The organism is Bacillus sp. FSL L8-0358 (assembly GCF_038593095.1).
In the GTDB taxonomy this organism is placed as follows: Bacteria; Bacillota; Bacilli; order Bacillales; family Bacillaceae; genus Bacillus; species Bacillus subtilis.
Map to the genome: position 1 here is coordinate 3505467 of NZ_CP151962.1, position 57671 is coordinate 3563137.

Genomic DNA, 57671 nt, shown 5'->3' on the forward strand with positions numbered 1-57671 from the left:
TTCCTTTCTTATGAATCCAGTTTCCATTTGGCGTCAGCCACTTGTAAAGCGTTAATTTGATGTTGCTGCCGTCCCCCATTGGCACAGCCTGTTGAACCGTTCCCTTTCCAAAAGACGTATCGCCTACAACATCATAATGGCCAGCTTCCTTTAATGCGCCGGCAAGAATTTCTGATGCAGAGGCACTTCCTTTATCCGTAATCACATTGACAGGGTACGCTTTTTTATGGGTCAATGTTGAAAAATAACGTTTTTTATCTCCATTGCGTTCAGCAATCTGAATATACGGCTGGTCCTTTGTAACGAAATGCTTAAGAATTTCTTCCACACTTTGAAGATATCCGCCCGGATTGCCGCGTACATCAATGACAAGTCCTTCTATTTCTTTTTTCTCAAGCTCCCTTAGCGCTTTTGCAAAATCCTCTGCGGTGTGCTCAGAAAAAGTAGAGATGGCAATATATCCGACAGAATGCCCCTGTACTTTTTTCTCTGATGCAAAAACCGTTTCGAGCGGAATCTCAGCTCTCTTGATCCGGAATGACAGCTGCTTCTTCGTTCCAGGCCGCTGAATCTTCATTGAAACGCTGGACCCTTTTTTTCCTCTTATTTTTAACACAGCGTGGTTTAAATCCTTGCCTGCCATCGATTCTCCATTGATGCTGATAATTTCATCATTAGGCTTCAACCCGGCTTTTTCCGCTGGCGATTTCTTGAATGGGGAAACAATAATAATTTTGCCGTCTTCCATGCCAACCTCAGCCCCGATGCCTTCAAATGAGGAATCAAGAGAATCAGAAAATTGCTTAGCTGTCTGCTTGTCCATGTAAACAGAATAAGGATCATTTAGCGTAGACAGCATTCCCTGGATGGCTCCCTCGAGCAGCTTTTCTCTATCTACTTTTTCTACGTACTCATTCGAAATTAACTCATACGCTTTTTCGATTTTGTCCATAGCTTTATCCCGTTCAGAGTCAGCTTGGGCCGTCGCGGGAACTGCTGCAGTCTGGGGCTTATCCATCTCAAGCAGGTTGATTCCCGCATATACACCGGCGCCTCCGAACAGCATGCTCCCTGCTGCTATCACAGCCATTATTTTTTGATTCATCCTTTACTCCTCCTGTATGCCAGACTGTCTTTACCAAAACCTAGAGATAGTATATGTAAAGGATGGAGATTTCATGTAATCATAGAAGAAAAAGAAGGCAAATGAAAAGCCGTCCCGAAAGCGGAACGGCTTTTTCACTTTATACTCGCAGAAACTTGCGGATGGAAGTCAGACTTCCCCATACTCCAATTACTGCGCCGATTGCAATCAGCACTAGCGAAACTTGGAATACAAATGGATTATAAGGAAGAAGAGAGACAAATGATCCTTGAACCTTTGGAACGACCCATCCGATGACGTACTGGTAAGTGCTCAGCACCAGTGCAATCGGAATCACAGAACCGAAAACGCCTAGCAGCAATCCTTCAAGGAAAAACGGCCAGCGGATAAACCAGTTTGTCGCGCCGACAAGCTTCATGATTTCAATTTCTTTTCTTCTTGCGAAAATTGTAATTTTAATGGTGTTGGAAATTAAGAACATCGCCGTAAATACCAGGCCGATAATTAACGCGATTCCAATGTTGCGGGAAACGCCGACCACTTTAAACAAACGACTGACCTCTTCTTTTCCATAAGTGACTTTATAAACATGATCCATTTTTTCGATCTTTTTCGCCACGTTCGGCGTATCATGCGGATCTGTCGTTTTGACGACAAACGCATCATTAAGCGGGTTTTCCTGATCCTTCATTGTCAGGGATTTTCCGCTGTCACCAAAACTGTCAACCAGCTGGTCAAGCTCTTTTTCTTTAGATGAAAAAGTGACACTCTGAATACCCTTCAGTTCCTTAATATCGTTCTGAAGCTTGTCCTGTGCCTTCTGATCTGCAGTCAGATCAATCAACACTTTGATTTCGACTTGCTTTTCTGCATTCGTGGCCATGTTATTCAAATTCAGCATAATCACTAAAAACACGCCGACTAAAATCAGCGTAACGGTTACAGCACTAATGGACGCAAATGTCATCCATGTGTTTCTACCGAGAGATTTAAAACTCTCACGCAAGTGGCGCCCGAGAATTTTAATCATATGAACCATACTCCCCTCTTGACTCATCACGCACAATGATACCATCTTCGATTGCAATGACACGTTTCTTCATGGTGTTTACGATTTCTTTATTATGTGTCGCCATCACGACTGTTGTCCCGCGGTTGTTAATTTCCTCCAGCGTCTTCATGACTTCCCAGGACGTATCCGGATCAAGGTTTCCTGTCGGTTCATCAGCAATGACAACATCAGGGTTGTTCACAATTGATCTGGCAATAGATACACGCTGCTGCTCCCCGCCTGAAAGCTGGTCAGGAAATTGTCGCGCTTTATGCTTCAGCTGCACGAGATCAAGCACTTCAAGCACCCGTTTCTTAATGACAGACGGCTGTTCTCCAATCACTTCAAGGGCAAATGCCACATTTTCAAAAACAGTAAGTTTCGGAAGAAGCTTGAAATCCTGAAAGACAACGCCTATTTTGCGGCGCACGAAAGGAATCTCTTTTTCTTTAATTGTCGCGAGATCTTTATGATTGATTAAAATTTGTCCTTTTGTCGGTTTTTCTTCTCTGTAAATCATTTTAATAAAAGTAGATTTACCCGCTCCGCTCGGACCAACAACATACACAAACTCGCCGGGATGGATGGTAACAGAAATCCCATTGAGCGCTTTTACGCCGTTCGGATAGGCTTTATATACTTCCTTCATCTCTATCATGAAATCACCTAATCTTTTATATCATTTTATCTATCACACGGTCATACTCTTCGAATGCATTCGACAATTTATGACCCATTCATTTGTAAAAAGATGAAAAATCTGAAAGTTCCCTTTTTCAATACACTTCATTATACGTCAAATTTAGACATAATACTATTACAGTTTCTTTTCATTCATATTGTCAAAGCATAAAAACATCCTTGCCGGCACTCAGCAAGGATGTTTTTATCTTACTTTTTTTCTGACAGCCATTTGGCAATAACAGCGGCTTCGTTATCATCTACAAGCCCCTTTGGCATATTGCCGCGGCCGTTTTTAATAATGCCTTCAATTTTGTGTTCATCGTATTTGCCTCCGACCTCTTGGAGATTAGGCCCTGACACACCTTCTAAATCCTTGCCGTGGCAGCCTACGCAGCTTTGCTGATATAATTCTTCTCCTTCAGATGCAGTGGCTTCCGTCTTGCTGCCGGTGTCTGTCTTCTCTTCTTTTGCATCGTTTGATCCGCAGGCAGCCAACAGAACAGAAAGCGCAAATCCAAGCATTAGTATCGATAACTTTGATTTCATGTTGAGAAGCACAACTCCTTTACGATCTCTTCCATATTATAACCTCGTTTAAGCGCGTTTGAAACCCTCGCCCAGCACCTCGCTCGCGTCTGCTACAATCACAAAAGCTGACTCATCAATCTGTTTGACGATTTGTTTCAATTTGGTGAATTCAGTTTGCCCAACCACGCACATTAAAATCGGACGGTCATCGTCAGTATATCCGCCGACTGCAGAAATTTTTGTCACGCCTCTGTCAATCTTCTGTAAGACAGCCTCCTTGACAGCCTGCTCCTGCTTTGTAATGATGAGTGCCATTTTTGAGCGATTAAAGCCGACTTGCACAACATCAATGGTTTTGCTGGACACATAGACGCCAAGCATGGCATATAAGCCTTGCTCAATATTAAATACGATCATAGCCGTAACAACAATCATTCCGTCAATGATGGCGAGGCACTTCCCCAATGACAGACCGGAGTACTTATGAATGATCTGTGCAGCCAAGGCTGTACCTCCCGTCGAACCTTTCCCTAAGTACACAATACCAATTCCGATACCTATCCCGACACCGCCAAAAATCGCCGCCAAGAGTTCATGATGAGTGGCGGGCTGAATATCCCTTGTCAAAAACACTACTAGCGGCAAAAACACAGAACCTGCAAGTGTCTTTAGTCCAAATTTCCCGCCGAGCAAAATGACGCCAGCAATAAATAAAGGGATATTAATAATCCACTGTACATACGCTGCTTCAAAACCATATGATTGTAAAATCGTACTGATCCCGCTGACACCGCCGGCGGCAATCTTGTTCGGAAGCAAAAATACATTAAAGGACACGGCCGTAATCGCTGCTCCTAACAATATGTATACATAATCCCGCAAAATCCACAATGTTTTATTCCGTACGTCCATCATATATCCTCCGTTTCTTCCAATGCTCTCCGATAGCATTTTAATCCTTCCCTGATTAGATGTAAATAACACCCAAATACAGTGGTAATATGCTAAAGCAGCAGTGAAATCAAGGATATAAGGAATAAAAAAACACACCCGTATGCATCAGGTGTGTTTTTCAGCTTATGAAAGCTTAGAACGGAGGTAGGCATCAATGAACGTATCAATGTCACCATCCATTACAGCTTGAACGTTCCCCATTTCTGTATTAGTCCGATGGTCTTTTACCATGGAATACGGATGGAATACATAAGAACGGATTTGGCTGCCCCAGCCGATTTCTTTTTGTTCACCGCGAATTTCATCCAGCTCTGCCTGCTGCTCTTCAATTCTGCGCTGATACAGCTTGGCCTTCAGCATTTTCATGGCTCTTTCACGGTTTTTAATTTGTGAGCGCTCCGTTTGGCATGTCACAACTACGTTCGTCGGCAAGTGAGTAATCCGAACGGCTGAATCCGTCGTATTGACGTGCTGTCCGCCCGCGCCGCTTGCACGGTACGTGTCAACTTTAATATCCTCCGTACGAATATCAATATCAATTTCATCGTTAAATTCAGGCATGACTTCACATGAAACGAAAGATGTGTGGCGGCGGCCTGATGAATCAAATGGTGAGATCCGCACAAGACGATGGACACCTTTTTCTGCTTTGAGATACCCGTAAGCGTTGTGTCCTTTGATGAGCAATGTCACTGACTTGATTCCAGCCTCGTCACCTGGAAGGTAATCGAGTGTTTCTACTTTAAAGCCGCGGCGCTCTCCCCATCTTGTATACATTCTAAGAAGCATAGAGCCCCAGTCCTGTGACTCTGTACCGCCAGCACCAGGGTGCAGTTCTAAAATCGCGTTATTTTTATCATACGGCTCGCTGAGAAGAAGCTGAAGCTCAAACTCATTGAACTCTTTTGTTAATGATTTTAGTTCTTTTTCAAGCTCAAGCTGGAGATCAGTGTCCGGCTCTTCTTTCAAAAGATCATGAGTCATTTGTAATTCTTCGTGAGATTCATTCAATTTTTTATACGAATTGACATAATCCTTTAAACCGTTTGCTTCATTTATAACCGTTTGAGCTTTTTGCTGATCATTCCAGAATTCCGGATCAGCCATTTGTTCATCTAGCTCAGCAATGCGAGCCTCCTTTGATTCGAGGTCAAAGAGACCCCCTAAAGTCCGCTAAACGAGAAGCCATATTTTCGAGCTCTGCTCTGATTTCTGATAATTCCATTTCATTCACCTCATTAAAAGATCCGCAGGCGCCTGCAGGCGCCGCGGTCAGTAAACTTGCCGGAGCGAACTATTCAGTACGGCCGCAGCAATTTTTATATTTTTTCCCGCTTCCGCAGTGGCATGGGGCATTTCGGCCGATATCAACCACTTTGCGAACCGGTGCTTTCTTTGCTTTTTTGTTATCGTCGCCTTCTTGCGGCTGATGAGCTGTTGTTTGGCCTTGTACAACCTCTTCACGCTCCAGATTGTTTTCAATCTCAGCTTTCATCACAAATTTTGCGACCTCGTCCTCTATTGATTCAATCATATGCTCAAACATCGCAAAACCTTCCATTTGATACTCACGAAGCGGGTTCGTCTGCGCGTAAGCACGAAGGTGAATCCCTTGGCGGAGCTGATCCATCGCATCAATATGATCCATCCATTTAGAATCAACGGCACGAAGAACGATAACTTTTTCGAATTCGCGCATTTGCTCTTTGCCGAATTGCTCTTCCTTCTCATTATATTTTGTGATGATACGATCCATAATGAGCTCAAGCATTTCATCCGGTTCTTTACCGAAGATATCGCTCTTCTCAAGCGCACCTTCATCAAGATAAGTTGTGTTGATAAGATCAACGAGACCGTCAAGCTTCCACTCCTCAGGAAGCTCTTCTCTTGGCGTATAGGCTGCAATTGCGCGTTCGAGAGAAGACTTGATCATATTTTCAACGATTTCACGCAGGTTTTCAGAGTCAATGACTTCAAAGCGCTGCTTATAAATGACCTCACGCTGCTGGCGGAGAACATCATCATATTGCAGAAGCTGTTTACGCGAATCGAAGTTATTGCCTTCGACGCGTTTTTGAGACGATTCAACCGCGCGAGATACCATTTTGCTTTGGATTGGAGTAGAGTCGTCCATGCCGAAGCGGTCGAGCATCGCCATTGTCCGCTCAGCTCCGAATCTGCGCATCAATTCATCTTCCATAGAAAGATAAAATTGAGTGATCCCCGGGTCTCCCTGACGTCCGGAACGACCTCGAAGCTGATTGTCAATCCGGCGTGATTCATGTCGTTCTGTTCCGACAACAGCGAGTCCGCCAAGCTCTTTTACACCTTCGCCAAGCTTAATGTCCGTTCCGCGCCCCGCCATGTTAGTCGCAATCGTCACTGCGCCTTTTTGGCCGGCCTCTTCAATGATCTGCGCTTCACGTTCATGGTTTTTGGCATTTAACACTTGATGCGGAATTCCTTTGTTTTTAAGCAGCTTAGAAATCAATTCAGATGTTTCAACGGCAACCGTACCGACTAGAACAGGCTGTCCCGTCATGTAACGCTGTGCGACATCCTCCGCAACTGCCTTAAACTTTCCTTCCATCGTGCGGTAAATTAAATCCGGGCGGTCATCACGGACAACTGGCCTGTTGGTAGGGATCATGACAACCTGCATGTTGTAGATGTTGCGGAATTCTTCTTCCTCTGTCTTAGCCGTACCCGTCATACCGGCAAGTTTTTCGTACATCCGGAAGTAGTTTTGGAACGTAATCGTCGCCAAGGTCATGCTTTCGTTTTGAATCTCAAGCCCTTCCTTCGCTTCAATCGCCTGGTGAAGCCCCTCACTGTAGCGGCGGCCTTTCATCAGACGTCCCGTGAAGGAATCAACAATAACAACCTGTCCGTCTTCCACTACATAGTCAACGTCCTTTTGCATCGCAACGTGAGCTTTTAAGGCCTGGTTGATATGGTGGTTGAGCGCGACATGCTTCACATCAAAGAGGTTATCGATGCCGAACGCTTTTTCCGCCTTCGTCATTCCTTCTTCAGTAAGCTGTACAGCTTTTGTTTTGATATCGTACGTGTAATCCTTCTCCGCTTTTAACGTACGGACAAAAGCATTTGCCTGTACGTACAGCTTAGTGGATTTTGCAGCTTGTCCAGAAATGATAAGCGGTGTTCTCGCTTCATCAATTAAAATAGAGTCAACTTCATCAATTACCGCAAAATGAAGCGGGCGCTGAACCATCTGCTCTTTATATAGAACCATATTGTCACGCAAATAGTCGAAGCCAAGCTCATTGTTTGTAGAGTAAGTAATGTCAGCGGCATAAGCTTCCCGTTTTTCGTCTTTTGACATTGAGTTTAAATTCAAACCGACAGTCAGACCGAGAAACTCGAAAATTTTCCCCATTTGCTCAGCGTCACGGCTTGCCAAGTATTCGTTGACAGTCACGACGTGTACGCCTTTACCTGTTAACGCATTTAAATAAACAGGCAGGGTAGACGTTAATGTTTTCCCTTCCCCTGTTTTCATTTCCGCTATATTTCCGTCATGAAGCGCCACGCCCCCCATGAGCTGGACTTTAAACGGAAACATGCCTGTTACGCGGCGTGAAGCTTCTCGAACAACAGCGAAAGCTTCAACAAGAAGATCATCCGTTGTCGCCCCTTTTTCAAGACGCTCTTTAAATTCAATTGTTTTATGTTTCAACGCGTCGTCAGAGAGATTTTCATAGTCTCCGCGAATCGCATCAATATCGTTAGCAATTTTTTCGTATCTATTCAGCGTACGTTTTGTTGGATCAAACATTTTATTTAAAATTCCAAGCATTTATAACGCTCCTCTATCTTCACATGCCTATTTTAGAGGCATGTATAAATAATTTACTAGTCCATGTATACCTCTCATTATCATATCATACCTTTTGTTATTTCCAAAGAATTTGCAAATAAGAAAAACAAAAACCTTCCGCGGACATCACGGAAGGCTTCTCTTCATTATTCAGTCGGTTCAATTAAGCCATATTTCCCGTCATTTCTGCGGTACACGACATTTGTAAGGTTTGTTTCCGCATTTGTGAAAACAAAGAAATTATGGCCGAGCATATTCATTTGCAGGATCGCTTCTTCACTATCCATCGGCTTTAAATTAAAGCGTTTCTGACGGACAATGTCCAAGCTCTCCTCCTCTTCTATGTCATCCTGAACCGCAATATCTGTATCAGAGCCAAGACCGTTTGCCAATAAATATTTTGGAGAGCCCTGCTCACGGAATTTACGGTTTACTTTCGTTTTATGCTTACGGATTTGACGTTCCAGTTTGTTTGTTGCGAGATCAATTGCGTTGTACATATCCTCGTTATGCACCTCGGACCGAAGCGCCAGATCTGTCATCGGAATCGTAACCTCAACCTTAGACTCCTTGTCATTGTAAAACTTCAAGTTGACGTTCACATCAGCATCCACGCTATGGTCAAAATAGCGCTCAAGCTTGCCGATCTTCCTCTCGACATGATCCTTTAACGCGGGTGTCACTTCAATATTTTCTCCTCTGATGTTATAGTTCATCAAAGAACGCCTCCCTTTTATTAAGGATATGTATCTATTTCTCTTTTACCCTTTACAATTCCTGCTGAAACATAAATCTTTTGTGAAAATTCAGTGAACTTTGTCGAATTTTGTTTGTATTTGCTCTGTTATTGGCGGTTCGGAGGTATATGTATATGCTGATTGAACGAAACAAATACCTCACACACGCCTAATTGATTAAAAAGGGTTCCATACATTGATGAATAGACAGCATCCATTTTCTATAATGAATCAGAAAATGTCCCTTTAAATACTCACTGAACTCATGAGAGGGAAAAGAGAAAGAGACCAATTGATCAAACTCCGCAAAAATTTGGTCAAATGCTTTCACACAAATTTCAGCACACCGTGAATCCATAATGAAGAGAAGTGTTGAATGTGTTGAATCCAAATAAAAAAAGGCTTGGATCAGATCTTGGTAGATCCGATCCCCTTCTGTTTTTGATAAATTCTCTTCAGCCTCTATCAAATAACACAACCCTTCTTCAATGGTAAAAAGAAGATGATAATAAGCTGATAAAAGCGTATAATCTTCAATGCTCTTCAAGGCACTCACCTATTTACGCTTGTCATAATATGTGCCGTCAATCGTAATGTTGTTATAAGGATTTAAATACGTGGTATGCATCACACGTTTTCTTTTCATCTGCTGAAGTTCTGCTGCGATTGACTGCTTCAGTCGTTCCATTTCCTTCACAATAAGCTGATCCCATGTCAGCACTAGCTTCATCTGCTTTCGCTCTTCTTCTGAAAGCGGCAGAGATATCTCCTGAATCAGTTCAGACCGTTTAGCCACAAAGTCTTCAATTTGTTTTAAAAGCTCATCGCTTTCCGGCGTATTTTGTATGTGTGACAGCATACTCTTCGTCTCAGTGTATAGTTGATCTATGTTATTCATGCGATCCCGCCTGATCCGTGCCGGTCCTTCCGTTCACTTTGAATGGCTTGTTTCCAAGCATCGCGAAAATCTGTTACATAGCCTTCAACCTCAGCCAGCATACTCGTATCATTTTTGATATTTGCCTGTACCAATCTTCGATACATATAATCGTACATCGCACCCATGGAAGCGGAAAGCTCTATGTTACGGTTAAGTGTAAAATTTAATTCCTGAATAATATTTTGCGCTTTAATCAGATTCTCATTTTTACGTTCCATATCATCATTCTCAATGGCCTGAGAGGCAAGTCTTATAAATTTTAAACAGCCATTATACAGCATAAGCGTCAGCTCCCCGGGTGTAGCCGTATTCACTGAATTTTGCTGATAGGCTGTATATGGATTTTGGATCGCCATGTGTCATCCTCCAAATTACATTTATTGTACAAGAAGCTGTGATAAATAGGACGCTTGTTCGTTCATTTTTTGAATCGCAGAATCCATTGCACTGAATTTTGAATAATAGCGGTTTTCTATTGTGGTCAACCGGTCCTGCATTTTGGTAATATTAGTGCTGATCGTGTTTAAATTTTTACCGATTGAATAATCATTGGTTCCCATTGTCGAGTTGCCGGCTTTTGCTTCAATGCTCTTCACCGTACTTTTCAGGGTGTCACCGATGCGTTTCATAATCCCTTTATCACTATAGGCGCTGCTGTTCGTTCCGCTTGTAAATAAAGCGGCGACACTTTGCGGATCTTCTTGTATCTTAGCTTTCAGTTTGTCTTCATTAATCTCTAGATGTCCTCGCATTTGGTAAGCACCTGACGTTGTGATGCCAAATTCAGTTAATTGATAGGTTTTTCCATCCGCATTAACTTGAGAATAAAAATCAGTCCGCATTTGGTTCGTACCAGTGCTGATACTAGTATCATTTTTCAGCAAACCGCTTTTTGCCTTTTCCTCCCAGAGTTCTACCTCTTTATCGGTCATTGCTTCTTTTTGTTCACTCGTCAGCGGCGCATAGTCTCGGTATTTTTCTTCTTTCAGCTTTCCATTCAGGCTGTCAACCAGTTCATTGTATTTATCTACAAACTCTTTGATTTGGTTATAAATCCCGTCAACATCAGTAGATACAGATGTGGTAACAGGGCCTGTTGCTGCAGTTGTATTTTTAATTGTGTAGGTAACACCATTAACTGTAAAGTTGTTTGTCAGCTTCTCCATTTCAAAGCCGTTAATTGTGACTTTGGCATTTGTGCCTTCTTTGTAAGCAGTGAGCTTATTATCAGCATCCAAAGAAAAACCAAGCTGACCGGACATAAAGTCAGCTGTAGCAGAGTCTGCTGCCTGTATACTGCCTCCTGCACCTGTTGCTTTAGAAGAAAACGCAATTGTTTCTACGTACTCTGTACCATTCCAAATTTTATCTTTAAAAGCTGATACTCCTAGATCTGAGCTGTTAAGTTTAGAAATCACATTATCAATCGTATCGGCGCTCGTCACACTAATGTTCACTGTTTTTGCCGTTGTTTCGCCAGGCGCAACAACGTTAAATGCCAAATTGTAATCGCCTTGAGTGTATCCCGTATAATTGTTTGCCTTATACGTTGCTGCGGTTGCCAAGCTCGCCACTTCAACAGTAGAAGAAGAGTTTGCTGCACTTGCAGTTCCTGTAGCAGTTAAAACAGATTCGTTTGAACTTGTTACAGTTTTACTCTGAAACGTACTCGGATATGTCAGCTTATTATTAGACATATAATCTTGTAATTCTTTTATTTTTGAGTTTACTTCACGATAGCTGTCACGCTGCCATTCAAGAGTCTGCTTTTTTTGTGTCAGCTTATCAAGCGGCGCTCTTTCTGTCTGCATCAGCTTTGATACAATATCATCTATATCCATTCCTGACGCCAGACCTGTTATTCTTGTGACCATCTCAAACCACTCCTATTCTACTTTTTTTCATCTACAAATAACCCAAGAAATTCAGTCATAGCCGCATAAAAATCAAGCCACCGTTTTGGTGGAATTTCGCGGATCACTTCATTTGTAGAGTCCTCTATTACCTTTACATAGTATTCATTTAACTTGTCATGAAGCTCGAACTTCAGATGAACTTGCGAAGGTTCCAACAGCTTGTTCATTTCCCCCACCATTTCAGCAAGATTGGTATATGAAACTTGATGAACAGGAACCTCGTTATCATTATCTTTCTGATTATGTATTTGAGTATCATAACGATCCCAAACAGGTTGTAACGTAGTGAGCCTTTCAATGTTCAATTGATCATCCCCTATGCCCCAATCTATCGTTTATATCGACTAAATGGAGATAAGATTACACATATTTTTGGAAAAAAATCTTCTGTTTTAGATTTCTTGTTTGGAAATACATTTATAAAAAGTTAGTGGAGAATCCGGTTATTATATCATGAGTTAGTGACAGGATGAGGAATGATTCGGAGATAGAGATAGAAATATAAATTAAAAGACCCTGGCAACGCCAAGGTCTTTTTTAAAATTAACGTAACAATTGAAGTACGTTTTGCGGCTGTTGGTTTGCTTGAGCAAGCATCGCTTGAGAAGCCTGAGAAAGAATGTTGTTCTTTGTGAACTCGCTCATTTCTTTCGCCATGTCAACGTCACGGATACGAGACTCAGCAGCAGTTAAGTTTTCAGAAGAAGCACTAAGGTTGTTAATAGTGTGCTCTAGGCGGTTTTGTACCGCACCAAGTTTTGAACGTTGGCTTGAAACACTTGTAATTGCAGTATCGATTTTAGCGATCTCAGTGTCAAAACTAAAAGTAGCTGATGACACATCAATACCTTTTACTCCTAAAGTTGTCGCATCCATGTTGCCAATTGTAACATTAATATTTTGGGTAGCATTTGCACCGATTTGGAATGTAAAACCTGCTGTTACACTACCGTCTAGAAGTTTTTTTCCGTTAAATTCAGTACGTTGAGAAATACCATCGATCTCTTCAGTTAAAGCATCCATTTCATCTTTAATTGCAGTTAAATCTTCAGGTTGCTGTGTGCCAGTGTTACCAGCTTGAACAGTAAGTTCACGCATACGTTGAAGAATCGCATGAGTTTCAGTCAATGCACCCTCAGCTGTTTGGATAAGAGAGATTCCGTCTTGAGAGTTTTTAGAAGCCATATCAAGACCTCTGATTTGTCCTCTCATTTTTTCAGAGATCGCTAGACCCGCTGCGTCATCTCCCGCACGGTTGATACGTAGACCTGAAGAAAGTTTCTCCATGTTCTTTTGCGCTGCACCATTGTTTGAAGACAAACGGTTCAGTGTGTTAAGTGCTGCGATATTGTGGTTAATTCTCATTGTTTTGTTCCTCCCTGAATATGTTGTTTAGGCACGTCCTTGTGCCTTATTTTTGTAACTGGCGGAGTCATTTGCGCCTCCTTCCGGCTACATCATTAATATCGGATTGTCTCTGATTTTGTTAATACAAAAATAAAAAAATCCTCACTTTTTTTGTGAGGATAATGCGGAGATCACATCGCTGGATAACGCTGCTGCACGGTTATTTTCTTCCTGAATGGTCAAGTAAATTTCTTTCCTGTGAATATCAATATGCTTTGGGGCGTCAATTCCAAGCTTCACTTGATCCCCCTCAACCGCAATCACTTTTACTTCAATATCAGCACCTATTTGAATCGCTTCGTTTATTTTCCGCGATAAAACTAGCATGATTCTCCTCCAATCGGATGCTTTGTCGTATATGAGGAGTCGTGTAAAACGACTTGCTTAGCCATCATGTTCTTGCGATTCACAATAATGGGAGCCAATAAATTCGCAGTAGACTTTTCAAATGGCTCTGCCATAGTCAATATCGTCATGACTTCTACGTCTTGAATATTATCGATATCCAAAAGTTCAGCAGTTGATTCATCAAGGTCAAATTCATAATTCTTAAAAAAGATAAACGGACTTACGACGATGAATGCAAGATTTTCTGAAGTGACGGACTGCAGTGCCACGAATGGAGAGTCTTCTGAAAGCGGAAGTATGACAAATTGTTTTTCTTCTAAAAAGCCTGGAATCCCGCTTTCAAAAAGAATGATTTGCTCTTCTTTTATGTTCATTTGGCCATGGTACTTCGTATGAATGATCATTGTTCACGATCCTTTTCTTTTTACTTTTCGGGTGATTCTTTCGGGTATTCTACATCTATATTTAAATCAGGGTATTGGAGCATGTCAACCTTAACATTTCCTGGCGTATATTCAACAATTGGCTTATGCGGCTCAGCCTGAATAACAGGCTTTCGCGGCGTAATCTGAACATCAAGCTGTGACGGAGTATATTGTATTTTCACCCTAGATAGAGAAGGAGCATAATTTTCGCCTAATTGAATTTGGTGCATTTCAGAGTTCCTCCTTGCTTGTGAAGCGATTGGGTTCCCCTTATTTTCAATCCTCATAAGCTCGTCGCCTTCTTCTGCAGTGCGTGCTATTCCCTCCATTACATCCTCATGCCCTTGTTGGGCGGCTTCTTCAATTCTCTTGAAAACATGCTTTCTGTCTAGTTCTTCCCATGCTTGTGTCTGGTCAATCGTGAGTTTTCCAGGTGTCACCGATATTTCCATTTCCGCACTCGGCTGTTCGATCTCTAGATCAGCTTGAGGCTGCTCCATTTTTAAGCTGGCAGGCGTCGTTGTTAAACCAATTTTTCCTTGAACACTATGCATAATCAATCTGGGAATCTGCATCACTCTACCTCCTGAACTATAAAAAAAGCGAACTCCTAAGAGCCGCTTACTTTAAAAAGTCAATCAATGTAGGCTGAACAATTTGCGCATTAACAGCCAGAGTAGCCCTGTGAACGCTTTGCTGCGCAATAAATTCAGTTATTACTTCTTCCAGTTCTACATCTTCATTATCTGATAACACTTTTGTAGCTGTTTCTTCTTGAGCTGACAGTCTTGTATTAACCAGTTCAAGACGATTATATCTCGCTCCAAGATCAGATCGTTCAGCACTCATGCCGTCAGAAAAATGATCAATACCATCTAAAACATTGTCCATGCCATCTAGCGAACCAGAATTTAGTGCTTTCTCAAAAGAATCAAGCATTTCAAATACATTTTGCCCGCTTTCAGAAGTGCCTCCAAAAGCTGACTTTGGATCTGAATTCACTTTCAATGACATATTATTTGATATATTGACTACGACATCAGCTGTATCAGAAATTGTATAAGTTCCGTCTCCGTTATCTGTAACCGGAGGCTTATCTGAATTTGTGCCATTAAAGATATATCTGCCGTTCACTTGTGTATTCGCAATATTTAAAAGCTGTTCCTTTAACTGCTTTACCTCTACGCCAATCGCTTGCCGCTCCGACTCGCCGTTTGTATCATTTTGAGCTTCAACCGCTAATTCTCTGACCTTTGACAAGATGTCAATTCCTTCTGTAATGTTTGTTTCTGTGTTTTCGAGCCAGGTAAAGGCTTGAGAAGCATTGCTTTTGTACTGCTGCACTTGAGACAGTTGCGTATTATACTTTAAGCTTTTCATTGCTACTACAGGATCGTCGGAAGCTTTTGAGATTTTTTTCCCTGAAGAAATCTGCGACTGGAGTTTATCCAGCTTCGTGTAGCTCGAACCGATATATCTCAGTGAGTTTTGCTGTATCATGCCTTGTGTTACTCTCATGTGACTCTACCTACCTTCCTCCAACACCCATGCCGTTGATCACTTTATCAAGTAATTCGTCTTGTAAAGTCACCATTCTTGCAGCTGCATTGTATGCGTGTTGGAATTGAATCATATTCGTCATTTCTTCGTCTAAAGAAACTGCGCTCATTTGCTGACGGTTTATGTCAGCATCATTTAGCTGTGTTTCTGTATTAGACGCCAGTCGATTAGCCTCTTGAGCTTCGATCCCTAACTCGCCAATCAGACCCGCATAATAATCTAAAACACTAGTTTCTTTACCGTTAATGGTTATTTTACCGGTTAAAACATTTGCTAATTTTGTAGCATTTGCGTTATCGTTGGCTGCACCAGTCAGTGAGAAAGCAATGTTTGCGCCTTTTGAATCTATTATGCTGTCAGCCACTTTGATCTTGCCCGCCGCGCCCTTGGCAGGTTCAGTTTCACCGCCAGTAAAATCAAAAAAGTCTCCGCCTTGTTCACCGCTCTTGGTCACACCATTTCTGTGCACTTCATTGAAAGCTTTCGCGAATTCAAGCGCCATATTGTCAAGATCAGAAAGCATTTCCGGGTATACGCCCTTTTCTTGGCCATCTGCTGTTATATACCCGTAAGACTCTATAAATCCTAAAAGGGATCCCTTGCTGCTGAAGGACTCCGCCTGCACAGCTGTATCTCCGATTGAAATACTTGATACTAACCCAGTTTCATTATCATAGTTGGCTGCAAGTTCTGAAACCTCGTAATTTTTACCGTCCAAAACAGTTCCTAGCGACTGTTTATTCTTATCAAGGATTTCAATTGATACAGTTCCTTCAGCAGATGCAAGTGCATTCCCGCCTGATTTGTTGTAGCTGACTTTGATATCAACCATTGAGGATAATTTATCGATCAGCAAATCTCGCTGGTCATATAAACCATTCGGAAGAAGCCCGACCGGCTCTACTTGTGCAATTTGCTTATTTAAACTGTTTAATTGAGAAAGCAGAGAATTGACATCCAACACAGTTGTATTTAGCTCTGCTTTTAAATTCGATTGGACATTTGTAAGTGATTCAGAAATATAATTAAACGTTTCAGCTACAGCTTGTCCTTTTCGAGCAACAACAGAACGTGCACTTTCTTCATTTGTATTATTCGATAATTCCTGCAGAGAATTCCAAAACGAATTGAGCACACTGTTCAAGCCGCTGTCATCCGCTTCATTTAAAACGCCTTCCATTTGGGACAGAGCTTTGGCCTTCGTGTCATAGTATCCGGCACTGTTGTTTTGAAGACGGTATTGGTAGTCAAGAAAGATATCTCTTATTCTCTCAACTGATTTTCCTTGAACGCCCGTACCCATTTGTCCCGCTGTTTTTTCTGCGTTTTTAGATACAGCAGGGAAATAGTCAGTTGCCTCCAATGAGACCCGCTGTCTTGTATAACCATCAGTATTGGCATTTGCCACGTTATTTGCAGTAGTGCTTAACGCTGCCTGCTGAGCGCTTAACGCCCGCCTTGCAGTTTCAAGCCCCATAAAGGTAGATGTCATTTTCTGAATTCCTTTCTGCTAAGCTTTTGAATCAAACAGTTTCATTTGGCTGCTTTTCGGCAGCTCAGCTTTAATTGATTTGCTGTAATTGAAGTTATTTTCCTTAGGAACCAGCATATCGTACGAAATAGAGATGAATTGCAGCGCGTCTCTTGTCAGCTGCCTATTCATCTCATTTACTTTTTTCAGACGTCCGAGAACTTGAGAAAGAGATTCGTATAGTTGTTCCAGCTCTTCCTTTTCACTGCCTGAGGTTTTGGCGATACATGCGGAAATAGTATTATTTTCGCTATATCCGAGAAAGGCCGAAGTTGTTTTGATCCGGTCATCTTCTGTCTGCGTGATCGCTTGAATATATTTTTGCTCTTTTGTCAAAATGTTAGAAAGCTCTTTTGTTTTGCCGGCTTTGAGCGCTTCCGTCTTTTCTTCAGACAGCGTGAGCAGGTGCTCATGCAGAACGCAAAGTCGCTTCAATTGTTCAATAATTGCCTTCGCTGACATGGGCTTTCTCCTTTTTTATTGCTTTTTATAAAAATTAATCATATTTTTCGCGATATGATTTGCGTCTACTTTGTATGACCCGTTTTCAATTTGCGCTTTAAGCTGCGCAATTTTTTCCTGTCGTGAACCAGCGACTGCGTCGGATGCATGTTGCATTTCTTTAGCCTGTGATGAAATTTCAATTTTATCTTGAGGCTGTGCAGCAGTTTTTTGCACCGCTTGCTTATCATAATTTTTTTGATATGGATTAACGGATTGTGTTCCAAATTGATTGATTTTCATAGGATTCCTCTCGCTTTCCGTTGCAGTCTTTAAACAATCTTAACCCTTTTATCGACTGCGTTTTCAGTTAGTTTAGGGAATCAGCTGTTTTTGGTATTATAGGCATAGTATGTGTCTTTTTTACTATTTTCTTTCTCGATTTTCAGAGCATCCTCGTGGTTCAAATGATCCATTTGATCCTTAATATCGGACTGGCAAGCCTTGCAGAACTTGCCTTCTCTAATCGATGTCCCGCACCTTTCACAAGGGTATGCCAAATTAGGAAGATGAGTGATCTGAATTCGCTTCTGCCTGATGAATTTCAATATCAGCTCTTCTTCCACACCTGTTTCCTCAGTTATCCGGCTCAAAGTTGATTGCCGATTTTCCTGTTTTCTTAAAAATTTATAGACAGTCTCAAATGATTTTTCTTCTTCCTTAATACACGCCTGACATACGGTTTGCAGCTTTGTTTTTAAAAATAAAGCATTGCATTTCGGACAATTCGCCAGTTCTCCCATCTTTTTTTCTCCTTATTCAATAATATGCCTTTGTCAATTTCTAGTGATTATATCGGCATAAAAACAGAATCATTTAGCTTCTGATCAAGGTAAAAGATGACACTGAAGCGGCGTTTCCTTTTTCTAATAAGCAGCGGGCTGCGAAGTGCAAGGTGGCGCCTGTTGTATAAAGATCGTCTATTAAAATGATATTCATACCTTCTGTTGAATTATTTTTTGTGTCAAAAATGCGCTCTGACAGCAGGCGTTCTGTTTTCTTTTTCTTTGACTGTTTCTCATTATTCAGGCGAATGAGGGGATGGTGGGAAGGCCGGTCTAAACATTCTGCCAAGAGCTGTGCCTGGTTAAATCCGCGCTCTTCTTCCCGTTCCTTGCTCAGCGGAATAGGTACAAGAACAAAATGCTTATCGGGGTAAACCTTAGAAAAGGTTAAAGAAAAATCACTTTTAAATGCATTTATGATTTCTGCATCTCCTCTAAATTTAAAACGGGAGAGCGTTTCTTTCATCATATCATTATATGTGTAAACTGAACGGTTTTGACGCAATAGCAAACTGTCTCTAATCCTTGTTCTCCACACCTCGCAATCCCTGCATACGGCATGAACAGATTGAGGTCTGCCGCACAGAGTGCAAATATGTCCTGTGATTTTATTTAATTTGCTTCTACAAGAATAACAAACCTTTTCATCAGGCTTTAATAAAAAAAGGGCTCTCCATGTAACATCTTGAGAAAATTGCGAATCACATAATAAACAGATCAGTTTATGAATGCCTCCTCCTGCTTCGTTTGACATAAATCGCTTGGACTCTCTGAAACTACAGCAGCAGATTCAGCCAAAATGACAAGCATTGCTGTGTTTTTTTGTTTATCTACCAGCTCAGCTTTCGTATATGCGATCTTTTTAAGATCAGTAACGTAGGATGGACTCACTTTGTTTAAAGAAAGTGCCAATACATCGTTTTGGCATACTTGGCAAGTACAGGCCATATGAAGCTGGTCCATATATCGGTCGAGCAGTTCTTTCATTACGATTTCTTTTGAATTGACAAGCATTTTTACAGCTCCTCATCATCGGTTATATGAGTATACTGTACCACGTTTTCAAATAATGGCTAGTCTGTACATTCAACTTTTGCTGCCAATTCATTCATTTCTTTTATATGCTTTCTTGCATCGAGCATACTCTTTGTTTTGCCGAAGTGAAAGAAAATGACATCGCCGTCCGCATATTCTTTATGCCGGCCGGTTCTTCCTGCAATTTGAACAAGTGCGCTTTCCGTAAAGATAGGTGATTCCGCTCCTAGTACACCCGTTTGCACCTTGGGGACTGTGACGCCTCTTTCCAGTATTGTTGTTGTGATTAATAGATCGAGCTGACCATCTCTGAATTGCTGCACTTTCTCCTTTCTATGCTTGTCTTCCGCGTGCACAGATGCGGTTCGGCAATGAACACCTCTAAAGCACGCAGCAGCCTTTTCCAGAATAGAAACGGAAGGAACGAATAAAAAAACAGGCCTCCCTTCTTTTACATGAAACTCTATCCATCTTTTCACCGCTGGCGGAATTTTATTTCGGTTTAATTTCTTCTTCCAGTTTCCACACCATACAAAGCGCGGTTCGGGTAAAGGTTTCCGGTGGTGTCTTGCGGGGATGCGAACTGAATGTAACTGTCCGTTCAGTGCTTTTCTTTTTAATTCTTTAGGAGGTGTTGCACTTAAATAAACGAGGGTGCTGTTTTTTTTTCTTGCTTTTTGAACAGCGAATTGAAGGGTTTGATCAGCAGAATATGGAAAAGCGTCAACTTCATCAATGATCATAACATCGATTGCATCTTTATATCGCAAAAGCTGATGCGTAGTGGAAATCATAAGCGGAGATAGCCGCCCTTTGTCATCGCTTCCTCCGTAAAGCGCTGAAATGTCAGCACCCTGAAAGGCAGCCTTGAGTCTTGGAGCAAGCTCTAATACAACATCGGTGCGAGGTGTTGCAATACATACACGCAGTCCTTGATTTAACGCTGATTCAATACCAGGAAACAGCATTTCTGTTTTGCCAGCGCCGCAAACCGCCCAGATGAGGAGCTCTTCTTTTTTTGATATTGCTTCAATTAATACATTGGCGGCTTTTTGTTGTCCGCTTGAAAGCTTGCCATCCCATGTCAGTTTAATTGACTTCCAGTTTGGTTCATTTTCCTCTTCCCATGAATATAAAGGAACCTCCTCACTCACTCTGCCCATCATGACACAGGAACGGCAATACAGCTTATTCTTTCCAGATGAGTGATAAAAAGAAAAATACCGCTGATCAGTTTGGCCGCACCTATTACATCTATATCCCCGTTTATTTATGGATATAGAATTTTCAGCAGTGATATATCCATTCTTGATATGCCATTCAATCATCTCATCGGAAAATGAGAGTTCAGTCCTGAGCAAATGACGGCTCCGAAGCGTCTGCTGCAATTCTTTTGAAAAGGAACTGTTTTTTTCAACTGGCACATTCACATAGCACGCCTCCTTTCGAGACAGTATGCCTGAATGAATATTTTCTGTCCAACTATTAAAATAAGAATATAAAAAATCTCCGCTCTAAAAAACGGAGATTTTACATTATTTAAAACACCAGCAAATTCCTAACGCACCTTCACCCAAATGAGTGCCGATTACCGCGCCAAAATAGCTGTTATAAAATTCAACATGAGGATATTTTGCAGAAAGCTCTTCAATGATTTTCGCTGCTTCTTCCTCTCGATTAGCGTGGATAACAGCAGCTCGCATAGGCAACCCTTTACTCGCATCTTCGTCTAAAAGCTCATAAATACGCGAAATTGCTTTTTTACGTGTGCGAATCTTCTCAAAAGGCATAATTACCTTATTGTCAAAATGAAGGATAGGCTTTACCTTTAGAAGACTACCAATGAAGGCTTGGGCGCTGCTTAATCGCCCGCCGCGCTGAAGATGAGCTAAGTCATCTACCATAAAATAAGCTCGAACTGTTTTTTTCATTTCTTCCAGTTCTTTTATAATATCTTCCGGCGATGATGCTCCGTTTTTGATTAATTCAGCAGCTTTAAGAGCATAAAAGCCTTGAGCCAAGCAGCTGATCTCTGAGTCAAATGGATACACATCAATATTGGCGACCATCGAATCAGCCGCTGCTGCACTGCTGAATGTTCCGCTGATCCCGCTGGAAAGATGGATACTGATAACCGCATCATAAGACTTGCCAAGCTCTTCATACAACGCAACCAGCTCGCCGATTGGCGGCTGAGAAGTCGTCGGGAGCTCATTATGTTTTTTCACTTCTTCGTAAAAGCTTTTCCAGTCCAACTCAATTTCTTCACGGTAAGTCTCCTCCCCAAAAACAACCTGGAGAGGGATCATATGTATCTGATGTTGTTCACGCATTTCTTTCGGAATATATGCCGTGCTGTCTGTTACGACTGCAATATTCATAGCTTCGATACCTGCCTTATTGCTTTATAACTCTATTGTAAGGGAAACGGCAGCCTAAAAAAAGACCTGCCTAGAAAAAGGCAAGTCTCCTATTATACTATCTCATTTCTACCCAGCCATTTTTAATGGCGACCACAACGGCCTGCGTCCGGTCGTTTACATTCATTTTTTGTAAAATATTGCTGACATGGTTTTTAACGGTTTTCTCACTGATAAACAATGATTCACCAATACCGCGGTTGCTTTTTCCGTCTGCAAGCATCTGCAGCACTTCACATTCCCGCCTAGTTAAAATATGTAATGGTCTGCGGATTTCAGGGTAAACCTCATGTTGAGGGTGTGCCGAAACTCCGCTTGTTGCAAGGCGGCGGAATTCGTTAACGAGGTTGTGAGTAACCTTCGGATGGAGGTAAGATCCGCCCTCAGCCACTACTTTAACCGCTTCAATTAATGTATCAGCATCCATCTCTTTCAGCAGATAACCCCTTGCACCTGTTTTCAGGGCATGCGTTACATAATTTTCGTCATCGTGAATTGATAGAATAATTACTTTAGATTCAGGATACAGCTCTACAAGCTGTTTTGTAGCTTCCACACCATTTACGTTTGGCATATTGATATCCATGATCACAACATCAGGATGATAGTGCTCAACAATACGAGCCGCTTCGTCTCCGTCATCACCTTCGGCTACCACTTCAAAGGTAGGTTCAAAATCCAATATCCGTTTAACACCTTCACGAAATAACTGATGGTCGTCGATAATAACAATGTTTACTTTAGTCACAAGCCACGCCTCCTTGTATTATTGTTCTATATACTCTAGCATTCGGTCAATATGCCTTTTGGCTCTATTTTACAAATCATAGTCAAAGAGATAACGGAACCTTAATCATAATAAATGTCCCAAGACCTATTTTCGAATCTATTGTCATCGTTCCTTCCAATAAATCTACTCTTTCTTTCATGCCCAGCAAGCCGAATGATTTGTTTTTCTTCTCTTTCGCTTCCTTCAGGTCGAACCCTTTACCGTTATCTTTTATCATTAAAATCACAAAATCCTTTGTGATCTCAACTTTGACTGTAATTTCTTCAGATTCAGAATGCTTTAGCGCATTAGACACAGCTTCCTGTGCGAGCCTGAAGAGCGCAACCTCAAACTGAGGCGCTAGCCTCTGATCCTCTGTTTCTCCAATGCACTGAAAATGTATTTTGACCTTCCCGTTATATTCCTCGGTTGTATATAGATATTTTCTTAAAGTTGGAATCAGGCCTAGGTCATCAAGGGCCATCGGTCTTAAATCATATATAATCCTTCTCACTTCGTAAAGGGCATTCCGAACATTTTGGCGGAGATTTTTAATTTCTTGGAATCCGTCCTCTGCGCCCCGGTCACGGAAAATCCGCTCGATTAATTCCGATCTCATCATAACATTCGCCAGCATTTGAGCGGGTCCGTCATGGATTTCTCTTGAGACTCTTTTTCGCTCTTCTTCCTGCGCCTCAATAATTCTTAAGCCGAAATCCTGTTTTGCCTGAGCATCAGCAAGAAGCAGTCCAACTTCGCGCAAATCCTGATTCAAGTAGTTGAGTACAACTGTAATTTGGCTTACTAATGATTCTGACCGCTCAATGATTTCCTGAAGCCCTAGCAATCTGCGCTCCAAATCGTCCCGCCGTTCGCGCAATTGCTTCTCACGTTGCTGGATCATCGTCAATTCTACCTGCAGCTTATGGGCTTTTTCATAAGCATTGCGGATTTCCTCTTCACTGAATCTATGAAAATTACGGCTGACCTCGGATAAACGGTTTCTCGCATGGCGGGTTTGCACTTCAAGTTTATCGCCAAGCTCGATCACTTCATACACCTGCTGTTTAATTTGTTTCAGTTCTTCGACCAGCTGTTCATACTGCTGGCGTGACTGCTCCCCGATTTGAAAAACCTCGTCCTTGCTCCCGTCAACGGTTTTCAGCATCTTCATCAAAATAGAATCCAGCACTTTGGAATCCATCTTTGTTTTATTCATAATTTCCCTCCGTCACGGCGTTGTCATATATTTTTATTATAAATGTAATTGATCTGCAAATTATGTCGAATTATAATGAAAGAATGCGTATATTCTAGAAAAAAACATTTTTATATACTATCTACTCTTTATGATACCAAAATACGCACAAAAATTCTAAAGACTGTACGAATTTGTATAGGCAGTCTTTTATGCTTAGCAGGAGGGTCAGCTAGCATGCTGCACAGCTATTTTACTGTGAAAGAAGCAGGAGAACACGAGATTGTTATAGAAAAATCGCGTTTTATCTGTCATTTAAGCCGTGTTTCTACCGAACAAGAGGCACAGGAATTTATACAGAAAATAAAGAAACAGCACTGGAATGCGACTCATAATTGCTCGGCTTATGTTATTGGCGAGAATGATCATATCCAAAAAGCCAATGATGACGGGGAACCAAGCGGTACAGCGGGAGTGCCGATGCTCGAGGTTTTAAAAAAACGCAAACTGAAGGATACTTGCGCCGTCGTTACACGCTACTTCGGAGGCATTAAGCTTGGGGCTGGCGGATTAATTCGCGCTTATGGGAAATCAGTGTCTGAAGGATTAAATCATATAGGTGTTGCAGAACGGAAGCTTATGCGAATCATGCATACCTCCGCAGATTACACATGGCTTGGCAAGATTGAAAATGAATTAAGGGAGTCACAATTTCTGTTAAAGGAAATCCATTATTCAGAAAATGTTGAATTCGAAACATACGTCGAAGAAAAAGAAACAAACGCTTTTTCTGAATGGATGACAGAACTGACAAATGGAAAGAGTGATATTAAAGAGGGAGAGTTGACGTATCTTGAAAAAGCCGTCAATCACATAAAGGAGACTGAATAATGGCTGAACGCGTTAGAGTGCGTGTGCGAAAAAAGAAAAAGAGCAAACGCAGGAAAATTTTAAAAAGAATTATGTTATTGTTCGCCCTTGCATTATTGGTAGTTGTAGGGCTTGGCGGGTATAAACTTTATAAAACCATTAACGCTGCGGATGAATCATACGATGCCCTATCCCGCGGGAATAAATCAAATCTTCGCAACGAAGTTGTAGACATGAAGAAAAAACCGTTTTCTATTTTATTTATGGGAATAGAGGATTACGCGACTAAAGGACAAAAAGGGAGATCAGACTCTCTTATTGTTGTTACCCTTGATCCCAAAAATAAAACCATGAAAATGCTGAGCATTCCGCGTGACACACGTGTGCAATTAGCCGGTGACACAACTGGAAGCAAGACGAAGATCAATGCCGCTTACAGCAAAGGCGGTAAAGATGAAACAGTTGAAACTGTTGAAAACTTCTTGCAAATCCCGATCGATAAATATGTCACAGTTGATTTTGACGGATTTAAAGATGTGATTAATGAAGTCGGCGGTATTGATGTAGACGTGCCTTTCGATTTCGATGAAAAAAGTGATGTAGACGAAAGCAAACGGATTTACTTCAAAAAAGGCGAGATGCATTTAAACGGCGAAGAAGCCTTGGCATATGCCCGGATGAGAAAACAGGATAAACGCGGAGACTTTGGCCGTAATGACAGACAAAAACAAATCTTAAACGCGCTGATTGACCGAATGTCAAGTGCAAGCAACATTGCTAAAATTGATAAAATCGCAGAAAAAGCCAGCGAAAACGTTGAAACCAATATTCGCATTACTGAAGGTTTAGCGCTTCAGCAGATTTACAGCGGCTTTACCAGCAAAAAAATCGACACATTGAGCATTACAGGTTCTGATTTGTATTTAGGGCCTAACAACACATATTACTTTGAACCTGATGCTACAAATCTCGAGAAAGTCAGAAAAACGCTTCAAGAGCATTTAGATTATACTCCTGATACAAGCACTGGAACTTCCGGTACCGGAAGTTCAACAGACGGAACTGACAGCTCAAGCAGTTCTGGCAGCACTGGAACAACAACTGACGGGACGACGAGCGAAAGCAGCTATTCGAATGACAGCAGCACAAGCTCAAACAGTACAACGAATTCAACAACTGATTCATCCTATTAAAAAATGCCCGGTCCTTTTAGAGGATTGGGCATTTTTGCGCAGAAAAAAACTCCGGCACATAAGCCGGAATTTTTAATTCCTTTTCACCAGCCGTTTATAAAACTTTGTAAACGGCTTAAATTTTTCATTCACGAGCCCTGTCACTTCTGCTATGATTTGCATAAAAATAATTAAAATGAAGATAATAAACAAAGAAAGCCAAATTGTGGCACTTTTAAGTACAATCGCACTGATACTGAAAATAAATCCAATTAAATAAATAACTAAGACCGACATCCGATGTGAAAGGCCAAAGGCCATCAGTCTATGGTGAATATGCGATTTATCAGGCGCTGAAATCGGCTGTTTGTTTAATATTCTCCTGATGATAGCAAAAGTTGTATCAAAAATCGGTACGCCTAATATAATAATCGGGATAACGATACTGAACAATGTGACACTTTTATACAGGCCTAATAATGAAAGAATCGAAATACTATACCCTAAAAACAGTGATCCCGTATCTCCCATAAAGATTTTTGCCGGATGGAAGTTGTAAAACAAAAACCCCAGCGTGCTGGCAATAACGACTAATGAGAGTGACAGAATGAGCACTTTTCCGCCGGATAGCGCCATGACAGCGATCGTTGACAGGCCGATAACAGAAAGACCGGCAGCAAGGCCATCCAATCCATCAATCAGGTTAATTGCGTTCGTGATGCCGACAATCCATAATACCGTCAGCGGATAAGCCATCCATCCTAACTCAAATCGTTCTGTTAAAAAAGGTACTGAGAAAAAGTCCATTTTTAAGCCGGTGCTTACAATCATAATGGCTACACCTAATTGAATCAAAAACTTAACTTTTGCACTTAATTGATATTTATCGTCAAGAATACCTAACACAATAATGATGAATGCTCCGACTGTAATTGCCGTCATCCTTGTTTCTGTGTAAATACCGGATGCAAGCACGCCTGCAACCACCCCGATAAATATGGCCAGCCCGCCCATGCGGGGCATGATTTTGTCATGTACTTTTCGATTGCTGGGCTGGTCAACTGCACCTATTTTAATCGCAATCCTTTTTACGATTGGGGTTATGATTAAAACTGTCAGCAGCGAGACAATAAACGCAACAACAATGCGAATCATGCGTTCGTCAAGCATAAAGAAGTCTCCTTTGGAATTAAATGAAGTCTTTATTTATATAGAGAACCGTTCCTTCCATTATACCTTCTCCTTAGTTATTATAACAAGCTTCATCAAAAAGAAACACGTATAATCAAAAAACGCGCATCCCAATTTATAGGACTACGCATGTTTTTGAATCCCTGTATATTTCATAATTTGTCTAAATAAGCAATTCCAATCTTGTGTGCGAGCGATGTTTCGGCGCATTTCTTTATAGGTTTCGTCTCCGTTTTGTCCGAGAACTTTTTCACAAGCTGCTATAAATTCAATTGGATGATCACCTTCTACATATTCGTATACATACGGCTTTTGCATTTTTGAGGTTGACGGGAGATTAGAGCCGACGACAGGTTTTCCTGCCGCTAAAAATTCAAATAGTTTCAGCGGAAACACAGCTTGATTATACGATGATTTTTTATAAGGCATGATGCCAATGTCGATAAGCTCCATATAATGAGGCACTTCTTTTGGATCTGCCGGACCGGTCCATATGACATTGGGAAGCCTCAGCAGCTCTTGAAATGAAACGTCACCATTGGTGGCATCCGGGCCAACCCATAAAAATGTCCAATCAGGCTTTTGCAGGGCGGCTTCTTCAATCATTTTAAAATCGAGCTTCGGTTTAATTCCGCCGATAAAACCTAACACTGTTCCTTCTCTCCCCTGCAGTATACTGCGATCGGGAGCTTGTTTATTTGCAGAAAACAGCTCATACTCCACACCGTTTTCCACAGTATGAACCTTTTCTCGTCCTGCCGTCAGTTTTTTGTCTACTTCCTTGTGAAGATAATCTGATGAACAGGTTATTGAATCTGCTCGTTGTATAATTCTCAGCTCTGCCGATTTAATGACTTTTCGCCGGAATTCAGACAGCAGATTTGATCGGCCGCTGATCGGCGCCGCCCATAAGTCACTGCAGTCATAAATGACCTGATCCCAAGGATACAGCGAAGACAGCAGCGGGAATCCGGGAAACGTGTACCATAAACAGCAGCGTTCACCGTTTGCAGAAGCAGGTGTAAGCTCATCGAGTAATGGGGAGAGCTTATGTCTGTAAAAGACATCGGTATATCGTCCGAAACGAAACATTTTTTTCTGCAGCAGGTCTTTGACAGCGAATTGCCTGATGCCAGAATGGACTTCCTGAAACTCTTTCCCTTGGGCACGCGGAGCCGGACATACCCAAATAACTTCCTTCGTTTCCTCCTGAGCAGCTAAAAATTCTGCCAGCCTGTGCCTTCTGTATCTCAATTGGTCTTTTCCCCATTCAGCAGTGGCAACGATGACATGAATGATTGCTTCTTTTGTTTCCACCTTCATCACCTTTTCTCTCTGTTTGCGGCTATAATCTTTTTTTCACCGCGTTTTTTGCATATTGAACAAAACACCATGTTGCTTTCATAAAATGAAGCCGTTCGATCTCCCTGTAGACAAACCACGTTTTTTTCGCAGCCTTCCATTTGTTGCTGGAAATTGAGTTATTGACAAGCCGATATTCAGCCAGGCATTCATTCATTCCATAGGCAGTAAATCCTTTTTTTAAAAGAGACAGCCATGTGGCTAAGTCCTGTCTCGTTCTGATATTCGGCATTTGGATCTGTCCCGTTTGCTCCCTGTCAATCATCACCGTCAAGCAGCCGATAATTGTATTTTTCAGGGCGTCATCGTACGTCAGGCTTTCCGGCGCATGAATAAATTTATCGAGCGGGGTCCCATCCTGCGCCATTAAGCTGTAGCCCGTGAAAGAAAACGCACAGGAGCGCTCCATCATAAACTCAAGCTGCTTTTCCAGTTTGTCTTTTTTCCATTTGTCATCACTGTCCAAAAAAGCTACGTAGCGCCCTTGAGCGCGTTCCAACGCTTTGTTGCGAGCAACCGCAGCTCCGGAGTTCTCTTCCAAATACACCACATGAATTCTTTTGTCTATTTTTTCATACTGCTGTAAAATATCGCGGGTCCCATCCGTTGAGCAATCATCCACGATAATCATTTCCCAATGAGGATGGCTCTGATCTAATACCGAATGAACCGTGTCTTCAATATAGTCACGCGCATTATAGGAAGGTGTAATGACAGATACGAGAGGTTTCCAATTGGTCATGATCACATCTCCATCGTATGATTTTAAAAGGATTCCCTGAAAAATTCAGGAATGACAACGAACATAAAGGCAATCGTAAGGCCAATCATAACACCGAGAACTGCTTTCTTTTTCGGAGACATTCCGCCGCCTGCTGTCTCACTTACGGTTTCGGAATCAGTAACACTTGCCGCTTTCAGGTTAAGCTGTGTGTTTTTGAGCTCATATAAAAATCTCTCTTTATCCACTTTGGAATCCTCACTCACCGACTCGCCTTCAAGCGCGTCTATGCTGCTGCGGATGACGGCTTCTCTTTCTGCATACAGCTTTTGATCGTTTTTGAGGAAGGTGGAGGATATGGCGTTTAAGATAGATTCCGTTCGATCCTTATCCTCGTCGCTATAGCTTAAAGTCAGTAACGATTTGGATTCCGTTTTGATTGTAAGCTTCTCTTTGATTTCTGCTACATCTTCATCCTTTTCATCAGGAAGCGCCTCCTTCAAAAAAGAGTCGCTCTTTAGCAGTAGCGGAATCTCTTCTGTGCTGTTATAAACCGGATGATCATAGCTCCCCACAGCCAAAGTATCTTCAGCTGTATAGCTCTTTTGATCAGCGATCTGTGACGGCAGGATATACCCCGCCGCACCTAATATAATTGGCACCGCTATGATCCAAATGATATTTTTTTTTATGCGACGGGCTATTCTTATCAATATATCGTTCATATAAGTCTCCCTGCTTTTTGTAGTCTGTTTATCTGTACATCGGCTCAGGCATTTGTCTGGATCGCCTTAACACATTCACGGCGGCGATGACGAGCGCCATAAACACCCAATGGAAAAATAAATTTGAAACAGAGCTTGGGCTGATACTTGATACCAGGAAACTGACCATAGCGGTAATAAGTCCTTCTGTGATCAGTTTTGACTGATTTTCTAATTTTCTTTCATAAAACTTGTAAAGCACCCATATGAGGTAGGCATAAACGGACAGATATCCCAGCATGATGAACAAGCCAAAATTAGCAAGAATTTCAACAAGCCAGTTATGCACCTCTGCCACATTGTCAGTATCATATACAGCATAATGCTCAAGATAATAGGATACATTTCCTGCTCCGACTCCGAATCCGTATGAATCAAGGAAAAAATGCCAAGCGTTTTTCAGCAGATTTGCCCGAGCCACATTTGATGGAAGTCTGTCATGAAATGAATGTAGCGTCTGCGGGGCCAGAAACAGCCCCCAAAACTTTGAATAGATTTTGCTGGCGAAAAGAACTGCGAAAAGAGCAATTCCCGCCGCCGACAGCCATATAGCCATTTTCTTTAAAACAGGCGGCAATACAATGAAGATGTAGACAGCAATACCTGCAAAAATCCCCAGAAGGCTGGCTCTTGAACCAGTAGCAAAAATTAAATACAACGCACAGAGCGAGAGCACAAGGCCAACCGCCTTGATGTATCCATTCTTAATGTTTTTCATCATCGTGATGTAAAAAAAGAAGCTGATGGATAAAAAGGTCGCAAAGTCATTTTGATTAAAAAAGACCGATGTCGGATAATGCTGCTTATACTCCGGTCCGCTGTACAATGTGGAACTCGCAAGATGATGGTGGGTGATATGATTGTAAAAACCAATGATCATCAGAAATACCGTCATCACCAGCCAAATGGCATAAACAATCATCAGCCGCTCCATTTTTTGCACGTACATGACAATAAGATAAATGAAGAAAATTCCCATTGCCAATAAGGCTAAATACTTGAGGCCAACTGTTACCGACTTGGCCCACAGCAGAGAAACAAGGCCATATATAAACCAAAAGGCGAAAAAGAGCAATATCCCTTTTACTTGCAGCCCATGCCATCTTTCAATATGGGTTCGATTCCGAACCATGCCGAAAATATGAAGGCAACCCGCTGCAATGAGCAGAAGCCGGTAAAGGAACAAACTGAAAAATCCAAGATGTATAGCGAAAAATGCATTATTTAAAAAAGTGCAGGCGATCAAAATATAGATTACAGCCATAAAGAGCCGTTCTTTTGTTGTAAATGCGGTTGCAAGCGTCAGTAAAAACAGGCCAATTGCCAACACCGCAAGCACAACAGCCATCTGCATGAAACCTATATCTTTGTGGATGGCTCCCAGCAATAGGACGACTCCAAATATAGCAGCGGCCAGTAACGCTAGCGTATGGACCGCTGATCGTTTGATACTCACATGTTTAACCCCTTTCCTGATGTTTCAGGAGCCGGCGACCGAGCCTAGCAGCCGGCAGCTTCAACCAAGTAACACTTTTTCTTTTTATAAATTGACGCTTCCCAAGTCTTTAGCCAATTCTTCAAGCGGCAAGCCCGGAAAATACTTGTCAGAGGGTTCCGTTCCCCTAACAGCGGGACGGCCGATAGAGTGATAAATGTATCCGGCTGCCTGCATCTCTTCAAGTGAAAATAAATTTCTGCCGTCAATGATGACTGGCTGTTTTAAGAGGGTTTTCACTTTTACAAGCTCCATTTCTTTCACTTCCGGCCAATCCGTTAAAATCAGGCATGCATCAGTGTCTTCAATCGCAGCATACACATCTGTGTAATACTCGACCTGTTCGCCAAGGATCGCTGAAGCTTCAGGAATAGCAATCGGATCGTATGCTTTTACATGGGCGCCCAGCTGCTGCAGCATGGGGATAATATCAAGCGCTGGAGCGGATCTCACATCGTTCGTATTCGGTTTGAAGGCTAATCCCAGGACTGAAATGGTTCTCCCTTTGACGCTTCCCATAACAGTCAAAAGTTTATCTACAATATGAACACGCTGCTTTTCGTTCGTTTCAATGACAGCTTCGATGAGCTTGAATGGATAGCCTGCCGATTTTGCGATTTGAAGCAGCGCGGTTGTATCCTTTGGAAAACATGAACCGCCGAATCCAATACCCGCTTTAAGGAACTTTCTGCCGATACGGCTGTCAAGACCAACACCATCAGCAACTTTTGAAACGTCTGCGCCGACTCGCTCACAAATGTTTGCGATATCGTTGATAAAGGAAATCTTTGTCGCCAGAAATGCATTCGCGGCGTATTTAATCATTTCTGCACTTTCTAGGTTTGTTTTAATGACAGGAGCATGGAATGGCTGATGAAGTTCCTCAATGATGGCAGCGGCTTTATGACTTGTTGAACCAATCACGGCACGCTCCATATTCATCGTGTCATGAATCGCTGACCCTTCCCGAAGGAATTCAGGGTTAGATACAACATCAAATGAGTATCTACCCTTTGAGGCTTTTTGAACGATAGATTGCACCAGTTTCCCTGTTCCAACCGGGACTGTGCTTTTATTTACGATCACTTTGTAGCCGTTAAGATGCTCACCGATTGTTTTCGCCGCCGCTTTGACGTACGTTAAATCAGCTTCACCTGTTTTGGACATAGGCGTTCCGACTGCAATATAAATAATATCTGAGGCCCGAATGGCAGACGGGATATCGTTCGTAAAGGTCAAGCGCTGATCCAGCACATTTTTTTCAACTAAGTCTGCAAGCCCTGGTTCATAGATTGGGATTACCCCATTTTTCAGACTTCTGATTTTTGATTCATCGATATCACAGCAAACAACTTTATTGCCGATCTCCGCAAAGCAAGTGCCTGATACGAGTCCTACATAACCTGTTCCAATGACAGCTATTTTTTTCACAGCGCTCAACCCTCTCCTGTAAAATGATCTTCCTATTTATATTGGTCGCAGTGTCTTACGATTAAACGGAAGTTTTCGTGACCGTCTGATACTGATGATGCAAGGCCTTGGCGTTTTTTCCTGCGTCAAATTGAGCCTGCACGGTTTCATACAAGTCATCTGCTACTTCCGGCTTCCATATTTGCTCATGTTCGTACCGAGTGATCGCTTCTGCCAAGGCTTGAGCGGATTTCGGTTTAATCAGCAGATGTTGGTGCTTTCCGAATAAAGACGACACTCCGCCAACATCCGTACAAATAACAGGAACCCTTAGCGCCAGCGCCTCAATCACAACAGTCGGCATCCCCTCACTGTAAGAAGGAAGTACAAATAGATCTGCCGCAAGTAAATAGTCTCTTACCTGATGATTCGGCACTTGGCCTGTGACGATATGCCCCTTCTGCGTCAGCGTCGATTTTGCGGGACCATCCCCGACAAAGACTGCCTTAGGAGAGTCCTGCAGCGATTCTATCGCTTCAGACAGTTCAAAAATGCCTTTCTCTCTGACCAGCCGGCCGACATAGACAGCCAGACGCTGATCGAGCGGGAGTCCGAGTCTTTTTCTGATTTCCTCTTTCGTCTCCTCATTCTCCTGAAAGCGGCTGAGCTGTATGCCGATTGGCAAAACCGAGCTGTCAAAGCCCGAAAGCTTTTTGGCTTCTTCCTGAAGCTTGTGGCTGACTGCTAAAACAACTGACGCAGAACCTACGGCACGCTTGAAGGCTTTAAACGCTCCTTTGCTGTAATGCGGATAGACATTCACATCACTGCCATGCAAGGTCAGGACATAAGGAATTTGCGCTGACTCTGACACGACTGCCGCAGCCCCGCCCGATGGCATGGCAAAATGCGCATGGATCAGATCCGGATATAGGTCGCGCTGTTTCATGGTTTTTAAAACGGCTGATGCGATTCTCCGATGAGGCTGCGCCCACTTCAGCTGGCCGGGAACTGCCCGATAGAAAGGCCGGTAAACCGGTATCCCCTTTCTAATCTCATACTCCGGTCTGGCATCCTTTTTTCGATATGTCTTTTTCAGCATGCGGACAGGTGCTGAATGAAAAGGCCGTGGGCATATCACAGTGATATCAAGCCCGAGTTTTTGCAGCTCTTGCACCTGTGTCTCATGAAACACACCCTCTCCGGGTTTCATACTGCTCGGATATACGCTTGTGATCCACAAAATCTTCATGACAAACGTCCTTTTCTTAGTAGTTTGCTTTTCGTTTGAGGGTACGCTTTTACCAAAAGAAAGAGATAGCACAGCGCCCCGGCCGCAACTGAAATGGCCAGCCGCATTTCTGCCTGCAGACTGAAGTGTTCGGTACTGAGGCTTACACCAAACGCGATGATGCCCATCGCCGCAGTAATCAGAAATGGCTTCATAATCGACTGGAAATAAGCCGAAAGGTTAAGCTTGATGACATATGCCAAAAGCCAGCGCCCAATAAGGAAATTAACAACGCTGATAATGGCATACACCCATGCGACTGTCAGCAGGCTTCCCGTCTGTACAGCTGCAAACAGTGATAATCCGTACAGCAGCAGTACGCCGGAATCCCAATAAAACGCTAAGTCAGCTCTTCCTTTTGCCAGCAGTACAGATCCATTTGGATTCATGAGCACTCTTAGTATCCCGACAATGGCCAGAACATTCAGGATCGGAACAGCAGCAAGCCACTTTTCTCCGAAAACCGCTGTGATAAAGGCGTCTGACACAGACACGAGCCCGATTAACAGCGGAAACGAAACAAGCGCCAGCATTTTTGTCATATTCAGAAAGCCTTCTCTGATCACGCTGTTTTCATATTTGTTTTTTGCGAAAACAGGGAATGCCACCCGTGTGACAATCGGATTGATCTTCAAAACCGGAATGGTGACAATCTGATAAGCGAGGTTATAAATCCCCAATGCTTCAGCACCAATAAACCGGCCGATCAAAATCATGTCGATATTTGCTCCCAGTCTGTTCACAAGACGGGATGAAAGCTGAAAGGCTCCAAAAGAAAAGAAATCCTTCATGCCTCTCAAATCAAAAACAAAAGCAGGATGCCACTTTTTTCGGTATACAGCCCAATATAAAATCCCTTTACTGGACTGCAGCAGGACTTGAGAAATCACGTACGCCAAAATCGCATCCATCATAAAAACCGCTATCGCTAAATATCCGAATGACAATACATTTGAAAAAATCTCTATTTTGCTTAACGTATTAAAATGCAGCTGCTTTTGCAGCATATACTGATATTGCTGTCCAATTGGCGCGATCAAAAACATAATCGCCAGAATCCGAACCAGAAACACCAGCTCTTCTCTTTGATAAAATCCCGCAATGACAGGACTGCTCACATATAAAAGAACAAACAGCAAAACGCCCGTCATAATGTTAAGCCAATACAATGTTGACAGCTGGCGCTCCGTCGCGTCGTCTCTCTGAATTAATGCTGCGCCAAAACCCATATCGAGCACAATCTGGGCGAAAACTGTAACCGTTGTGATCATGCCGACAAGCCCAAATTCTGTTAAGGTCATCATATTTCCAAGCAGGGCAAACTGAACAATTTGTATGATTGTAATACACATAGTTGAAATACTTGTCCACTTTGCACCGCTCATGATTTGTTTTGTAATACTTGGCATCATATTCCCTACTTCTTTTTAAGCTCAGATTGATGGTGAATAATGGCATTCTGTTTTATCTTGCACCATCACCCGTCCAAACTACTTTACAAGTTTTTAACATAATTTTTAATTCTAAAGTGAAAGTCAGATTGCGAATGTAATATAAATCAAATATCAGCTTTTCCTTCGGCGTCATATCGTAACCGCCGTTCACTTGAGCCCAGCCGCTCAATCCCGGTTTAACAGCCAGACGCTGTGTAAAGCCTGGAATCTCATTCTGGAATTTTTCCGTAAATACAGGCCGTTCCGGACGAGGGCCAATCATACTCATATCGCCTTTCAGCACATTAAACAGCTGAGGAAGTTCGTCAATTCTCGTTCTTCTGATAAAAGCTCCGATCCTTGTCACCCGCGGATCTTGCTTCTGTGCCCAAACCGCCCCAGACTTCTCGGCATCTATTTTCATGGAACGAAGCTTATAAAGCTTAAATGGTTTCCCGCCTTTCCCTACGCGTTCCTGCGTATAAATGGCAGGCCCCGGCGTCTCCAAACAAATCAATATTGAAAATACCGCAATCATTGGCAGCGCAATCGCCAACCCAATGAGCGCAAACCAAATATCCATTACGCGCTTTATTGCCAAATAACGAGCCGTCTTTTCAGATAATGTAAAAGAATGTATTTGCTGAACTGAGAATTCACGACTCACATTCATGCTTTTCTCTGCACTCACTGACACACACCTCACGATTTGTTTGGGATGTTATGATGACCTATGCCAGTCAGTTTAGCAGACGGATGTTAATTGGATGTAAATGGTATGTTAAGAAGTGTGAATTTGTTATTTTTTCTGACATTTATCCGTAAACTTTTTATTGTTTTAGACACTTTTTTTAAAAATTAAGCATATTATTTAAAAATTAAGCATATTATTTAAAAAAAGAGACAAATCATTTTACTGATTTGTCTCTTTTCGTTGAGAAGCATTTAATATTGAAAATAAAACTTTGATTTAGAGGTTAACAGCTTGTATTGAACCTCAACCATTTTACTAAAGAATAACATGGATTTTCGTTCCACGTTCCGTGTGTCCAGGACAATTGTTTGGTTATCCACTTTTGCACTGATTTTATTTTGGGAAGTATTTATCGCAAATTCAATTAATCGCTCTTTCTTTACATGAACTAGCTGTTCAAGCAAACTCTGCACGTTTACCGTCAATTTTGTGCAATTAGGCTCTAACTCTATACGTTTTACCGGTAATGAGATTTCAGACTGTCCGGTATTCACAATGATTTTTGAATGATTTGGCAAACAGATTTGCTTATCTTTAAAAATAAATGATAAATCTTTTGATTCTGTTTCATATGAAAGTTCTGCTTCTGTATAGGCATGTTTCTTTATATCAATCGAAAGATTATCGTAGTTCATTGTGAAATATGGTCTTGCACTGAAGACAAACAAAGCATTATGCCCTAAATACATCGTTTTTGTAGAATACTTATACGCAGCACGCTTGTTTCCGATTCTCGCCCTTAATTTGTAGCCGTCTATCGACGATTCAATAAAGAAATCCCAAACGCCTAAATCTTCTTCTGCAGATGCCAGTTCATCAAACTTGCACTCAAATGTAAATGTTGAATTTTCATACTTAGCCGGCGCAATGTATTTTTCCGCCTTTGTATCGCGATGAACAAATACTCCTGTCAGAGATTGATTTTGATTCATTTCATCATCAACCAATTTGTGTTTAATGGTTCCTTGAATGCTGAGGCTGCGATCGTTAAATTCAATATTTTGCAGATAATGCTCAAGCTTATTTTTATAATTCACTTTTAATAGTTCTTCAGAAATTGGATATCGCTCTAAGCTCGGATAACGTGCAATTAAATCCCCGTTATATACAACACAGAACTTTTTAATGTCTTGTTCCTCACGCTCATACTGGGTTAACCCCTGCAAATCATTATTCCGAATAAACAGCAGACGCAATTTGATATGCGGAAGCACAAATTGATCAGCCTCTTCAGGTACTGCATGAATAAATGAAGACAAATATTTAAACCATTCAGCTCTTTCTTCATCGGTCTTCATTTTTATTGTGACATTTTTTGTCCGCGAAAAATCGAAATGCCTGTTTAAAAATACTGCCATCAGTTTAATTTTTCTTCCTTCTTCCAGGTCACTAGCCTTGATAGCAGAAATAATATCTTCCATTGCTCCATAAAAGTTCTCTGGGGGAACATAAGCAACACTCATATGTTCACCGTCTCTTTTGACCAGATAGTAATAATCATAGTCAGCTGAAACAGAAATCTTCTTTGCCTTTAAATAAGCGTTCATTGTGAAGACTTGATCTTCCGCTGCTTTTATGTGAGTAGGGAAGATGATTTGATTTTCTTTTAAAAGTGAGGCTTTAAACAGTTTTTGGGGTCCCAATGTGAAAACAATTTTGGAATCAACCAAATCAACATCTGGGTTTGTTTCCTTAAACATTGATTTGGGAACACCTCGGCCGTTTATCCCTTTTAACTTACCTAAAGTAATATCTGAATCATTCTCTCTTGAGAAATTGTACCATCTTAACAATGCTTCATTGCCTAGATAGTCATCGGAATCAACAAACAGGATGTATTCACCTTTGGCAATTTTTATTGCATCATTCCGCGGCGCACCTGGACCGCCTGAATTTACGGTTCTTTCAACAACAACAATATTGTCATATTTCTTTTTATATCGATTCAAAATGTCTAAAGATGAATCCGTAGATTTATCATCGACACATATAATCTCATAATCCTCTTTTGGCATCGTTTGGTTAACTAAGCTATCAAGACATTCGGAAATAAGATCTTCTGAATTATATACAGGGATAACAATGCTTATTTTCATCGATTACCTCACTACCCTAATGGATCGGTTATATTTTTGCCTGATAATTATATCAAAAACATCTGTCAATAAGAATAGGCCTAACCTTAAATTTTGTTAAACTTTTACATAGCATATGTGGTTTAAAATTTTTCTCATTTTATCGTATAAAAAAGCTTGCCGGCAATTCCTGATGGGTTCTGCCGGCAAGCCGCTATTGATGTCTACTAATTTAATCCCCTAATAATATCCAATGATTCCTTCATATATTGCTTGAGCTGCTTTTTCTTGATACAAAGCACTCTTTAACTTACTTGCGTCGTTCGCATTTGAAATGAACGCCAGCTCCACTAAACTGCTCGGCATCGTTGATTCTCTGATGACATGGAAATTCCCGATTTTCACGCCGCGGTTTTGAGTATTGAGTGCTTTATAGAGTCTGTTTTGTATTTCTGTCGCAAGCCGTTTGCTGTTTTCTGACTCATATTTTGTATAATAGTAGGTTTCAGTACCGGTTGCTGCTGGGCTCGCTGAATTGGCGTGAATACTCACAAACAGGTTTGCATTATTGCTTTTTGCTTTTGCAACCCGCTCTGAAAGCTCTAAGAAAACATCTGTAGATCTGGCCATAATCGGAATGGCTCCACCATTGGAAAGTTTGCTGTTTACAAGCTTAGCAACGGCAAGGTTAACATCTTTCTCCTTTAAACCATTACCGACCGCTCCGCTGTCATAACCACCATGTCCTGCATCCACAAATACCTTTTTGCCAACAATCACATTTTTCAGCTGATTCACAACATTTGTGGTAACTGAAATGGTTCCCCCAAGAACTGTGAAAGTGTTCTTGCTATTTGATCCGATGACTGTTCTTGTCGCAGTCGGCAATGAACCGGCGTCAGTAAATAGCATTGGGCGATTTTGCTTCGCCGCCAGCACAGAACCCGCTAAAGCATCTGCATATTGATAGCCATTGCTGACAAATGCAGCTTTTGATGAAGAATAATACTTTTTCGCTATGTTGGCAGCCACTTCAAAACGGCTGTTCCCGCCGATCCTTGTTGGTGATGGCAACTGGCTGTAAACGCTTTTTGAGACACTGATTTCTCCCCCGACCACAATAGTCGATGTTGTTCCTTTGCTGTTCATCGCATTTTTCGTTGGTTCGGGAATAGAGCTTGCAGTCGTCAGAAGAATTGGAATACCATTACGGGCAGCATAAGAACCGATTGCCAGACTGTCAGCATATGCCGTTCCATTTGCGATTACTGCTTTTGAATTTGAAGACAATTTTTTAGAAATATTTTGAGCAACTTCATAGCGGCTTCTTCCGCCGATCCGTTCCACATTGGAAATACCCAATTTTTTAATGTCGCTTACAACGTTGTTAGAAACACTGATCGTTCCGCCAATGACGATGACCTTGCTCGGTTTAAGCTGGCTGATTCTGTCTTTCGTCGGTGCAGTCAGTTTAGATGATTCCGTCAATAGAATCGGGGCATTGTATTTGTAAGCCAAAGGTGCAGCAGTTAATACATCGGCATATGCTGTTCCGTTTGCTATAACAACCGTGCCTGCACTGCTCCAGCCTTGTTTTGATACATTTACTGCAACCTCATATCTGCTTGCTCCATCCAGCCTTGTAACAGAGTTGGCCGCAAACGCATTTGGTACAAATAACACGACTCCTAGTATCAGCATAGGTATGCTTTTAAGAAAGATCCGCAAAGATAGTCCCTCCAAAGATTCATAATGATTCATAAATCAAATAACGAACAAAGGAGGCATCTCGCCTCCTTTGACTCTAACAATCTTTTAATAGCTTGATAGAGTTGTTCCCGGATAGTAAAAACTTAAAATTGTTGTATAAGATTGTCCGGCAGCTGCTCTGGCATTGGCTCCGTACTGACTCATGCCTATGCCGTGTCCGTATCCTTTACCGCTAATGAGAAAGGCGTTTGTATTGCTTGAGACAGAAGCATATGTACTCTTCATATTGGAAGCGCCAAGCATCGTTCTCAGCTCTGTTGCAGGTACAGTAATTGTTGCTGTTTTTTCACTGAGGCTTCCATTTGACAGAATATAGCCATTTGATTTTTCTTTCACGAAATATGAGAATGTGACGCTTGCTGTTTCCGGCCGCTGACCGGCAGTTTTCTCCGTGCTGAATTTCACACTGGATATTTTCGTGATTTTGATAGACTCGGCATTGCTGTATTTATTTTTAATAAACCAGCTTTTCAAACCGCTCAAATATGATGAGTTTGTTTCATTTTTAGAGCTCCACCAAGAACCCGGGCTTTTCAGATTCAGACTACTCTTATCAAGCTGGGTTTTATTTAAAGACAGAGACCAGCTGATTTGCGGGTCGTACGTATCTTTTTTGGCGATTAAATAAGGAAGCTGGCTGCTCCACACCTCACCGCTCGCTTCTGTGTAGCCTCCGTTGCTTGAGGAATACGTAGCTGAAATCAAATTCCCACTGTATTTCAAAACTTTTCCTTTTGTAGCTTCGACCACTTCTGAAGTTTTTGAATTCCAGTCATATCCGCCATATACCTGAAAAGCGGTGGTGTCTTGTACTTCTTTTCCGGCCGAACTGATGGAATAAGTTCTCGCTGCGACAGCTTGGGCTTTAAGCGCTTCTTTCTGCCAGCTGGCCGGCATTTCATGAGGAACAACACCCTTTAAATAATCTTCAAAGGGGATATTCACATTGATTGGCCGAACATATTTGCCTGACTCTATTGTAAATTTCATGTTTCCGAGATATGGCGTTCCGTTCAGACTGATAGAATTTGTAGTTGCATATTTTTTAGGCTGTGCTGTAAAAGACGTTCCAAGCGTCTTGATTGCAGTACTGTTTTTATAAAGCACTAGGTTTCCGCCGGTTAACTTGACTGTATATCCAGTTCCTGCAAAAGTATCTGCCAGTTTGTTCTTTAGCGTATCACTGATGGAAATGCTTCCTCCAAGCAGCGCAAATGACTGAGTTCCTTTTGACGCTACTACATCAGCGACTGGTGACGGCAGGCTGCCTGATTCAACTAGCAGTAAAGGGCTTCCCTGCTTTGCTGCAAGCACAGATCCCGTTAATGCATCCGCGAATGTTTGGCCGTTTGACATAAATACCTTTGTTGCTTTCATATTTAATTCTTTAACGATATTGGCAGATACCTCATATCGGGAAACGCCGCCAATCCGTTTCACAGTTGCCTTCTTTTTTAATGCAGCTTCCACACCAGTGCTGACACTCAACGGACCGCCGACAATTGTAACCTTGCTTGGAATTTTGTAATCACTGCGGATGTTATTGTCTCCCGCAAGTAAAATCGGATAACCGTTCATTGCAGCATATGGAGCGATTGACAGGGCATCCGTAAAGACCATGCCTGTGGCCACTACTGCCTGGCTGTAATTCCCCATCCGATCGGCTATGTTTTTAGAAACCTCGTAACGGGTTGCTCCGCCAATCCGATCGATAGAACCATATTTTTTTAATGTATTTTCTACATTTTTAGAAACACTGATTGTCCCGCCAATGATGAGAATATTGTCAGGATTTAATTTTGCAATTTCGCTTTCTGTTTTTGGTGTTAGCGAATCTGCGTCTGTTAATAAAATCGGTGCATCGTACTTTTTGGCAAGCGGGGTAGCTGAGAGCGCATCGGCAAAAGCGTCCCGATTTACAATGACCACAGTCGTTGGATTTGTCCATCCGGCAGAGGCGACATTATTGGCAACATCAAAACGGGTTGCTCCTCCATATCGCTCCGTATCCGCAATTCTTGAGCCGGGAATTTCATATCCGCCTGTGATATCGACATCCAAACTTGATTTGCTGCCTACATAATTACTCAGCTTAACCGAAATGGTTTTATCAGCGGCTTTCGCAGTCTGCATAAACGCCGGGCATGCTACAGCCGCCGCAGTGACTGACGATAGAAGCAAGAGCTTCATTTTTTTCAAAACATGGAACCCCCTAAGAGTTTTTTATTACTTTGTCTCAAGATCCTTAAGCATTAAAGCGCCATTTGAATCTTTTGTATATTTGACAACAACTTTTTGCCCTTCTGAAATGCTGTTCATTTTGTCCTGAAGGTCTGAACCAACCTGAATCGACGTCTCTTTATCATCAATAGTGACTGCAATTGTATGGCTGTCCGCCAAACCGGCAAAAGTGCCTTCCTTCGTTACTGTCTCTTCTGCAGCCGCATCCTGGCTGTCTGAATTTGTTTCTGCTCCTGATGTGTTCTGAGCTGTGCCGCACGCAGACAAAAGAAGCAGCATTGAGAACATTAAAATAGCAATTTTTTTCATTCCTATATCACCTCTCCACTTTTTATCGACAATTTTAAGCTTATTTTAAGATTTCTTTCAAAACAACGAAAAATTTTTGCGGATTTTCTTAAAATACCGAAACATTTGTTACAAGGAGCCGTCTATTGTAAAGAATCAGACAAATTTTAGTTGTTTTCAAATATTAAGAAACTTATAATCGTACTAGATTACAAAAAAGCGAGGACTTTATTATGAGAGCTGAAAAAAGAAAGAAAAAAAGAAAGGCGTTACTTGTCATTTTAGCCATTGTGGCCGTATTTGTACTCGGAACAGGCGGCTATGCATACTACTTATGGCATAAAGCAGCTTCAACCGTGGCAAGTATTCATGAAAGCATTGATAAATCGAAAAAGAGGGATAAAGAAGTCAGTATCAATAAAAAAGATCCTTTTTCCGTCTTAATCATGGGTGTGGATGAACGCGACGGCGATAAGGGCCGTGCCGATACGCTCATTTATATGACCGTTAACCCAAAAACGAATACAACCGACATGGTCAGCATTCCGCGTGACACGTATACAAAAATTATCGGAAAAGGCACAATGGATAAAATCAACCATTCATACGCTTTCGGCGGCACGCAGATGACGGTAGACACTGTTGAGAACTTCCTCGATGTCCCGGTTGATTATTTTGTAAAAGTGAACATGGAAAGCTTTAGAGACGTTGTTGATACACTTGGCGGCATTACAGTTAACAGCACATTCGCGTTTAGTTATGACGGTTATTCGTTCGGCAAAGGAGAAATCACGCTGAATGGAAAAGAAGCGCTCGCTTATACCCGGATGAGAAAAGAAGATCCGAGAGGCGACTTCGGACGCCAGGACCGCCAGCGCCAAGTCATCCAAGGTATTATTAATAAAGGCGCTAATATTTCTTCTATCACGAAATTCGGAGATATGTTTAAAGTTGTTGAAGATAATGTGAAAACGAACTTGACCTTCGATAACATGTGGGATATCCAGTCCGATTACAAAGGTGCGCGGAAACATATTAAACAGCACGAACTAAAAGGTACAGGCACGAAAATCAATGGAATTTACTACTACCAAGCTGATGAAAGCGCCCTTTCCGATATTACAAAAGAGCTGAAGGAAAGCCTCGAAAAGTAAAACAAAAAGAAGCTTCGCACAATGTGCAAAGCTTCTTTTTTATTTGCCTGTAAATGAATCCGGTTGTTCTTTCCGATACCCGTAATGAAACAGCAATTCTTCCACAATCCGGCGGGAAGCCTCTCCATCTCCATACGGATTAGAAGCCTGGGACATTTTCTTGTACTCATCATGATCAGTTAACAGCTGTTTTGCCAGCTGATAAATGTTTTCCTCATCCGTCCCTGCAAGTTTCAGCGTTCCCGCTTCCACTCCTTCAGGCCGTTCCGTCGTATCACGCAGAACAAGCACCGGTTTCCCGAGAGATGGGGCTTCCTCCTGCACGCCGCCCGAATCTGTCAATATAAAATGCGATTTCGCTGCAAAGTTATGGAAATCAATCACCTCTAAAGGTTCAATCAGATGCACTCTGTCAGAATCACCAAAATGCTTCTGAGCCGCTTCCCGGACAACAGGATTCAGGTGCACAGGGTAAACGACTTGTACATCTTCAAATTCCCCTACAATTCTGCGGATGGCCTTGAACATATTTTCCATTGGCTCACCCAAATTTTCCCGGCGGTGAGCGGTCAAGAGAATCATTTTATCCTTACCCACCTGATCGAGAACAGGATGTGAGTAACCATCCCTAACCGTTGTGTTGAGTGCGTCAATCGCTGTATTGCCCGTTACAAAAATAGAGGCGGCCTTTTTGTTTTCTTTTAATAAATTGTCTTTCGCCTGGCCTGTCGGAGCAAAATGCAAATCAGCAATCGCCCCTGTCATCTGTCGATTGAGCTCTTCCGGAAACGGGGAATACTTATTCCCTGTACGGAGCCCCGCCTCCACATGACCGACAGCAATTTGATGGTAAAAAGCGGCTAGGCTTCCGGCAAACGTCGTCGTCGTATCACCATGGACAAGCACAATATCAGGTTTGATATCTTTAAACAGCTCATCCAATTTCACAAGTGCGTTGGACGTAATCTCTGCCAGTGTCTGGCGCTCCTTCATAATGTTCAAATCGAAGTCAGGCTTGATGTGAAACGCGTCTAACACCTGATCGAGCATCTGTCTGTGCTGTGCAGTGACCGTTACATAGGAATCTATTTCAGGATATTTTTTCAATTCAAGCACAAGCGGTGCCATCTTGATCGCTTCAGGCCTGGTCCCGAAAACGGTCATAACTTTTAGTTTTTTCATATTTGTCACCTGGTTTCTTTGTTTAACGGGCTGTTAGATAGAATTTCGATTGGTCCGATTGTATAAATAGATCTACTTTCTTCTTTATTTTAAAGCACCATAGCTTTTTTTCAATATTTTTACTGCAAAAGTACACACTGACATCCTTTTTCGGAACCAATGTGGTTTTATAAGAATTAATGGATAAAACAATATTGGTGTTTTGTAAATAAGCCGGAGCAAACTTTTGCTGAACGAGATTCCGATCAACCTGTATCACTGTCCCATCAGCTGAACTGATTTGATTTTTTATTGGTATTAAAAACTCTTGGTTATTGCATTCGAGCAATAATAAAGATTGCTTCGGAAAAAACAATTGGCTTCCAGGAAATACGAACGTTAAATGCTGGTCCGAATCATTATCTCTGAATTCGACTTTCAGAACTTCCTGCTTTCTGATATCCACCGACAAATTATCATAGGTTTTAGTAAAGTACGGCCGTGCGCTGAAAGCATATTCCCCGTTATTCCCAATATATTTAGCATGTTTTGAATAAGGATACGGTTCTCTGCTGCTGCCAATTCGGACGCGTTTTTTATAGCCGTCTATCCCCGATTCAATAAAGAAATCCCAAACACCAATATCTTCTTCATGAATAGCCAAATCAGTAAACTTCGTGAGAAATTCAAATTCTCCGTCCTTAGAATACACTGGGGAAATGATTTTTTCAGTTTTTCTATCACGGTGCACCCAAATGCCGTATAAAGTTTGCATAGCTTGATGCTCTGGTTGTAAAGCCGTGTGGGTAACCGACCCTCTTAATGTGAAGGTGTTGTCCTTCATTTGAAATTCGCTCACGTAATGACTGATTTTGTTTCTGTCATCAACAATCCGTTCATTCTCTGCCAAATGATATGAGATAAGGCTGGGATAGTTTGCTATGATATGACCATTTTTAACTGACGTATATTGTGCCATATTTTCTTTATCAGCTTCAAACTGCTTTAAGCCCTTTAGGTCATTATGGCGTACAAAGTGTAATTTTAACCGCGTATGAGAATGAACAAGTTTATCAATTTCCCGTGGTATATTTTGTTCAACAAAATGATGCAGCTCTGTCATCCATGTTTGCTGCTCCCGTTCGTCCTCGATTGTTACGGTAAAGTCCGTTGTTCTGGAAAAATCAAAATGACGATTCAAAAACTTCGCCATAAACTTCATTTTGCGATTATGTGAAAGACAGCTATTACGAATCATATCTATGATTACCTTCATTGCGCCATAGTAGCTTTGAGGCGCAACGTATGCAAACGTCATGTGCTCGCCGTCATGCTGTACAGCATAGTAATAATCATAATCGGCCAAGACAGAAATTTTGTCCGCTTCTAAATAAGCCTGCATGACAAATACCTGATCCTCTGTAGCCTGTATATTAGAGGGGAAATATATGTCATGCATTCTAAGCAGTGAAACTTTAAAAAGTTTTGTCGGTCCTATTGAGTAAACAAGCGGAGATTTTACAAGATCCGCCTCAGGTTTCGTTTCCTTAAAAATAGCTTGCGGGACCGATCTGCCGTTTACACCGACCATTTTCCCAAGCACAATATCTGAATCATGCTGTTTTGCAAATTGATACATTCTCTCGAACGCTTCGATTCCTACATAATCATCGGAATCAATAAAAAAAATGTATTCACCGTTCGCAGCACGTATCGCTTGGTTTCGCGGCTCCCCCGGCCCTCCCGAATTTTTTTCTCGTTCTATAACCGTTATATTAGAATACTGTTCACTGTACTTTTTTAATATTGAAACCGTGCCATCCTGTGAACAATCATCTACACAAATAATTTCGTACTCATTATTCGGCATGGTTTGTTGAACCAGACTATCCAGGCAGCGGGAGATAAAATGTGCTGAGTTGTATGTGGGTACTGCTGCAGTGATTTTCACCATGACACCTCTATCCTTATCCGCTTCTATTTCTTCACATAAAGCTCATATAATGAACAAAAATGGTGCAAAAACGTACTATTTCGTTATTTCAAATACTTCTTCCCATCTTTCAAATAATCGGGCTTCACTATATTCAGTATCCATTAAGTTCTTTGCATTTTTTCCGTATTGAATGGCTCTCTCAGGGTTGTCGTACAAATAAATGATACTTTCAGCAAGCATGTCAATATGATCAGGTTCTACAAGCATTCCCGTTTCGTGTTCTTTTATGAGCTCCCTCGGGCTGTATTTCACATCAAAACTGATAACAGGGGTTGCGCACGAAAACGATTCACAAATCGCGAGACTAAACCCCTCAAATTTTGATGTTAATAATGTGGCAAGCGCCTGCTGATAAAATGGAGCGGGATTTGCGACATACCCTTTTAAATGTACATTATCTAACTTAAGATCATCGATCAATTGCTGGTATTCCTCATAGCCGGGACCGCTGCCATATATATTCAGGACAATATCCGGCCGGGATTTTTTTACGATTCCCATTGCTTTTATGACCTTATCGATCCCTTTTTCCTCATGATATCTGGCCACCATGACAAACTCGTTTTTCTTTTTTTCATACGTTTGTAATTTTTCAAGCCTTCTTGGTGCATGAGGAATAACAAAAATATTATTGTTCGACTCAAAATCCTTCATGATATCTTCTTTTTGTTCATTCGTTAATACGATCAGCCCGTCATAATCCTTAATATGCTCCATCGCATATTGATGATTGTTTCGAACTTTGCTGCCTAACGTATAAGGATAATCTAAATGATTTGAGTGAACACAGTAAAATCGTTTTGCCAATCCTGCACGCATTTCATTTACTTTTGAAGCACTTCCGACTCCATCACAGATGATAATAGGGTCCTTTTCTTTCTCACATAACGTTTCAAGCCAATGTGTATGAAACTGGTGCTTGTTTTTGAAAAATACAGCTTCCTTTTCATCACGGCCAAACAGCATAACTCCTTGACTGGCTCCTGTTTTAAAATGGTACCATTCTGTTAAATAACAGAAACCGTCGGGTGCTGTGTAGTGAATTTGATTGATTTTTCCGCTTCTTGTATCGAAAATCACAGTTTTATTTACATAACCGCCATGAAAGAATTCTCGCTTTGTCATTTGCATATTTTCATTGAAATGATCTACATATAAAAGATTATCCGACTCATCCCATTTTTTCTTTTTTATATATAAGCCATTCTTGAAGTATTCCGTTTCTAATTTTTCCTCATTATGATACGCAGCGTATGGTTCTTCAAAGCGATTACGATTTTGATCATAGTAACTTTGTTGCACTTCCCCAACTTTCATATGCTTATGCTGATTTTTATAGTCATCATAAATATTGAGGATATTCACATCAGCATGCAGCCTTCCAGCGCTCTTCAGCACTTGCTCAATCTGATCATAATTGTCTTTATAATCAAGTGTAACCAAATCGATTTTATGGCCGCGCTCCGCAAATGTAAAAGATCTTGACATCATAGAGCTTGTAATGCCGCCTTTTTCAATGTCTATTTCATATATTAGTGAAAAGATCCTTCTCATCTTCAAGCTCCTTCTTCTGGTAAAACCTTGTCTGCTATTTTTTCACAAACAGCCGTTTCATTAATTTTCTCCGAAATCCTTCGGCAGTCTGAACACGCAAATAATTATTTTCTTTTTCTAAAGTAACTTGCCAGCCTGAAATACTTTGTTCTGATAATGGAATTTCCTTTGAATCGGTTATTCGCACACCTGATGCAAAGAAGCTATTATCCCACTCGGAACAGAGATACAATTCAATGGTGGACAACTGATCTAATACAGAGTGAATACGAAGTGTACCGCTTACGGTAAATATTAGTTCTTCCTCGCTGTTTACTTTTGCGTTAAACGTGCTTTCAGTGCCGCTCTTTTTATTTTTTAACTTCCAATACATTTTATGGCGGCCAACAGAATGGGGAGGAATGCAGCCTTTAAATTCAACCTTGGATGACAAATATAAATCGGATTTTGATTGCCATTCTGCCATTAACAGCTCAACATTCATATCCTTCAATTGATTATTAAATGGCACCTGATCTATTAGTTTGTCCACAAAACGCTTGCGGGTAAACGGCTCTTCAGAAACGTAATAAATATTTGTGCGAGGCCCCGTATTTTTAATTATGTCATGATATCTCTTCAAGGAAGGAACCACGAAAGCACCAAGGTGGCCTATTTCCTTTTCAGGGTTTTCCAACATCTCATTCGTCTCTATAAAACCTAGATACATGGAGGAATATTCAACTGAAAGAGTTTTTAATGTAGTATATAACTCAATTTCAGAAGTCATATATAAATAATCCGCTTCCTTTATCAAGCGGCTCAGAAAATAACGGGAAAGTTCATTTTCTGAATACAATACACTGACTATATTCTCTTTTTCGTCAAAAATGACAATTTTTTCAGTTGTTCCATCATTCTTATACCATTTTGTCATATAACAAGTGCCATCTGCCCTTAAATAAAGATGCTGCTTCGGTTTGTTAGTGTCCAGATCCATGTACATTAAGCTGTGTACATATCCAGACAAATCATATTCTTCCCTTTTAAATCTTTGCCTGCTTTCATTAAAGTAATCAATGACAGCAAGTTCTCCTGATGCTGTAAACCTTTGATATTTGATATAACGTCCATTATTGTAATAACGATAAATTGGCTTATTTGGTTCTTGAATATATGTTAAACCTTCTTGTTCAATCGGATGCTTGATTTTATCTTTCTGAGGTTCAGAACCTTTAAAGTAGCTGTACATATTAATAACAGCAGTATCTTTAAAAGAAGAAGGCCCATTGGGCTCATGATGTAAAGTGACAATTTCCATTGGATAATTCCAATCGATCGTATTGATACTAAACTTTTTTGCAGCATTCAGCTCTTGACAAACAAATGCTAATTTTGGAGTAGAAACCTTAATCGTCATCATCTATTTATTACCTTTCGAATAAATTCGTACAGTCACATTTTCAGAACTACATTATATCACTTTTGCTGAGCAGGCTCTAGAGATGAAGAAGCTGTTATATTTCTTGAAATACCGAATCAGGTGAAACTGTTTTATCTATCAATTAATGATATTTTTGTGTATTTCCTCGACCCCAAAGTCACTGAATTGACTCTTGTTTAATATTGGTTTTTCTTATATGATTAAATGTGTTTAACAGAATGAAAATAGGGTATTGATGAGAAAAGAAACTCAAACATTTTAAATACTCAGCATTCAAAAGAGTGACCCTAAATCTGTTCTTAAGGAAGGTGCTTTGAAATTGAAAAAAGTACGTAAAGCCATAATCCCTGCCGCAGGTCTCGGAACGAGATTCTTGCCGGCTACAAAAGCAATGCCGAAAGAAATGCTTCCTATCGTTGATAAACCTACCATTCAATACATAATTGAAGAAGCTGTTGAAGCCGGTATTGAAGATATTATTATCGTAACAGGAAAAAGCAAGCGTGCGATTGAGGATCATTTTGATTACTCTCCTGAGCTTGAAAGAAACCTAGAAGAAAAAGGAAAAACTGAGCTACTTGAAAAAGTGAAAAAGGCTTCTAACCTGGCTGACATTCACTATATCCGCCAAAAAGAACCTAAAGGTCTCGGACATGCTGTCTGGTGCGCGCGCAACTTTATCGGCGATGAGCCGTTTGCGGTACTGCTTGGAGACGATATTGTTCAGGCTGAAACACCAGGGTTGCGCCAATTAATGGATGAATATGAAAAAACACTTTCTTCTATTATCGGTGTTCAGCAGGTGCCTGAAGAAGAAACACACCGCTACGGCATTATTGACCCGCTGACAAGTGAAGGCCGCCGTTATCAGGTGAAAAACTTCGTTGAAAAACCGCCTAAAGGCACAGCACCTTCTAATCTTGCCATCTTAGGCCGTTACGTATTCACGCCTGAGATCTTCATGTATTTAGAAGAGCAGCAGGTTGGCGCCGGCGGAGAAATTCAGCTCACAGACGCCATTCAAAAACTGAATGAAATTCAAAGAGTGTTTGCTTACGATTTTGAAGGCAAGCGTTATGATGTTGGTGAAAAGCTCGGCTTTATCACAACAACTCTAGAATTTGCGATGCAGGATAAAGAGCTTCGCGATCAGCTCGTTCCATTTATGGAAGGTTTACTAAACAAAGAAGAAATCTAAACAAAAAGGCTATTGGACATTCATCCAATAGCCTTTTTTATTTCAACATCAAAGTCAGTGTATGCTCTTCATTATCAACGGCGAAGACCTGATCAGCTGTATTCACAAGAAAACGCTTCTTGCTGCTGTCATACAATACATCGCTATCACTTAAGGATAGTGACGCCGGGTTGATAGGAGAAATGTTATGAAAAATAAGCTCTGTTGCTTTATCATTCTCCAGCACATAGCTGATTTTTTCATAATCAAAATCTAACGTTTTTCTGCCGTCAGCTGTATCCCCTTCAGTATATCCATTCAACTTGGATTGAATGCTGGTTCTGCTGTCCCCCAGGAATTTCAGAAAGTATTCATAGGAAGATGCTGCGTTTTGCGAGACATAAGACGTAAATGCAGCGGCATTCAATTCAGCATGTTTCATGTTAGTTGCAACAGCGCTCTTTTTCACAAAATAATACTGTCCGTTAAAATTAATTTTCGCTGCTTGTTTGCCTTTTGCAGCTACCGTCACTTTTGTACCGAATGGCAGTGTAACGTCAGCCTTCTGTTTCAAACCCTGATCCTTATAAGCAGCCACTTTTTCATTTGCTATAAACCCTTGCTTATTGACTGCGGTTAAGCGTTCCTCTGACTTGCCCTTTGCATCGCCATGATGATTCTTCACTTCATTTTGCGGAATAGCCCCAAACGAAGCAATTGTACGAAGCGGAGCATTAAAGAACATCGTTCCTGCCATGAATACAGTCAGGATAGACAAAATAGCAATTTGAACCGCATTAGCCAATGATTTCGGCTTTTTCTTCTTTTGGCGGAAACGGGCAAACGCTTCAGGATCTTCTTTCTTCCGCTCTTCTGTCTGCTCTTTTTTATATGTCTCTTTTTCTTTTTTCGACAGCTTATTAAACCAGTCAATAAACGCTTTATACTCTTTGACAACCGTTTTTGTTTCATCAAACATACGAAGCTCGCCGTAGTGCATCCAAGCGACGCGGTCACACATCTTTTCAATCTGACCGATTGAGTGGCTGACAAAGAAAATCGTTTTTCCTTGCTTTTTAAACTCATTTATTCTGTCTACACACTTCTGATAAAACGTTTGGTCCCCTACAGAAAGCGCTTCGTCAATAATTAAAATGTCAGGGTCAATATGCACGGAAATCGCAAAACCGAGACGCGATTTCATCCCGCTGGAATAGTTTTTAACCGGCTGATTAATAAAATCGCCAATCTCGGCAAATTCAACGATGCTGTCATACATATCATCAATTTCTTTATTGGTTAACCCCATCATCAAACACTTGAGCCGGACATTGTCCCGGCCCGTTAATTGGTTATTTAAACCGGCAGCAATCGCAATCAGCGACGGCTGGCCGTTCATTTCAATTTCACCGCTGGTCGGCGGAATAATTTTAGCCAGCAGGTTAGACATGGTTGATTTCCCTGATCCATTTATCCCTACAAAGCCGATTGTCTCTCCCTCATACACGTCAAAGGAGACATTCCGCACAGCAAAAAAACCATTATCCTTAGCCGGAAAAAACAATCCTTTTATCTTGTCCGATTGTTTTTTATACAAATGATATTGCTTTGAAACATTTCGAAACGAAACTTTTAGTTTCATCGTACAATCTCCTTACGTATTAAAGAAAGTCAACAAACTTGTCTCTGAATTTCATATGCAGAATAGAACCCACTAACAATAAAAGGAATGTGAACAGCCAGAAATACAGCGTGTACTTCATGTCTTGGAAAAACCATTTTCCGTCTAAGAAGCTGTTCCTAAATCCTTCTATCAGATAAAAAATCGGATTCAGCTTAAGCACAGGCAGAAGATTCGGGTGATTTTTCCCGAGCTGCTCTGAGATATTCCAAAAAATCGGAAGTAAAAAGAACAATAATCTGGTTACGGCCTGCAGCAGAAATTGATAATCTCTGACAAGCACACTGATTGTAGAGTTAAACAAACTAAATGAAAACATAAACACAATCATGCAGATTAAATAGTAAATATATTGTATCCAATGCAAGCTAGGGTAAACACCGCTTGCTAAAAGGACAATGACATAAACACCCATCATTACAAAATAACTAAATAAATTTGAAGCAATCACGACAGAAGGCAGTGAACTGATCGGAAAATTCATTTTCGCCACCATATTGATCCGTTTAAATACACTGTTTGATCCATCCAGAATCGTCGGGCTAATAAAAAACCACGGGATCAAACCAGCCAGCATCCAAACAATAAAAGGCACTTCTCCAATACCTGTTATGACTGGCTTGCTGTTACGAATCCCCATACCAAATACAAACCAATACGCCAGCATTTGAATGAGAGGATTGAGAAACTGCCATAATACACCAAGATAATTCATCTGATACTGAGACTTTGTCTCATATGAAGCTAAGCGCAAAATTAAAGGAAACGATGTCACTTGCTCTTTTACGATTCTTACTAATGCATTCATTGTTTATCTTCCTTAGACTTAAATGATTTTTTGGATCTTTCGGTTAAAGAAATTTGAAAGCACCGGTGAATATTGTAACAGATGTTGAGGTTTTTTTCACTTTTAAAAAGTAAAGAGAAGTCCCGCAGAACTTCTCTTTACTTTAAAGTGTCAGTATAGGGCAAATTAAACTCACTTAGCAACTTTATTATTATCTAATTCCAAAATAGCTTTATAAATACGATTCCTATTATTTTTATCAGTATATGCAAAAAAGTTATCTACTCTTTTTCTATACTTATCTTCCATACGACTATTGTTTTTCATATAATAGATAACTTTATCAACTAAGTTATTATGATCTTCTATTACATCACCAAACCCCATTTTTTTATAATCATAATAATCAAGTTTAAAATGGTATGACTTTTCGTATTGATAATAAATAACAGGTTTTTTCTCATATGCAAAATCAAACGCAACAGATGAAAAATCAGTAATCATTATATTAGAAGAATTAAATAGCATTTGATAGCTGCTGTTATAGTCGGCAAACTCCACATACTCATGCTTTTCAAAGTCCTCAATCTGTTGCTGAATGTCTGGATGTGGGAAAAAAGTTATTTTATAATTGTTGTTCTTAGCAAATTCGATTAGCCGCTCATCATTAATCAAAGCATTATACCTAGCAAAGTATTCACTATCTTTGAATTTGGGGTTGTACGGTCTTACTCCTTTTGCCTGATCTTTCGGTAGTACAATATCTTTTCTCCAAGTCGGCATTATTAAAAGCTGCTTTTCTCCTTCACTCTTCGTAAGATTATCGTACCTCGGAAATCCCCCCAACAAGATATTTTCCTTTTTATAATTGTAACTCCCTTTCACAATTGACCGATATTCAGGTTTGGCAGAAGTGACTAATAATTTGATATTCTTACTATATTTATTTAACCATTCAGAATGATCTGCCATTGTTATTCCATGCTGCAAAAAGACAAACTGAAAATTAAATAAATCTCTAAAATAAATCTCCATATTGAAAAATGGATTTACAACCCATATATCTGCATGTGTCGATATTACTTTGGAAGAGGATAAGGTTAAAATTTTATGTCTAAAAGATCTGTATGGTATAACCTTTCCATATTTTTTAATCCTGTCGTAATCCTTGCTATCTTTTTTTATTATAAAGTATTTTTTTGCCCCATCATTCTGGTTGATTGCATATTTAAAGAGGTGCTCGGCATTATCATCAGCTTTGTCTTGTCTGTCTATGAATAACCATACTGGTTTTCTATTAAAAATAGTGAAAACATGGTGTGCTATTCTTGCCACAAGTGCCTTCTTAATCGCTGATTTTCTTTTTTTTGATTTTCCCCCTGATTTATGAAGGGATTTTAAGAAACGAAACTCTTTTATAAATCTATTTTTAACATTGTTTTTTTCGAACATTAATCTTTTATAATTATAATAAAAGATATAATCCTTTTTAGCTGCATAAGCGTTAAATAGGTCATTTGACAAACCTGAATACTTAAAGAACCGAAGCTTTGCCATTTTTCTTTTTTTACCTTTTGCTATAAAAAATTCAATATGGTGATTGCCAGCAAGATAGCTTTTGGGAATATCTATAGAAAAACCAGGATATTTTTTTATTACCTCTCCTAAACTTATATAATCGTTATGACTTCTTTTTATTTTCTTAGCTTTTATTTTTGTTTCTCCAATTTTAGCATAAAAATTAAAGCCTTTAGAATTAAAAAGAGAGCTCCAAAATCCTTCAATATGAATAGAATCCTCATTTTCTTCTAAAATCTCAATAGTTAAAGTTTGATTCGATAACTTCGAAACAATTTTATCTTCTCTGAATAAATAATAATCTTGTTCAGTTTCTTTTTCATATACATACTTACTATAATTTTCACCGTGTTTTATTTTTAAAGCATGATATAGATAGAAATGGCTGACACTTTTTGTATTAATAATGACATCGTCGTCAATATACGATAACACTTCTCGTATCAATGTTAAAAATTCGCGGTATTCATTTTCGTCTAAAGGTGTTTCACTAATATCCTTAATCAATAATTTCCACTTCAAGTCATGCATAACCATGTATTGAAGAAACAAAGGTATTTTCTGTTCATTATTTTTGGTGATATCGATTAAATTCTTGGAGAAAGTGATAAGTGAATGGTTAAACCAATTCTTATTTGCTTTAGCAGTCTGCATGGCAGACGATCCATCTTCTCTAACTCTATAATGATATTTTGCCTCCTTAACAAGACCATACTTTTTCTTTTGCGATATAATTAAATTAACTAGCTTAGCATCTTCACCTATTTTACAATTTTCATCAAACCTGATATTTTTCAAGGCATCATTTTTTATAAATGTAGAACAGCAATGAGTTAATATATGATGTGGTTCTTTTTCCACATCCAATATTCTCGTTGAAGAAAACTTATTATTTAGATTATGTTCTCCAGTTCTTCCTTCCTCAAAAAATATTGGGATTGCTACAATATCAATTTCATTCTTATGTTGGTTAAAGAAGTTTAAAACATTTTCGAATGTTTCTTCTGAAACTAAATCATCCGGATCCAAAAATTGAATATATCTGCCTTCAGCATACTTTAAACCATAATTTCGGGCACTGCTCACTCCGCCATTCTGTTTCTTTACATATACAATATTTTTTGGATATTTTTGAGCATATTCTTTACAAATCATTTCACTTTTATCGGGGCTTTCATCATTCACAAGTATTAACTGAATATTCTCAAAACCAACCGTCTGGTTAATAACGCTTTCTATAGCATCAGTTAGATATAACTCAACATTATAAATCGGCATTATAACACTGAAATCATAGTTAAAACTCTTTTCGTTCATAAAAGATTACTCCTAACAAAATGTTTATATGAATAAGAATCCGGGTAAATAAAAGTAAAAACAATGAGAGTGCTAAATTTTTGAAAAAACATGATTAATTTAGTAAAATGTATGAAAAGGATTCCTTACTTGTTTTTTAAAGTCTTTGTAAGAAAACTTTTAAAAATGTTTACATGGTTAAGTTCTAAAGCATCATTTGGTGTTTTTAGGACAAAGTCAAATGCAAGGGCCCAAATCGGTATTTCTACAACAAAACCAGCATATCTAAAATCTCTTAATTTATATCCCCATACTTCAATTGTTTTTTTCAGTTCTTTTCGTTTACATACTTTTAATCTATTAAAATATTTTATATATAATCTGTCATTTTCTTTCATCTCATAATACTGGTTAATAAAGTGCCCTGTTAATTCAAGTCTAAACCCTTTTATTTTTGTCGAAGTAACAGTACATGAACTATGCAGTACTCTTTCTTTTTTTATATCTTCTAGAGCTTCTGTATTTTCTTTTAATAAGTGAAACATAAATTCTTTATAGTACATCGGCATATCTTGTTCTTTTATAAATTGCGGATCAATAAATTTTAAAACTTTAATAAAATCATCAACAAAAACTTTTTGTTCTTGTTGATCTAAAACAGACTTATAAACATCTCTATAGTTCGGATATAAAAACAGTTTCATATGATATACAATTAAAAATTGCAGATAAGGCAAAACTATATCATATTTTTTTATTGAATCCATCAACAAAGTCATGTAACATTCATTCAACAAATATGTGTACCTTTTTTTGTTAAACCACGAACGATCAACTAATGAGTTCTGTTCTTTCCGTTTTCTATAAAAATACTTTCCTTCTGCAACTGCTCCGTATCTTTTTTCTTTCAGTAATAACTGATTAAAAAAGATAGCGTCTTCCCAAAACTTTATAGATTCATCAAACAGGACGGTACGATTTAGTGTATGTCTTCTGTAAAAAGTGCCGCCAATATAAAAGTGAATAGCTTTATAATCGTTGAGAATATTTATAACTCTTGTTCCTTTTTCAAATCTATTATTTAATTTATGTTCGCCTTTTTTTTCACCTGTGTAATAAACAGGTAATACCGCGATATTTACATCTTCGGAATCACAAAAAAAATCATAAACACTTTGCAGTGCATTATGAGACAATGCATCGTCAGAATCAAGAAAACCAATAAATTTAGATTTTTCGCTTACATTTGATAATCCACAATTTCTTGCAGCAGAAGGTCCAGAGTTTTCAAT

General features: G+C 40.5%; 53 protein-coding genes (2 of these 53 cut by a window edge). 4 read left to right on the forward strand and 49 right to left on the reverse strand.

Features of this window, described 5'->3' with window-relative positions:
- The 28 genes from ctpB to degS all read right to left on the reverse strand — a co-directional run.
- Positions 1–1105: the 5' portion of a carboxy-terminal processing protease CtpB gene (gene ctpB / locus NYE49_RS18035; protein WP_003228041.1), read on the reverse strand. 338 nt of this gene lie to the left of the window's left edge; only the first 1105 of its 1443 coding nucleotides appear in the window; its start codon is at positions 1103–1105; the stop codon falls past the left edge of the window.
- A gap of 139 nt (positions 1106–1244) precedes the next feature.
- The gene (gene ftsX, locus NYE49_RS18040) at positions 1245–2135 is read right to left on the reverse strand and encodes a permease-like cell division protein FtsX (protein ID WP_009968247.1); all 891 of its coding nucleotides are present in this window, start codon (positions 2133–2135) and stop codon (positions 1245–1247) included.
- Complete coding sequence (ftsE, locus tag NYE49_RS18045; RefSeq protein WP_003228039.1) at positions 2128–2814, reverse strand: cell division ATP-binding protein FtsE; 687 nt, start codon at positions 2812–2814, stop codon at positions 2128–2130. Before ftsE ends, ftsX begins: the two co-directional genes overlap by 8 nt.
- A gap of 233 nt (positions 2815–3047) precedes the next feature.
- A complete protein-coding gene (gene cccB, locus NYE49_RS18050; RefSeq protein WP_015483761.1) occupies positions 3048–3386 on the reverse strand; it encodes a cytochrome c551 in 339 nt (112 codons plus the stop codon).
- A gap of 48 nt (positions 3387–3434) precedes the next feature.
- Positions 3435–4280, reverse strand: coding sequence for a YitT family protein (locus tag NYE49_RS18055; protein WP_015483762.1), 846 nt, complete (start codon positions 4278–4280; stop codon positions 3435–3437).
- A 165-nt stretch (positions 4281–4445) separates the two neighbouring features.
- A protein-coding gene (gene prfB / locus NYE49_RS18060; protein ID WP_010886623.1) for a peptide chain release factor 2 occupies positions 4446–5547 on the reverse strand; the annotation gives its coding sequence in 2 pieces (ribosomal slippage) (positions 4446–5474 and positions 5476–5547; 1101 coding nt in all).
- Between the two features lie 69 nt (positions 5548–5616).
- Positions 5617–8142 (reverse strand): preprotein translocase subunit SecA, encoded by a 2526-nt coding sequence (secA, locus tag NYE49_RS18065; RefSeq protein WP_047183268.1) that lies wholly within the window; start codon positions 8140–8142, stop codon positions 5617–5619.
- A gap of 167 nt (positions 8143–8309) precedes the next feature.
- Positions 8310–8879 carry a ribosome hibernation promotion factor gene (gene hpf / locus NYE49_RS18070; RefSeq protein WP_003228031.1) on the reverse strand — a complete coding sequence of 190 codons (570 nt, stop codon included), beginning with the start codon at positions 8877–8879 and terminating at the stop codon, positions 8310–8312.
- Between the two features lie 190 nt (positions 8880–9069).
- On the reverse strand, positions 9070–9447 hold the full coding sequence (locus tag NYE49_RS18075) for a hypothetical protein (RefSeq protein ID WP_047183269.1): 378 nt from the start codon (positions 9445–9447) through the stop codon (positions 9070–9072).
- Positions 9448–9456: 9 nt separating this feature from the next.
- Complete coding sequence (gene fliT / locus NYE49_RS18080) at positions 9457–9798, reverse strand: flagella biosynthesis regulatory protein FliT (RefSeq protein WP_014481040.1); 342 nt, start codon at positions 9796–9798, stop codon at positions 9457–9459.
- On the reverse strand, positions 9795–10196 hold the full coding sequence (fliS, locus tag NYE49_RS18085) for a flagellar export chaperone FliS (RefSeq protein WP_003219733.1): 402 nt from the start codon (positions 10194–10196) through the stop codon (positions 9795–9797). The genes fliT and fliS overlap by 4 nt, the downstream gene beginning before the upstream one ends.
- Before the next feature lie 21 nt (positions 10197–10217).
- Entirely contained in the window at positions 10218–11714 is a 1497-nt protein-coding gene (locus NYE49_RS18090; protein ID WP_047183270.1) for a flagellar hook-associated protein 2, read from the reverse strand.
- A gap of 17 nt (positions 11715–11731) precedes the next feature.
- Positions 11732–12061, reverse strand: a complete 330-nt coding sequence (gene flaG / locus NYE49_RS18095) for a flagellar protein FlaG (protein ID WP_009968250.1) — start codon at positions 12059–12061, stop codon at positions 11732–11734.
- A 238-nt stretch (positions 12062–12299) separates the two neighbouring features.
- Complete coding sequence (gene hag / locus NYE49_RS18100; RefSeq protein WP_029725988.1) at positions 12300–13121, reverse strand: flagellin Hag; 822 nt, start codon at positions 13119–13121, stop codon at positions 12300–12302.
- A 144-nt stretch (positions 13122–13265) separates the two neighbouring features.
- On the reverse strand, positions 13266–13490 hold the full coding sequence (gene csrA, locus NYE49_RS18105) for a carbon storage regulator CsrA (RefSeq protein WP_003219727.1): 225 nt from the start codon (positions 13488–13490) through the stop codon (positions 13266–13268).
- A complete protein-coding gene (gene fliW, locus NYE49_RS18110; protein WP_003228007.1) occupies positions 13484–13915 on the reverse strand; it encodes a flagellar assembly protein FliW in 432 nt (143 codons plus the stop codon). Before fliW ends, csrA begins: the two co-directional genes overlap by 7 nt.
- A 20-nt stretch (positions 13916–13935) precedes the next feature.
- Complete coding sequence (locus tag NYE49_RS18115) at positions 13936–14511, reverse strand: DUF6470 family protein (RefSeq protein ID WP_015384781.1); 576 nt, start codon at positions 14509–14511, stop codon at positions 13936–13938.
- 46 nt (positions 14512–14557) lie between these two features.
- Positions 14558–15454 (reverse strand): flagellar hook-associated protein FlgL, encoded by an 897-nt coding sequence (gene flgL, locus NYE49_RS18120; RefSeq protein WP_047183271.1) that lies wholly within the window; start codon positions 15452–15454, stop codon positions 14558–14560.
- Positions 15455–15464: 10 nt separating this feature from the next.
- Positions 15465–16988, reverse strand: coding sequence for a flagellar hook-associated protein FlgK (gene flgK / locus NYE49_RS18125; protein WP_015384782.1), 1524 nt, complete (start codon positions 16986–16988; stop codon positions 15465–15467).
- 18 nt (positions 16989–17006) lie between these two features.
- Complete coding sequence (gene flgN / locus NYE49_RS18130) at positions 17007–17489, reverse strand: flagellar protein FlgN (RefSeq protein ID WP_014481048.1); 483 nt, start codon at positions 17487–17489, stop codon at positions 17007–17009.
- A gap of 15 nt (positions 17490–17504) precedes the next feature.
- Positions 17505–17771: a flagellar biosynthesis anti-sigma factor FlgM gene (gene flgM, locus NYE49_RS18135; RefSeq protein ID WP_015384783.1), complete on the reverse strand. Its 267-nt coding sequence runs from the start codon at positions 17769–17771 to the stop codon at positions 17505–17507.
- Between the two features lie 80 nt (positions 17772–17851).
- Positions 17852–18271: a TIGR03826 family flagellar region protein gene (locus NYE49_RS18140; RefSeq protein WP_003227995.1), complete on the reverse strand. Its 420-nt coding sequence runs from the start codon at positions 18269–18271 to the stop codon at positions 17852–17854.
- Between the two features lie 73 nt (positions 18272–18344).
- The gene (comFC, locus tag NYE49_RS18145; RefSeq protein ID WP_047183272.1) at positions 18345–19067 is read right to left on the reverse strand and encodes a comF operon protein ComFC; all 723 of its coding nucleotides are present in this window, start codon (positions 19065–19067) and stop codon (positions 18345–18347) included.
- A complete protein-coding gene (gene comFB / locus NYE49_RS18150) occupies positions 19031–19327 on the reverse strand; it encodes a late competence protein ComFB (protein WP_015483764.1) in 297 nt (98 codons plus the stop codon). Before comFB ends, comFC begins: the two co-directional genes overlap by 37 nt.
- A 59-nt stretch (positions 19328–19386) precedes the next feature.
- Positions 19387–20778: an ATP-dependent helicase ComFA gene (gene comFA / locus NYE49_RS18155; protein ID WP_047183273.1), complete on the reverse strand. Its 1392-nt coding sequence runs from the start codon at positions 20776–20778 to the stop codon at positions 19387–19389.
- A gap of 105 nt (positions 20779–20883) precedes the next feature.
- Positions 20884–21729 (reverse strand): DegV family protein, encoded by an 846-nt coding sequence (locus NYE49_RS18160; RefSeq protein WP_342410578.1) that lies wholly within the window; start codon positions 21727–21729, stop codon positions 20884–20886.
- 97 nt (positions 21730–21826) lie between these two features.
- On the reverse strand, positions 21827–22516 hold the full coding sequence (gene degU, locus NYE49_RS18165; RefSeq protein ID WP_003219701.1) for a two-component system response regulator DegU: 690 nt from the start codon (positions 22514–22516) through the stop codon (positions 21827–21829).
- 82 nt (positions 22517–22598) lie between these two features.
- A complete protein-coding gene (degS, locus tag NYE49_RS18170; protein WP_003227983.1) occupies positions 22599–23756 on the reverse strand; it encodes a two-component sensor histidine kinase DegS in 1158 nt (385 codons plus the stop codon).
- Between the two features lie 216 nt (positions 23757–23972).
- Between degS and NYE49_RS18175 the strand changes: the two genes are divergently transcribed.
- A complete protein-coding gene (locus NYE49_RS18175) occupies positions 23973–24626 on the forward strand; it encodes a YigZ family protein (protein ID WP_342410579.1) in 654 nt (217 codons plus the stop codon).
- A complete protein-coding gene (tagV, locus tag NYE49_RS18180; protein ID WP_123373717.1) occupies positions 24626–25798 on the forward strand; it encodes a polyisoprenyl-teichoic acid--peptidoglycan teichoic acid transferase TagV in 1173 nt (390 codons plus the stop codon). The genes NYE49_RS18175 and tagV overlap by 1 nt, the downstream gene beginning before the upstream one ends.
- A gap of 72 nt (positions 25799–25870) precedes the next feature.
- Here the strand turns inward: tagV and NYE49_RS18185 are convergent, their stop codons facing one another.
- The 13 genes from NYE49_RS18185 to NYE49_RS18245 all read right to left on the reverse strand — a co-directional run bounded on the left by NYE49_RS18185 (position 25871) and on the right by NYE49_RS18245 (position 42593).
- Entirely contained in the window at positions 25871–26947 is a 1077-nt protein-coding gene (locus NYE49_RS18185; RefSeq protein WP_003227975.1) for an MraY family glycosyltransferase, read from the reverse strand.
- A 144-nt stretch (positions 26948–27091) separates the two neighbouring features.
- On the reverse strand, positions 27092–28285 hold the full coding sequence (locus NYE49_RS18190) for a glycosyltransferase family 1 protein (RefSeq protein WP_342411028.1): 1194 nt from the start codon (positions 28283–28285) through the stop codon (positions 27092–27094).
- Positions 28286–28313: 28 nt separating this feature from the next.
- Entirely contained in the window at positions 28314–29072 is a 759-nt protein-coding gene (locus NYE49_RS18195) for a glycosyltransferase family 2 protein (protein WP_123373716.1), read from the reverse strand.
- A 23-nt stretch (positions 29073–29095) separates the two neighbouring features.
- Positions 29096–29776, reverse strand: a complete 681-nt coding sequence (locus NYE49_RS18200) for a Wzz/FepE/Etk N-terminal domain-containing protein (RefSeq protein ID WP_063334751.1) — start codon at positions 29774–29776, stop codon at positions 29096–29098.
- A gap of 28 nt (positions 29777–29804) precedes the next feature.
- Complete coding sequence (tuaE, locus tag NYE49_RS18205) at positions 29805–31271, reverse strand: teichuronic acid biosynthesis protein TuaE (RefSeq protein ID WP_342410580.1); 1467 nt, start codon at positions 31269–31271, stop codon at positions 29805–29807.
- A gap of 84 nt (positions 31272–31355) precedes the next feature.
- Positions 31356–32741 carry a UDP-glucose 6-dehydrogenase TuaD gene (tuaD, locus tag NYE49_RS18210; protein ID WP_014478137.1) on the reverse strand — a complete coding sequence of 462 codons (1386 nt, stop codon included), beginning with the start codon at positions 32739–32741 and terminating at the stop codon, positions 31356–31358.
- A 61-nt stretch (positions 32742–32802) separates the two neighbouring features.
- Positions 32803–33972: a glycosyltransferase family 4 protein gene (locus tag NYE49_RS18215; protein ID WP_219144694.1), complete on the reverse strand. Its 1170-nt coding sequence runs from the start codon at positions 33970–33972 to the stop codon at positions 32803–32805.
- Positions 33969–35420, reverse strand: a complete 1452-nt coding sequence (locus tag NYE49_RS18220) for an MOP flippase family protein (RefSeq protein WP_342411029.1) — start codon at positions 35418–35420, stop codon at positions 33969–33971. Before NYE49_RS18220 ends, NYE49_RS18215 begins: the two co-directional genes overlap by 4 nt.
- A 55-nt stretch (positions 35421–35475) precedes the next feature.
- Positions 35476–36135: a sugar transferase gene (locus NYE49_RS18225; RefSeq protein ID WP_003242561.1), complete on the reverse strand. Its 660-nt coding sequence runs from the start codon at positions 36133–36135 to the stop codon at positions 35476–35478.
- Between the two features lie 254 nt (positions 36136–36389).
- Positions 36390–38294, reverse strand: a complete 1905-nt coding sequence (tarQ, locus tag NYE49_RS18230) for a (poly)ribitol-phosphate teichoic acid beta-D-glucosyltransferase TarQ (RefSeq protein ID WP_047183279.1) — start codon at positions 38292–38294, stop codon at positions 36390–36392.
- Positions 38295–38513: 219 nt separating this feature from the next.
- Entirely contained in the window at positions 38514–40001 is a 1488-nt protein-coding gene (locus tag NYE49_RS18235; protein ID WP_047183280.1) for an N-acetylmuramoyl-L-alanine amidase, read from the reverse strand.
- An 87-nt stretch (positions 40002–40088) separates the two neighbouring features.
- On the reverse strand, positions 40089–42242 hold the full coding sequence (locus NYE49_RS18240; protein WP_047183281.1) for a SpoIID/LytB domain-containing protein: 2154 nt from the start codon (positions 42240–42242) through the stop codon (positions 40089–40091).
- A gap of 27 nt (positions 42243–42269) precedes the next feature.
- Positions 42270–42593, reverse strand: a complete 324-nt coding sequence (locus NYE49_RS18245) for a hypothetical protein (protein ID WP_038427952.1) — start codon at positions 42591–42593, stop codon at positions 42270–42272.
- Between the two features lie 212 nt (positions 42594–42805).
- Between NYE49_RS18245 and lytR the strand changes: the two genes are divergently transcribed.
- Entirely contained in the window at positions 42806–43726 is a 921-nt protein-coding gene (gene lytR / locus NYE49_RS18250; protein WP_015251104.1) for a transcription antiterminator LytR, read from the forward strand.
- 39 nt (positions 43727–43765) lie between these two features.
- Here the strand turns inward: lytR and wecB are convergent, their stop codons facing one another.
- From wecB to NYE49_RS18270, 4 genes are all read right to left on the reverse strand, one after another.
- Positions 43766–44908 (reverse strand): UDP-N-acetylglucosamine 2-epimerase (non-hydrolyzing), encoded by a 1143-nt coding sequence (gene wecB / locus NYE49_RS18255; RefSeq protein WP_047183282.1) that lies wholly within the window; start codon positions 44906–44908, stop codon positions 43766–43768.
- Between the two features lie 22 nt (positions 44909–44930).
- A complete protein-coding gene (locus NYE49_RS18260; RefSeq protein ID WP_047183283.1) occupies positions 44931–46841 on the reverse strand; it encodes a glycosyltransferase in 1911 nt (636 codons plus the stop codon).
- 75 nt (positions 46842–46916) lie between these two features.
- A complete protein-coding gene (locus NYE49_RS18265) occupies positions 46917–48437 on the reverse strand; it encodes a glycosyltransferase (protein WP_015384800.1) in 1521 nt (506 codons plus the stop codon).
- 34 nt (positions 48438–48471) lie between these two features.
- Positions 48472–49839, reverse strand: coding sequence for an alpha-glucosyltransferase N-terminal domain-containing protein (locus NYE49_RS18270; protein ID WP_047183284.1), 1368 nt, complete (start codon positions 49837–49839; stop codon positions 48472–48474).
- 340 nt (positions 49840–50179) lie between these two features.
- Between NYE49_RS18270 and galU the strand changes: the two genes are divergently transcribed.
- The gene (galU, locus tag NYE49_RS18275) at positions 50180–51058 is read left to right on the forward strand and encodes a UTP--glucose-1-phosphate uridylyltransferase GalU (protein WP_003227944.1); all 879 of its coding nucleotides are present in this window, start codon (positions 50180–50182) and stop codon (positions 51056–51058) included.
- A gap of 37 nt (positions 51059–51095) precedes the next feature.
- Here galU and tagH read toward each other — a convergent pair whose 3' ends face one another.
- From tagH to NYE49_RS18295, 4 genes are all read right to left on the reverse strand, one after another.
- Positions 51096–52679, reverse strand: a complete 1584-nt coding sequence (tagH, locus tag NYE49_RS18280) for a teichoic acids export ABC transporter ATP-binding subunit TagH (protein ID WP_047183285.1) — start codon at positions 52677–52679, stop codon at positions 51096–51098.
- Between the two features lie 19 nt (positions 52680–52698).
- A complete protein-coding gene (gene tagG / locus NYE49_RS18285; RefSeq protein WP_014665585.1) occupies positions 52699–53526 on the reverse strand; it encodes a teichoic acids export ABC transporter permease subunit TagG in 828 nt (275 codons plus the stop codon).
- 171 nt (positions 53527–53697) lie between these two features.
- On the reverse strand, positions 53698–56400 hold the full coding sequence (locus NYE49_RS18290) for a CDP-glycerol glycerophosphotransferase family protein (RefSeq protein WP_047183286.1): 2703 nt from the start codon (positions 56398–56400) through the stop codon (positions 53698–53700).
- Between the two features lie 125 nt (positions 56401–56525).
- Positions 56526–57671: the 3' portion of a glycosyltransferase family 2 protein gene (locus NYE49_RS18295; protein ID WP_047183287.1), read on the reverse strand. 195 nt of this gene lie beyond the right edge of the window; the window shows 1146 of its 1341 coding nt (coding positions 196–1341); the start codon falls outside the window, past its right edge — the gene reads right to left on this strand; the stop codon is at positions 56526–56528.

Coding starts and splice junctions, on each gene's coding strand:
- ftsX (WP_009968247.1), bottom strand. CDS start 2,135: ATGATTAAAATTCTCGGGCGCCACTTGCGTGAGAGTTTTAAATCTCTC.
- ftsE (WP_003228039.1), bottom strand. CDS start 2,814: ATGATAGAGATGAAGGAAGTATATAAAGCCTATCCGAACGGCGTAAAA.
- cccB (WP_015483761.1), bottom strand. CDS start 3,386: ATGAAATCAAAGTTATCGATACTAATGCTTGGATTTGCGCTTTCTGTT.
- NYE49_RS18055 (WP_015483762.1), bottom strand. CDS start 4,280: ATGGACGTACGGAATAAAACATTGTGGATTTTGCGGGATTATGTATAC.
- secA (WP_047183268.1), bottom strand. CDS start 8,142: ATGCTTGGAATTTTAAATAAAATGTTTGATCCAACAAAACGTACGCTG.
- hpf (WP_003228031.1), bottom strand. CDS start 8,879: ATGAACTATAACATCAGAGGAGAAAATATTGAAGTGACACCCGCGTTA.
- fliT (WP_014481040.1), bottom strand. CDS start 9,798: ATGAATAACATAGATCAACTATACACTGAGACGAAGAGTATGCTGTCA.
- fliS (WP_003219733.1), bottom strand. CDS start 10,196: ATGGCGATCCAAAATCCATATACAGCCTATCAGCAAAATTCAGTGAAT.
- NYE49_RS18090 (WP_047183270.1), bottom strand. CDS start 11,714: ATGGTCACAAGAATAACAGGTCTGGCGTCAGGAATGGATATAGATGAT.
- hag (WP_029725988.1), bottom strand. CDS start 13,121: ATGAGAATTAACCACAATATCGCAGCACTTAACACACTGAACCGTTTG.
- csrA (WP_003219727.1), bottom strand. CDS start 13,490: ATGCTAGTTTTATCGCGGAAAATAAACGAAGCGATTCAAATAGGTGCT.
- fliW (WP_003228007.1), bottom strand. CDS start 13,915: ATGATCATTCATACGAAGTACCATGGCCAAATGAACATAAAAGAAGAG.
- NYE49_RS18115 (WP_015384781.1), bottom strand. CDS start 14,511: ATGCAGATTCCCAGATTGATTATGCATAGTGTTCAAGGAAAAATTGGT.
- flgL (WP_047183271.1), bottom strand. CDS start 15,454: ATGAGAGTAACACAAGGCATGATACAGCAAAACTCACTGAGATATATC.
- flgK (WP_015384782.1), bottom strand. CDS start 16,988: ATGACATCTACCTTTATGGGGCTTGAAACTGCAAGGCGGGCGTTAAGC.
- flgN (WP_014481048.1), bottom strand. CDS start 17,489: ATGTCAGCGAAGGCAATTATTGAACAATTGAAGCGACTTTGCGTTCTG.
- flgM (WP_015384783.1), bottom strand. CDS start 17,771: ATGAAAATCAATCAATTTGGAACACAATCCGTTAATCCATATCAAAAA.
- NYE49_RS18140 (WP_003227995.1), bottom strand. CDS start 18,271: ATGGGAGAACTGGCGAATTGTCCGAAATGCAATGCTTTATTTTTAAAA.
- comFC (WP_047183272.1), bottom strand. CDS start 19,067: ATGTCAAACGAAGCAGGAGGAGGCATTCATAAACTGATCTGTTTATTA.
- comFB (WP_015483764.1), bottom strand. CDS start 19,327: ATGCTTGTCAATTCAAAAGAAATCGTAATGAAAGAACTGCTCGACCGA.
- NYE49_RS18160 (WP_342410578.1), bottom strand. CDS start 21,729: ATGAATATTGCAGTCGTAACAGACAGCACGGCATATATTCCGAAAGAA.
- degS (WP_003227983.1), bottom strand. CDS start 23,756: ATGAATAAAACAAAGATGGATTCCAAAGTGCTGGATTCTATTTTGATG.
- NYE49_RS18175 (WP_342410579.1), top strand. CDS start 23,973: ATGCTGCACAGCTATTTTACTGTGAAAGAAGCAGGAGAACACGAGATT.
- tagV (WP_123373717.1), top strand. CDS start 24,626: ATGGCTGAACGCGTTAGAGTGCGTGTGCGAAAAAAGAAAAAGAGCAAA.
- NYE49_RS18185 (WP_003227975.1), bottom strand. CDS start 26,947: ATGCTTGACGAACGCATGATTCGCATTGTTGTTGCGTTTATTGTCTCG.
- NYE49_RS18195 (WP_123373716.1), bottom strand. CDS start 29,072: ATGACCAATTGGAAACCTCTCGTATCTGTCATTACACCTTCCTATAAT.
- NYE49_RS18200 (WP_063334751.1), bottom strand. CDS start 29,776: ATGAACGATATATTGATAAGAATAGCCCGTCGCATAAAAAAAAATATC.
- NYE49_RS18215 (WP_219144694.1), bottom strand. CDS start 33,972: ATGAAGATTTTGTGGATCACAAGCGTATATCCGAGCAGTATGAAACCC.
- NYE49_RS18220 (WP_342411029.1), bottom strand. CDS start 35,420: ATGCCAAGTATTACAAAACAAATCATGAGCGGTGCAAAGTGGACAAGT.
- tarQ (WP_047183279.1), bottom strand. CDS start 38,294: ATGAAAATAAGCATTGTTATCCCTGTATATAATTCAGAAGATCTTATT.
- NYE49_RS18245 (WP_038427952.1), bottom strand. CDS start 42,593: ATGAAAAAAATTGCTATTTTAATGTTCTCAATGCTGCTTCTTTTGTCT.
- lytR (WP_015251104.1), top strand. CDS start 42,806: ATGAGAGCTGAAAAAAGAAAGAAAAAAAGAAAGGCGTTACTTGTCATT.
- wecB (WP_047183282.1), bottom strand. CDS start 44,908: ATGAAAAAACTAAAAGTTATGACCGTTTTCGGGACCAGGCCTGAAGCG.
- NYE49_RS18260 (WP_047183283.1), bottom strand. CDS start 46,841: ATGGTGAAAATCACTGCAGCAGTACCCACATACAACTCAGCACATTTT.
- NYE49_RS18265 (WP_015384800.1), bottom strand. CDS start 48,437: ATGAGAAGGATCTTTTCACTAATATATGAAATAGACATTGAAAAAGGC.
- NYE49_RS18270 (WP_047183284.1), bottom strand. CDS start 49,839: ATGATGACGATTAAGGTTTCTACTCCAAAATTAGCATTTGTTTGTCAA.
- tagH (WP_047183285.1), bottom strand. CDS start 52,679: ATGAAACTAAAAGTTTCGTTTCGAAATGTTTCAAAGCAATATCATTTG.
- tagG (WP_014665585.1), bottom strand. CDS start 53,526: ATGAATGCATTAGTAAGAATCGTAAAAGAGCAAGTGACATCGTTTCCT.
- NYE49_RS18290 (WP_047183286.1), bottom strand. CDS start 56,400: ATGAACGAAAAGAGTTTTAACTATGATTTCAGTGTTATAATGCCGATT.